This is a genomic window from Bacillus sp. Pc3 (assembly GCF_000815145.1).
Classification (GTDB): domain Bacteria; phylum Bacillota; class Bacilli; order Bacillales; family Bacillaceae; genus Bacillus; species Bacillus velezensis.
On the sequence record NZ_CP010406.1, the window covers coordinates 3,173,924 to 3,231,594 of the forward strand.

At 47.0% G+C, this 57,671-nt stretch carries 58 protein-coding genes, 1 pseudogene and 1 other annotated feature (2 of these 60 running past the window's edge); of the genes and pseudogenes, 39 read left to right on the forward strand and 20 right to left on the reverse strand.

Annotated elements, in window-relative coordinates:
* The 3 genes in view from SB24_RS15290 to SB24_RS15300 are tightly spaced (at most 24 nt apart) and all read right to left on the reverse strand, a layout consistent with a single transcriptional unit that may run on beyond the window.
* On the reverse strand, positions 1-1,010 hold the 5' portion of the coding sequence (locus SB24_RS15290; RefSeq protein ID WP_039254188.1) for an acetoin utilization protein AcuC. 157 nt of this gene lie to the left of the window's left edge; only the first 1,010 of its 1,167 coding nucleotides appear in the window; the start codon lies at positions 1,008-1,010; the stop codon falls past the left edge of the window.
* Positions 1,007-1,651: an acetoin utilization AcuB family protein gene (locus SB24_RS15295; protein ID WP_039254191.1), complete on the reverse strand. Its 645-nt coding sequence runs from the start codon at positions 1,649-1,651 to the stop codon at positions 1,007-1,009. The genes SB24_RS15290 and SB24_RS15295 overlap by 4 nt, the downstream gene beginning before the upstream one ends.
* Positions 1,652-1,675: 24 nt before the next feature.
* Entirely contained in the window at positions 1,676-2,308 is a 633-nt protein-coding gene (locus SB24_RS15300) for a GNAT family N-acetyltransferase (protein ID WP_015240397.1), read from the reverse strand.
* A 158-nt stretch (positions 2,309-2,466) separates the two neighbouring features.
* Between SB24_RS15300 and acsA the strand changes: the two genes are divergently transcribed.
* The 3 genes from acsA (at position 2,467) to sr7p (ending at position 6,032) form a co-directional block, all read left to right on the forward strand.
* Positions 2,467-4,185 carry an acetate--CoA ligase gene (acsA, locus tag SB24_RS15305; protein ID WP_007408770.1) on the forward strand — a complete coding sequence of 573 codons (1,719 nt, stop codon included), beginning with the start codon at positions 2,467-2,469 and terminating at the stop codon, positions 4,183-4,185.
* Between the two features lie 53 nt (positions 4,186-4,238).
* Positions 4,239-4,471 (forward strand) — a binding site (T-box leader).
* Positions 4,472-4,521: 50 nt separating this feature from the next.
* Complete coding sequence (gene tyrS / locus SB24_RS15310) at positions 4,522-5,787, forward strand: tyrosine--tRNA ligase (RefSeq protein ID WP_007613147.1); 1,266 nt, start codon at positions 4,522-4,524, stop codon at positions 5,785-5,787.
* Positions 5,788-5,906: 119 nt separating this feature from the next.
* On the forward strand, positions 5,907-6,032 hold the full coding sequence (gene sr7p / locus SB24_RS20530) for a small protein SR7P (protein WP_007408768.1): 126 nt from the start codon (positions 5,907-5,909) through the stop codon (positions 6,030-6,032).
* A 40-nt stretch (positions 6,033-6,072) separates the two neighbouring features.
* Here the strand turns inward: sr7p and SB24_RS15315 are convergent, their stop codons facing one another.
* The 3 genes from SB24_RS15315 to SB24_RS15325 form a co-directional block, all read right to left on the reverse strand.
* On the reverse strand, positions 6,073-6,396 hold the full coding sequence (locus SB24_RS15315; RefSeq protein ID WP_039254194.1) for an AzlD domain-containing protein: 324 nt from the start codon (positions 6,394-6,396) through the stop codon (positions 6,073-6,075).
* Positions 6,393-7,124, reverse strand: a complete 732-nt coding sequence (locus SB24_RS15320; RefSeq protein ID WP_015418011.1) for an AzlC family ABC transporter permease — start codon at positions 7,122-7,124, stop codon at positions 6,393-6,395. Before SB24_RS15320 ends, SB24_RS15315 begins: the two co-directional genes overlap by 4 nt.
* 72 nt (positions 7,125-7,196) lie before the next feature.
* Positions 7,197-8,003: a TrmB family transcriptional regulator gene (locus SB24_RS15325; protein WP_039254196.1), complete on the reverse strand. Its 807-nt coding sequence runs from the start codon at positions 8,001-8,003 to the stop codon at positions 7,197-7,199.
* Between the two features lie 223 nt (positions 8,004-8,226).
* Here SB24_RS15325 and SB24_RS15330 point away from each other — a divergent pair, with 223 nt between their 5' ends.
* The 4 genes and pseudogenes from SB24_RS15330 to SB24_RS15340 all read left to right on the forward strand — a co-directional run bounded on the left by SB24_RS15330 (position 8,227) and on the right by SB24_RS15340 (position 10,543).
* The gene (locus SB24_RS15330; protein WP_014418648.1) at positions 8,227-9,096 is read left to right on the forward strand and encodes a cation diffusion facilitator family transporter; all 870 of its coding nucleotides are present in this window, start codon (positions 8,227-8,229) and stop codon (positions 9,094-9,096) included.
* Positions 9,097-9,267: 171 nt separating this feature from the next.
* Positions 9,268-9,318 (forward strand): annotated as a pseudogene (locus SB24_RS20675) (hypothetical protein); the annotation flags it as partial.
* Positions 9,319-9,365: 47 nt separating this feature from the next.
* Positions 9,366-9,593: a hypothetical protein gene (locus SB24_RS15335; RefSeq protein ID WP_038462250.1), complete on the forward strand. Its 228-nt coding sequence runs from the start codon at positions 9,366-9,368 to the stop codon at positions 9,591-9,593.
* A 197-nt stretch (positions 9,594-9,790) separates the two neighbouring features.
* Positions 9,791-10,543, forward strand: a complete 753-nt coding sequence (locus SB24_RS15340; RefSeq protein ID WP_039254200.1) for an SGNH/GDSL hydrolase family protein — start codon at positions 9,791-9,793, stop codon at positions 10,541-10,543.
* Positions 10,544-10,558: 15 nt separating this feature from the next.
* On the opposite strand, the gene SB24_RS20535 is transcribed toward SB24_RS15340, so the two are convergent.
* From SB24_RS20535 to SB24_RS15350, 3 genes are all read right to left on the reverse strand, one after another.
* Positions 10,559-10,687, reverse strand: a complete 129-nt coding sequence (locus SB24_RS20535; protein WP_007613134.1) for a hypothetical protein — start codon at positions 10,685-10,687, stop codon at positions 10,559-10,561.
* 142 nt (positions 10,688-10,829) lie between these two features.
* Complete coding sequence (locus SB24_RS15345) at positions 10,830-11,339, reverse strand: type 1 glutamine amidotransferase domain-containing protein (protein WP_007408760.1); 510 nt, start codon at positions 11,337-11,339, stop codon at positions 10,830-10,832.
* Between the two features lie 169 nt (positions 11,340-11,508).
* Positions 11,509-11,736: a hypothetical protein gene (locus SB24_RS15350; protein ID WP_007408759.1), complete on the reverse strand. Its 228-nt coding sequence runs from the start codon at positions 11,734-11,736 to the stop codon at positions 11,509-11,511.
* Between the two features lie 237 nt (positions 11,737-11,973).
* Here SB24_RS15350 and hmpA point away from each other — a divergent pair, with 237 nt between their 5' ends.
* Positions 11,974-13,164 (forward strand): NO-inducible flavohemoprotein, encoded by a 1,191-nt coding sequence (gene hmpA, locus SB24_RS15355; protein WP_039254203.1) that lies wholly within the window; start codon positions 11,974-11,976, stop codon positions 13,162-13,164.
* A gap of 264 nt (positions 13,165-13,428) precedes the next feature.
* On the forward strand, positions 13,429-13,986 hold the full coding sequence (locus SB24_RS15360; RefSeq protein WP_033574211.1) for an SMI1/KNR4 family protein: 558 nt from the start codon (positions 13,429-13,431) through the stop codon (positions 13,984-13,986).
* 132 nt (positions 13,987-14,118) lie between these two features.
* Here the strand turns inward: SB24_RS15360 and SB24_RS15365 are convergent, their stop codons facing one another.
* On the reverse strand, positions 14,119-15,489 hold the full coding sequence (locus SB24_RS15365) for an aldehyde dehydrogenase (protein WP_039254206.1): 1,371 nt from the start codon (positions 15,487-15,489) through the stop codon (positions 14,119-14,121).
* 254 nt (positions 15,490-15,743) lie between these two features.
* Complete coding sequence (gene rpsD, locus SB24_RS15370) at positions 15,744-16,346, reverse strand: 30S ribosomal protein S4 (RefSeq protein ID WP_003152406.1); 603 nt, start codon at positions 16,344-16,346, stop codon at positions 15,744-15,746.
* A gap of 290 nt (positions 16,347-16,636) precedes the next feature.
* Between rpsD and SB24_RS15375 the strand changes: the two genes are divergently transcribed.
* Entirely contained in the window at positions 16,637-18,385 is a 1,749-nt protein-coding gene (locus tag SB24_RS15375; protein ID WP_033574209.1) for a sensor domain-containing diguanylate cyclase, read from the forward strand.
* 34 nt (positions 18,386-18,419) lie between these two features.
* Here the strand turns inward: SB24_RS15375 and SB24_RS15380 are convergent, their stop codons facing one another.
* A complete protein-coding gene (locus SB24_RS15380) occupies positions 18,420-18,902 on the reverse strand; it encodes a GAF domain-containing protein (RefSeq protein WP_007408037.1) in 483 nt (160 codons plus the stop codon).
* Between the two features lie 125 nt (positions 18,903-19,027).
* On the opposite strand from SB24_RS15380, the gene refZ reads away from it, so the two are divergent.
* Positions 19,028-19,651 (forward strand): forespore capture DNA-binding protein RefZ, encoded by a 624-nt coding sequence (gene refZ, locus SB24_RS15385; protein WP_007408038.1) that lies wholly within the window; start codon positions 19,028-19,030, stop codon positions 19,649-19,651.
* Here the strand turns inward: refZ and hisJ are convergent.
* Entirely contained in the window at positions 19,641-20,453 is an 813-nt protein-coding gene (hisJ, locus tag SB24_RS15390) for a histidinol-phosphatase HisJ (protein WP_033574207.1), read from the reverse strand. The genes refZ and hisJ overlap by 11 nt on opposite strands.
* Positions 20,454-20,648: 195 nt before the next feature.
* Here hisJ and ezrA point away from each other — a divergent pair, with 195 nt between their 5' ends.
* A complete protein-coding gene (gene ezrA, locus SB24_RS15395) occupies positions 20,649-22,340 on the forward strand; it encodes a septation ring formation regulator EzrA (RefSeq protein WP_039254212.1) in 1,692 nt (563 codons plus the stop codon).
* A 113-nt stretch (positions 22,341-22,453) separates the two neighbouring features.
* Here the strand turns inward: ezrA and brnQ are convergent, their stop codons facing one another.
* Positions 22,454-23,794 (reverse strand): branched-chain amino acid transport system II carrier protein, encoded by a 1,341-nt coding sequence (gene brnQ / locus SB24_RS15400; protein ID WP_015240382.1) that lies wholly within the window; start codon positions 23,792-23,794, stop codon positions 22,454-22,456.
* Positions 23,795-23,987: 193 nt separating this feature from the next.
* On the opposite strand from brnQ, the gene SB24_RS15405 reads away from it, so the two are divergent.
* From SB24_RS15405 to SB24_RS15425, 5 genes are all read left to right on the forward strand, one after another.
* Complete coding sequence (locus tag SB24_RS15405) at positions 23,988-25,133, forward strand: cysteine desulfurase family protein (protein ID WP_039254214.1); 1,146 nt, start codon at positions 23,988-23,990, stop codon at positions 25,131-25,133.
* 3 nt (positions 25,134-25,136) lie between these two features.
* Complete coding sequence (gene thiI / locus SB24_RS15410) at positions 25,137-26,342, forward strand: tRNA uracil 4-sulfurtransferase ThiI (RefSeq protein ID WP_015418002.1); 1,206 nt, start codon at positions 25,137-25,139, stop codon at positions 26,340-26,342.
* An 80-nt stretch (positions 26,343-26,422) separates the two neighbouring features.
* Positions 26,423-26,644, forward strand: coding sequence for an alpha/beta-type small acid-soluble spore protein (locus tag SB24_RS15415; protein WP_007408043.1), 222 nt, complete (start codon positions 26,423-26,425; stop codon positions 26,642-26,644).
* Positions 26,645-26,792: 148 nt separating this feature from the next.
* Entirely contained in the window at positions 26,793-28,379 is a 1,587-nt protein-coding gene (mbcS, locus tag SB24_RS15420) for an acyl-CoA synthetase MbcS (protein ID WP_033574205.1), read from the forward strand.
* Positions 28,380-28,402: 23 nt separating this feature from the next.
* The gene (locus tag SB24_RS15425; protein ID WP_033574204.1) at positions 28,403-29,998 is read left to right on the forward strand and encodes an amidohydrolase; all 1,596 of its coding nucleotides are present in this window, start codon (positions 28,403-28,405) and stop codon (positions 29,996-29,998) included.
* Positions 29,999-30,014: 16 nt separating this feature from the next.
* Here the strand turns inward: SB24_RS15425 and SB24_RS15430 are convergent, their stop codons facing one another.
* The gene (locus tag SB24_RS15430; protein WP_015240378.1) at positions 30,015-30,821 is read right to left on the reverse strand and encodes an NAD kinase; all 807 of its coding nucleotides are present in this window, start codon (positions 30,819-30,821) and stop codon (positions 30,015-30,017) included.
* 181 nt (positions 30,822-31,002) lie between these two features.
* On the opposite strand from SB24_RS15430, the gene sppA reads away from it, so the two are divergent.
* The 14 genes from sppA to SB24_RS15495 all read left to right on the forward strand — a co-directional run bounded on the left by sppA (position 31,003) and on the right by SB24_RS15495 (position 43,559).
* Positions 31,003-32,010, forward strand: coding sequence for a signal peptide peptidase SppA (gene sppA, locus SB24_RS15435; RefSeq protein ID WP_039254219.1), 1,008 nt, complete (start codon positions 31,003-31,005; stop codon positions 32,008-32,010).
* A 13-nt stretch (positions 32,011-32,023) separates the two neighbouring features.
* Positions 32,024-32,515 (forward strand): RDD family protein, encoded by a 492-nt coding sequence (locus tag SB24_RS15440; protein ID WP_007408048.1) that lies wholly within the window; start codon positions 32,024-32,026, stop codon positions 32,513-32,515.
* Between the two features lie 77 nt (positions 32,516-32,592).
* Positions 32,593-33,282 carry a DUF2953 domain-containing protein gene (locus SB24_RS15445; protein ID WP_015417997.1) on the forward strand — a complete coding sequence of 230 codons (690 nt, stop codon included), beginning with the start codon at positions 32,593-32,595 and terminating at the stop codon, positions 33,280-33,282.
* Positions 33,283-33,294: 12 nt separating this feature from the next.
* Positions 33,295-33,735 carry a GerW family sporulation protein gene (gene ytfJ / locus SB24_RS15450; RefSeq protein WP_003152423.1) on the forward strand — a complete coding sequence of 147 codons (441 nt, stop codon included), beginning with the start codon at positions 33,295-33,297 and terminating at the stop codon, positions 33,733-33,735.
* A gap of 115 nt (positions 33,736-33,850) precedes the next feature.
* On the forward strand, positions 33,851-34,354 hold the full coding sequence (gene tpx, locus SB24_RS15455; RefSeq protein ID WP_007613091.1) for a thiol peroxidase: 504 nt from the start codon (positions 33,851-33,853) through the stop codon (positions 34,352-34,354).
* 61 nt (positions 34,355-34,415) lie between these two features.
* Entirely contained in the window at positions 34,416-35,402 is a 987-nt protein-coding gene (locus SB24_RS15460) for a class I SAM-dependent methyltransferase (RefSeq protein ID WP_007408051.1), read from the forward strand.
* A 310-nt stretch (positions 35,403-35,712) separates the two neighbouring features.
* Entirely contained in the window at positions 35,713-36,900 is a 1,188-nt protein-coding gene (locus tag SB24_RS15465; protein WP_007408053.1) for an acetate kinase, read from the forward strand.
* A gap of 100 nt (positions 36,901-37,000) precedes the next feature.
* A complete protein-coding gene (locus SB24_RS15470) occupies positions 37,001-37,513 on the forward strand; it encodes a MogA/MoaB family molybdenum cofactor biosynthesis protein (protein WP_007408054.1) in 513 nt (170 codons plus the stop codon).
* A 152-nt stretch (positions 37,514-37,665) separates the two neighbouring features.
* Complete coding sequence (locus SB24_RS15475; protein ID WP_003152428.1) at positions 37,666-38,877, forward strand: argininosuccinate synthase; 1,212 nt, start codon at positions 37,666-37,668, stop codon at positions 38,875-38,877.
* Entirely contained in the window at positions 38,874-40,250 is a 1,377-nt protein-coding gene (gene argH, locus SB24_RS15480) for an argininosuccinate lyase (RefSeq protein WP_039254221.1), read from the forward strand. Before SB24_RS15475 ends, argH begins: the two co-directional genes overlap by 4 nt.
* Before the next feature lie 73 nt (positions 40,251-40,323).
* The gene (locus SB24_RS20540; protein WP_007408056.1) at positions 40,324-40,452 is read left to right on the forward strand and encodes a hypothetical protein; all 129 of its coding nucleotides are present in this window, start codon (positions 40,324-40,326) and stop codon (positions 40,450-40,452) included.
* 137 nt (positions 40,453-40,589) lie between these two features.
* Complete coding sequence (locus SB24_RS15485) at positions 40,590-41,357, forward strand: SDR family oxidoreductase (protein ID WP_039254223.1); 768 nt, start codon at positions 40,590-40,592, stop codon at positions 41,355-41,357.
* 60 nt (positions 41,358-41,417) lie between these two features.
* On the forward strand, positions 41,418-42,104 hold the full coding sequence (locus SB24_RS15490) for a metal-dependent hydrolase (RefSeq protein ID WP_016938592.1): 687 nt from the start codon (positions 41,418-41,420) through the stop codon (positions 42,102-42,104).
* A 138-nt stretch (positions 42,105-42,242) separates the two neighbouring features.
* Positions 42,243-43,559 (forward strand): CBS domain-containing protein, encoded by a 1,317-nt coding sequence (locus SB24_RS15495; protein WP_012118175.1) that lies wholly within the window; start codon positions 42,243-42,245, stop codon positions 43,557-43,559.
* 28 nt (positions 43,560-43,587) lie between these two features.
* Here SB24_RS15495 and SB24_RS15500 read toward each other — a convergent pair whose 3' ends face one another.
* Positions 43,588-43,890 carry a YtpI family protein gene (locus SB24_RS15500; protein ID WP_007408059.1) on the reverse strand — a complete coding sequence of 101 codons (303 nt, stop codon included), beginning with the start codon at positions 43,888-43,890 and terminating at the stop codon, positions 43,588-43,590.
* A 116-nt stretch (positions 43,891-44,006) separates the two neighbouring features.
* Between SB24_RS15500 and SB24_RS15505 the strand changes: the two genes are divergently transcribed.
* Entirely contained in the window at positions 44,007-44,948 is a 942-nt protein-coding gene (locus SB24_RS15505; protein ID WP_031379139.1) for a DHH family phosphoesterase, read from the forward strand.
* A 17-nt stretch (positions 44,949-44,965) separates the two neighbouring features.
* Here the strand turns inward: SB24_RS15505 and SB24_RS15510 are convergent, their stop codons facing one another.
* The 3 genes from SB24_RS15510 to SB24_RS15520 all read right to left on the reverse strand — a co-directional run bounded on the left by SB24_RS15510 (position 44,966) and on the right by SB24_RS15520 (position 46,104).
* Entirely contained in the window at positions 44,966-45,157 is a 192-nt protein-coding gene (locus tag SB24_RS15510) for a YtzJ family protein (RefSeq protein WP_003152436.1), read from the reverse strand.
* Between the two features lie 105 nt (positions 45,158-45,262).
* Positions 45,263-45,766, reverse strand: coding sequence for a sporulation membrane protein YtrI (gene ytrI, locus SB24_RS15515; RefSeq protein WP_007408062.1), 504 nt, complete (start codon positions 45,764-45,766; stop codon positions 45,263-45,265).
* Entirely contained in the window at positions 45,763-46,104 is a 342-nt protein-coding gene (locus tag SB24_RS15520) for a sporulation membrane protein YtrH (protein WP_003152438.1), read from the reverse strand. Before SB24_RS15520 ends, ytrI begins: the two co-directional genes overlap by 4 nt.
* Positions 46,105-46,246: 142 nt before the next feature.
* On the opposite strand from SB24_RS15520, the gene dnaE reads away from it, so the two are divergent.
* The 7 genes from dnaE (at position 46,247) to SB24_RS15560 (ending at position 56,562) form a co-directional block, all read left to right on the forward strand.
* A complete protein-coding gene (gene dnaE, locus SB24_RS15525) occupies positions 46,247-49,585 on the forward strand; it encodes a DNA polymerase III subunit alpha (protein WP_039254229.1) in 3,339 nt (1,112 codons plus the stop codon).
* Positions 49,586-49,724: 139 nt separating this feature from the next.
* The gene (locus tag SB24_RS15530) at positions 49,725-50,957 is read left to right on the forward strand and encodes an NADP-dependent malic enzyme (RefSeq protein WP_007408064.1); all 1,233 of its coding nucleotides are present in this window, start codon (positions 49,725-49,727) and stop codon (positions 50,955-50,957) included.
* 328 nt (positions 50,958-51,285) lie between these two features.
* Positions 51,286-52,158, forward strand: a complete 873-nt coding sequence (gene accD, locus SB24_RS15540) for an acetyl-CoA carboxylase, carboxyltransferase subunit beta (protein ID WP_003152441.1) — start codon at positions 51,286-51,288, stop codon at positions 52,156-52,158.
* The gene (gene accA, locus SB24_RS15545; RefSeq protein ID WP_015417990.1) at positions 52,143-53,120 is read left to right on the forward strand and encodes an acetyl-CoA carboxylase carboxyl transferase subunit alpha; all 978 of its coding nucleotides are present in this window, start codon (positions 52,143-52,145) and stop codon (positions 53,118-53,120) included. The genes accD and accA overlap by 16 nt, the downstream gene beginning before the upstream one ends.
* Positions 53,121-53,311: 191 nt before the next feature.
* Positions 53,312-54,271 carry a 6-phosphofructokinase gene (pfkA, locus tag SB24_RS15550; protein ID WP_007408068.1) on the forward strand — a complete coding sequence of 320 codons (960 nt, stop codon included), beginning with the start codon at positions 53,312-53,314 and terminating at the stop codon, positions 54,269-54,271.
* A gap of 39 nt (positions 54,272-54,310) precedes the next feature.
* Positions 54,311-56,068, forward strand: a complete 1,758-nt coding sequence (gene pyk, locus SB24_RS15555; protein WP_031379141.1) for a pyruvate kinase — start codon at positions 54,311-54,313, stop codon at positions 56,066-56,068.
* Between the two features lie 110 nt (positions 56,069-56,178).
* Positions 56,179-56,562 carry an FxsA family protein gene (locus SB24_RS15560; RefSeq protein ID WP_012118168.1) on the forward strand — a complete coding sequence of 128 codons (384 nt, stop codon included), beginning with the start codon at positions 56,179-56,181 and terminating at the stop codon, positions 56,560-56,562.
* Positions 56,563-56,593: 31 nt separating this feature from the next.
* Here the strand turns inward: SB24_RS15560 and ytvI are convergent, their stop codons facing one another.
* Positions 56,594-57,671: the 3' portion of a sporulation integral membrane protein YtvI gene (ytvI, locus tag SB24_RS15565; protein WP_003152446.1), read on the reverse strand. 38 nt of this gene lie beyond the right edge of the window; 1,078 of the gene's 1,116 nt are visible here — the last part of the coding sequence; its start codon lies off the right edge, out of view; the stop codon is at positions 56,594-56,596.

Here is a 57,671-nt window from a genome sequence, read left to right on the forward strand (position 1 = left end):
TGCCATTTATCAATCCATTTCTGCGGTATGCGTTCCCCGGGATCAATCCCTTTCATCTCAAGCCAAATGCGGCTCCATGCTCTCGGGACGACTCTCCAAATATCGTATCCGCCGCCGCCGACCGCGATCCATCTGCCGCTGCAATATTGATGGGCTAATGAATGAGCAAGCCGCGGGATCTCCTGATAAATGGAGATTGTATTGGACAGGTGTGTCAATGGGTCGTAATAATGGGCGTCCGCACCATTTTGGGTAAGAATCACATCCGGCTTGAAAAAAGCCGCGATTTCTGAGGCGGCCGTATTGTAAGCGTGAAGAAAGGAATCATCCTCTGTGAAAGCGTCCAGCGGAATGTTAAAAGAATAGCCGTAGCCTTGCCCGCTTCCTTTTTCCAGTACCTGTCCCGTCCCGGGAAATAAATAACGCCCGGTCTCGTGAAAAGAAACAGTGCAGACATCAGACCTGTCGTAAAACGTAAATTGAACGCCGTCGCCGTGATGGGCGTCTGTATCAATGTATAACACTTTTGCCCCGTAGTTCTTCTGGATGTATTGGATGGCCACGGCGCTGTCATTATAGATACAAAAGCCTGAGGCCCTGCCGCGGAAGCCGTGGTGAAGGCCGCCTCCTAAATTGCAGGCGTGCCTGGCTTGTCCCGTCATGACATAATCAGCCGCCGTTAAGGTGCCGCCCACCAGAAGTGACGCGGCTTCATGCATGCCGGCAAAAACGGGGGTGTCTTCCGTTCCGAGACCGTAGCTTTCTCCTTCTGCGGCAGGGAGCCGGCCCGCACCCGCTAGTTCCACCGCCTGTATATAATCCTCCGTATGAACGAGAGCCAGCTCTTCTTTAGCGGCCGTGCGCGGTGTGACGATATCTCCTTCGTCAAACGCATCCGCCGCCTGAAGCAGATCGTATGTTAAAAGCACACGACGCTGATTGAACGGATGTTCCTGATGAAATTGATACGTCTGATAAGAAGGCGAGTAAACAAAAACGCTGTCTCTCATGGCTGATCCCTCAAATGTTTCGGCCATAAGACATTGTATCCGGCTTCTTGAACGGCACGGATAAAAGGGAGCGGATTCATCGTCTTCACCCGGAAGACGAGAATGTTCGACCCGGCGGAATCATGGGGATAGACGAGCACACTCAGGATTTGCAGCTGAAGATCGCGGCACATGCAGCTGAGATCAGCAAGGCTTTTTGTCATATCCGTCACCAGGATTTCCACCTGTGATCCCGGCTGGGCCGCGCCTGTCAGGCTGACGAAAGTCCGGAGCACGTCGGTTTTCGTTAAAATGCCCGTCAGCTTATGGTTTACCGTAATCGGCAGACAGCCGATGCCGTGCTCATAAAAGGAAGCGGATATTTCTTCCACAAAGTCAAGCGGATGGGCGCAGATGACATTCCGCATCATAATGGTCTCCACTTTGTTTGTCAGAAATGCGCCGCGTTCCTTTTGTTCAAAGCTGCCGGGGCCGGCCTGTTTAATGTCTCTGTCTGTGACAATACCGATGACGTGCAGCTCGTCGTCGATGACAGGGAGATGGCGGATATGATATATCTTCATTTTACGGACGGCTGTTTCAATGGAGTCGTGTTTTGAGACGGTGATGACGTCCCGTTTCATGATTTGTTCTGCAATCATCTTTTTATCCCCTTTGTATGTCAGTCAATACATAAATCGCTGATAAAAACGAAGCCTGTCGAACTGTTCAATTGACTCCTGACTGACGTGCCTGCCGATGCGGGCCATCAGACAATTGGCCGGATGAGAGCTGATTTCCGGTTCATCCGTTGCGAACCAGACAAGACCCCCGGCATTCATCATCTTTTCCATGATCTTTCTGTATTCCCACACATCTTTTTTCATTCCTTTTAAATCCCAATGCCAGTAATATTCCGTCGTCATGATGATGTACCGTTCCATCTGTTCATCCATCATGCTGACTGTCAGCAAAGTTTTTCCGACAGAACAGCCCCTGTAGCCGGGAGCGACCTCGATCGCCCCGAGTTCAAGGAGGTCTTCCATATTTCCGTCAGACCACCGTTCAAGCGGATCAGGATATAAATACGTCACATAGCCGATAATCGTCTGTCCGTCCCTGGCAATAATGATCCGCCCTTCAGGAAGCCCGGCGATCTCGATTAACGCTTTGTGCTGTTCATGAGGAAGGCGAAAGGCTGTCAGGCCTTCATGAAACTCATACTGTGCTAGGTCCTCTGGAGGAACGGGCCCTTCTACTAAAAGAGGGCCGGCTGCTGTCTGAATTGATGAAGAATGGTACGTTTTATGATGTTTCACTGATTCACCGCCTGTCGGTTCTTAATAAAAACACATCTCTTTTAAGCATAACAAAATATAAAGCGTTTTCAATAGTGTTGTAATTTATATTTTAAAAATTGAGAAAACTGTGAACATCTACTATAATTAGTCTATAGATAAGCAAAGGGGGATGTTGCATGAATTTGAAAGCGCTGCCGGCGGAAAAGGGGAATTATCATCTGCGAAATTATGAGGAAACGTACCGCAGCTTCGATTGGAAAGAGGTCGAAGCGGCATTTTCCTGGCATCAGACGGGGAAGCTGAATGCGGCGTACGAAGCGATTGACCGTCATGCCGAATCATTTCGAAAAAACAAAGTAGCGCTGTATTACAAGGACGCAAACCGGGATGAAAAATACACATTTAAAGAAATGATGGAGGAATCGAACCGGGCGGGAAATGTACTGAGACGGTATGGAAACGTGGAAAAAGGGGACCGCGTTTTTATTTTCATGCCGCGTTCGCCGGAGCTTTACTTTATCATGCTCGGCGCAATTAAAATCGGTGCGATCGCCGGTCCTTTATTTGAAGCGTTTATGGAAGGCGCCGTCAAAGACCGCCTGTTGAACAGCCAGGCAAAGGTTGTCGTGACGACACCTGAACTGGCCGAACGGATTCCGGCGGACAGCCTGCCCGACCTCGAGCATATTTTCATTGTCGGCGGCAGCAAAGAAGCGGGAGATAAAATCATTCATTATGATAAAGCGGCTGAGGGAGAAAGCACGAGACTTGATATCGAATGGATGGACAGAAGAGACGGCTACCTGCTTCACTACACATCAGGATCTACCGGAACGCCCAAAGGTGTGCTCCACGTTCATGAAGCCATGATTCAGCAATACCAGACCGGCAAGTGGGTGCTTGATCTTAAAGAAGACGATATTTACTGGTGCACTGCGGACCCGGGCTGGGTGACCGGGACGGTGTACGGGATATTTGCGCCGTGGCTGAACGGAGCGGCGAATGTGATCGTCGGCGGCAGATTCAGTCCGGAAAACTGGTACGGCACGATCGAGAAGCTCGGTGTCAGCGTCTGGTACAGCGCTCCGACGGCTTTCAGAATGCTTATGGGCGCCGGAGATGAAATGGCATCCAAATTTGACCTTACTTCACTTCGTCACGTCCTGAGTGTCGGAGAACCTTTGAACCCCGAGGTCATCAAGTGGGGACATAAAGTATTCGGCAAGCGCATCCACGACACGTGGTGGATGACAGAAACGGGCGGACAGCTCATTTGCAATTATCCTTGCATGGAGATCAAGCCGGGTTCAATGGGGAAACCGATTCCGGGAGTGGAAGCGGCGATCGTTGACAATCAGGGAAATGAGCTTCCGCCGTACCGAATGGGGAATCTCGCCATTAAAAAGGGCTGGCCGTCGATGATGGATTCCATTTGGAACAACAAAGAGAAATATGATTCTTATTTCATGCCGGGCGGCTGGTATGTTTCCGGAGATTCTGCTTATATGGATGAAGACGGTTATTTCTGGTTCCAAGGCAGAGTCGATGATGTCATCATGACATCCGGCGAGCGCGTCGGCCCGTTTGAAGTCGAAAGCAAACTTGTTGAACATCCGGCGATTGCCGAAGCAGGCGTCATCGGAAAGCCGGACCCTGTCCGGGGAGAAATTATTAAAGCGTTTATCGCGCTCAGAGAAGGGCATGAGCCATCCGATCAGCTGAAGGAGGACATTCGCCTCTTTGTAAAACAGGGGCTTGCCGCGCATGCCGCACCGCGGGAAATTGAATTCAAAGATAAACTTCCGAAAACACGGAGCGGAAAAATCATGAGACGTGTGCTGAAGGCGTGGGAGCTGAACCTGCCGGCAGGCGACCTGTCCACAATGGAAGATTAAAGACGGCGTTGACATCGTATCTTATTTATGTTAAAAATGAGTAAGCTTCATACGAAAAGGTTTTGATTGAGACAAGTAGGGTATCTGATTGTTCAAGAGAGCTGATGGCCGGTGAAAATCAGCACATAAGATATGCCGAATACACTCATGAACCGTTTTTGCGAACAAAGCCATTCCAAGGCTTTCAGTAGTGAAAGAACGGACACGGTCCGTTATCAAAAAGAGTGATAAAAGCTTTTTTATGCTTTTATTAGTAGGGTGGTACCGCGATTATATCGTCCCTTCGTTTTAAACGAAGGGGCGTTTTTTATTTTCATAAACAAAGGAGCAGACAAAATGACTAACTTATTAGAGGATTTATCATTCCGCGGCTTAATCCAGCAAATGACGGATGAAGAAGGACTGAATAAACAGCTGAACGAGGAAAAAATCCGTTTATACTCAGGGTTTGACCCGACGGCTGACAGCCTGCACATCGGACACCTTCTGCCGATATTGACACTGCGCCGGTTCCAGCTTGCAGGCCACCATCCGATTGCGCTTGTAGGCGGTGCGACGGGACTGATCGGCGATCCGAGCGGCAAAAAAGCGGAACGTACGTTAAATACTCAGGATATCGTTGTCGAATGGTCGCAAAAAATTAAAAATCAGCTTTCCCGATTTTTAGATTTCGAGGCCGGAGAAAACCCCGCTGTCATAGCGAACAACTTTGACTGGATCGGAAAGCTGAGCATTATTGAATTTCTCCGTGACGTCGGAAAGAACTTCGGAATTAACTACATGCTTGCGAAAGATACTGTAAGCTCAAGAATTGAAACCGGAATTTCTTACACGGAATTCAGCTACATGATCCTGCAATCCTACGATTTTCTGAATCTGTACAGAGAAAAGAACTGCAAACTCCAAATCGGAGGCAGTGACCAGTGGGGCAACATCACGGCCGGTCTTGAACTGATCAGAAAATCAGAAGAAGAAGGGGCGAAAGCTTTCGGTCTTACCATTCCGCTCGTCACAAAAGCTGACGGCACGAAATTCGGCAAAACGGAAGGCGGCGCCATTTGGCTTGATAAAGAAAAAACATCGCCGTACGAATTCTACCAGTTCTGGATCAATACAGATGACCGCGACGTCGTCAAATACTTAAAATACTTTACTTTCTTATCAAAAGAGGAAATTGAAGCTTATGCTGAAAAAACGGAGACGGCTCCTGAGAAAAGAGAAGCGCAGAAACGTCTCGCTGAAGAGGTGACTGTTCTTGTACACGGCCGCGAAGCGCTTGAGCAGGCCGTTCATATCTCTCAGGCGCTGTTCAGCGGCAATATTAAAGAGCTTTCCGCTCAAGACGTCAAGGTAGGATTTAAAGATGTACCTTCGTTTGAAAAAGACCGCTCTGAAGAACTGTCTTTAGTAGACGTGCTTGTGGAATCAAAATTGTCGCCTTCAAAACGGCAGGCCCGCGAAGACATTCAAAACGGAGCTGTTTACATTAACGGCGAGCGCCAGACGGACATCGGGCATCTTCTGACTGCGGAAGACCGCATTGAAGATCAATTTACCGTACTGCGCCGCGGAAAGAAAAAATACTTCCTGATCACGTACTGAAAATAAAAAGCAGTCCGGCCGCTCAATGCGGCAGGCTGCTTTTTTATGTTTTGTGAATACTGCACGGGGAAATGAGTACAGTACATAGTATAAGCAAAACAGGGAAGGGGTGCTGCGCCGTGAATTTCATGTTTACCATCGCAAAAGAAAGATTGCAGCGGGATCATTGGGAACAGCAGCAAAGCATAAACGCCGAAGCCAAAGCCGAGGAATCAGAGACGGAAGAAGAAAATCCGACATCATAAAGGTAAAGCCTCCATTCTGCGGAATGGAGGCTTTTGATTGTCACCATATCAGCCTGGCGGCGGCCATCAGCACGACTCCCGTGATGACCGTGATGGATAAGCTTTTTGTCAGCATCGCGCAAAGCAATGTCGGGATGAGAACGATCATTGCTTTCCAATCAAAGGTCAAAGCACTGTTTGTTTTCACAATCATGCTTTCCGTTACCAGAGCCGTCAAAATGCAAAGCGGAATAAAGGAGAGCCATTTTAAAGCCAACTCAGGCATCTGAATGTTCCGGACAAATATAAACGGAACAATGCGCGGCACAAGTGTAACAATCATGCAGCCGAGTATAATCCAGATCATTTGTGTGCTGATGCTCATTTGTCCGTCACCACCCCGATCGTTGCCACAATCACGGTTGAGACGATGACCGCGATGTGTGACGGGACGAAATACGATAACAAGACCATAAAAATGATCATATAGAGAATTAAGGAGAGGCTGTGCTTCAGCTTTTCCGAAGCGGACGATTGCAATTGCAGCACAAGCAGCGCCGCAAACATAGCGGGCAAAGCAAAGTCCAGGCCGAGCGCGTAAGGATCAGATATCCATTGTCCGAGAAGCCCGCCCATTACACAGGAAATAACCCAGCACATGTAAGCGGTTATATTGAGGCCGTTCATCCATTTATCGTATAACCTGCCGTTCTGAGCCGCTTTGTTCACCGCTACCCCGAAAGATTCATCAGTAAGCAAAGCCCCGAAGCCGATATTTTTCAGCAAAGAGTATTTCGTGAAATACGGCGCGATGGTCAGGCTCAGCAGAAGGTGCCGCAGATTGACGATAAACGTCGTTAAAATAATGGCGGAAATCGGACTCCCGGAAACAAGGAGCGAGCAAATAATAAATTGGGCGGCGCCGGCATAGACACACAAAGATAACAAACAAATTTCAAGAATGCTTAGATGAGAGGCAACGCCAACGATGCCGAAAGCAAAACCGATGCTCATATAGCCCAGCAGCGTAGGCACACAATCCCGCACCCCCTGTAAAAACGTATCGTTCATTTCCCGGGAAACGGCGGTTTTTTGCACTTCTGTGTTAATCATTTTTCATACTCCTTTCATAGAGATTATAATGATAACGACTAATGAAAAAATCAAAGAAAATACGGTTCACATTTATATGAACCGATTTCCGGTGACGACATGAAATAACGAATGGTTTTGTTTCAGCAGGCCTTCAACTTTCTCAGCCCCGACTTCTTTCACAAGCTCCGCGAACATCAGATCGTGCCTCATATATTCCATGGCCACGAGAACGAGAGCGGGATCTTCTGATTTAATGGCCCAGGCATTCGTCTGCGGAGAAAAATTGGCGATTAAGACTTCTTTATTATCGCGGGCAGCTATCGTTAATCTTCCGCCCATCCGTTTCTCCGCCACTTCAGGAGACATATTATGATTTGTCGTATTTCCGAGCTTCACTTCCGGAGGGCCGAACACAATCGAAAAGACGGGCAATTGTTCGGCGGCGCGTTTGTTAGCGGCTTCTTGAATAAAGGGAATCTGCTGTTCCCAGACAGACAGCCACAACTCTTCCTCGGCTTTTTCAATCATATCCTTCATCTCATTGATGACATGATCATTCGTGCTGATGCGGCGGATGACATTCATCTCCTGCTCGCTTTCCAGCGCCAATAACTTTTCCTCAAGGTAGCCGAATGAGCTCTCGAAATCGTGCCGGAGCCGGTCGATTAATTCCTTTCCGGCAAGCGGAGCATATGTAACCGGATCAGACGGCACAATATGGACAGCGCCTTTATCAACTAATTTCCCCAATACCTCATAGATCATTGAGCGGGGGACGCCTGACCTTTTGCTGATTTCATATCCGGTAACAGGCGAGTGTTTCAACAAGCCGATATATGCTTTACATTCATATTGAGAAAATCCAAATTTCTGTAATTCTTTCAGAACATCCTCCATAAACATCCTCCGTAGTGGTTATTCATGAAACTACTATAATGTAAGCGGTTATATCTTGTCAATGGGACTTGAGTGCTGAAAGAAAGGTGCGCCTGTTTTTGTCGCTTTCCAACTTAGTTTATGGTGAGTTACATGTATGGCTTTTGTGAAAAACGTTGCCGTAGACCCACACGAATGCCGTTTGATACGATAAATTCAAGAAGTTAAAAAGAGGAGGATCACGGTGGAAAACACCTCTAAAATCGCTTTTTTATCGGTTATAAGCAATTCCCTGGTCGTCATGCTCAAAATAGTGGTGGGGATCATAACCGGATCTGTCGCGATACTTTCTGAAGCCATTCATTCTTTTTTAGATTTGATCGCCGCCTTCATCGCCTTTATCTCCGTCAGGATTTCAAAAAAGCCGGCTGATACAGGGCATCCGTACGGTCATGGAAAAGTCGAGAATCTGTCGGGGACTATCGAGACGATTCTGATTTTTGCGGCAGGGATTTGGATGATATATGAATGCGTTCAAAAACTGGTCAACCCGGCGCCGGTTCATCTGCCTGTATTGGGAATTGTTGTGATGCTTGCGGGGGCTCTCATTAATTTGATCGTTTCGAAGTTCGTAAAAAGAGAAGCCGAAAAGGTTAATTCCGTGGCAATGAAATCAAATGCCCTGCATTTACTGACTGACGTGTACACATCATTAGGCGTAGCGGCAAGCCTTTTGGTCGTTACCGTAACGGAGTGGTACATACTTGATCCCATTATAGGTATGGTGCTGGCGGTGTATATCATATATGAAGCGTTTAAGTTAATGAAAGAAGCATTCCCGCCGCTGATTGATACCCGTTTGTCGGAAGAGGAAGAAAAAACAATTTTAAAGATTATTGAAACATTTCAACAGGAATTTATTGAAATTCACGATTTTCGTACAAGACGCTCCGGCCCGCAGGAGTATATTGATTTTCACCTGGTCGTAGCCTCTCACGTGACGATTAAAGACGTGCATGACCTGTGTGACCGCATTGAAAGAGATATTACGAATGAATTCAAACAAGCACAGGTAATGATTCACCCCGAGCCGGAGAGCGAGAGGAAGAAATAAATCGATCTTAAGTTTGCGTTTGTTCCCGGCAAAATGCCTGCAAAAGGCCCGTTCCCACGGGTCTTTTTGTTGTATAAATGACTATTTCTCGCTCATATGAGAGATAAGCTTATACACGTGAGGGGTTCATTTCATACGTTATGTTGTAAAGAAAAAGGGAGGTGAACAGAATTGAACGCTATTTCTGTTAAAGAAATTGAACATGGAGTTGCCGTTGCGGAAAGAGAAGGTTTAGGGGAGTATTTATACCAAGAACCGGTTTCTAAAAAATGTTCGCGCCGTTCCCGCAGCAGAAAACGGACACACCGTTCTCGCAGCAGAAGACGGACGCATCACCGGACACACCGTTCCCGCAGCAGAAGACGGACGCATCACCGGACACACCGTTCCCGCAGCAGAAGACGGACGCATCGCCGGACACACCGTTCCCGCAGCAGAAGACGGACGCATCGCCGGACACACCGTTCCCGCAGCAGACGGTCTCATCAAAAACGTAGCCGCAAACGCTGTTTTAAATGCTGACTGCAGACTCTATTACAAGTAACGGAGATCTGCTATAATGGCAAGAGAACTGCATAAAAGATCCGGTATCATCATCTGCGGACACTGAACTGACAACATGGCGCTGTTTGTTCGTGTCCGTTTTTTATGTCAAAAAAGATGCCGGAGGATAAAAAGGAAGGGATGACGCCGAATGAAGCTGAATGAGGATTTTTATAACTCTGAAGGAAAGACAGTCTCTTTGCCAAACATCAGCAGCAAGCTTTTGCATATCACGGACAGCGGGCATATCAGCGTTGACTTCATCAGCATAAGCAGGCTGCGGAAGGCTTCAAAAATCGCGATCTTAGGTGACAGCGTCGCCCGGGGGCTGCGTGCGGAATACGGCTTTGGTGACATTCTGAAAGACCGGACAAACGCTGAAATAACCAATCTGTCTGTCAGCGGCGTTAATATGAGCAACAACGGAAGCGATAACATTTATCAGCAGGCGCTTAAAACAAAGGGACATGATGTCATCATTGTCCAGGGAACAGATGATGATTGGTGCAACCACATTCCCATCGGCACAGATGAAAAGGATATCACCACATTTTACGGAGGCTTCTGCCAAGTGATCCAGCAGCTGCGGAGCGGAAATAAAGGCGCGAGCATCATTGTGGTGACCCCAACGAGACAAGCCAAAATGTCAAAAGGAAAAATCGTCCGCCGTGATACTGATAAAAATAAACTGGGCCTGAAGCTGGCTGACTATGTGAAAGCCCAAAAAGAAGCCTGCACACTCCTCTCTGTACCATATGCCGATCTGTTTGATACTGATCTCATCGACCCGTATAATCCCGCTTTCCGCAGCATGTGCATGTCAGAAGGTCTTCATCCGAACGAGAAAGGGCATCAAATCATATTTCAGGAAATCTGCCGGAATTATTTTTACTATTATGGGTAACACAGCGCTAACAGATTATTTTCGGCTTTGCTTTTCTAATAGCTCAATTATTCTTTGAGATGCGTGTTTTTGCGCTCTCAAAAGCGAGACGATATTACCGGTAAAACCGATTAAAATAAAAAGCAGCAAAATGATCATCCACATAGCGAACCTCCCGTCGAGTGTTGAAAAACCCACTCTTTATTTTACTTATTATGGATGGGGGAGAGAATAGGTCTAACTATTGGTGTTTCTTTATAAATCCATAAAAAAATGCACAGACTGAACGGGTCTGTGCTTTTTTCTCTTATTTCAGCAGGTTCAATGATTCACGATTAAAGGCTTCCAAATCGTCAGGTGTTCTGCTTGTTACGATGTTATGGCTCACGACGACTTCTTCATCTTTATAATGTGCGCCGGCATTGATTAAGTCTTTGCGGATGCTGCGGAATCCCGTGATATCTTTTCCTTTAAGAAGGTCGGTATCAATCAGCAGCTGCGGGCCGTGGCAGATCGCGAAAACGGGTTTCTGATTTTCCACGAATGCTTTAGTGAATTCACCCGGGCGGTCATCTCCGCGCAGAAGATCCGGTGAAAAGCCTCCGGGAATCAATAACGCATCGAATTCCTTGGCGTCTGCGTCTGAGATCGCTTGATCGATCTTTACTTTCTCACCGTGCTTGCCCGTCACTTCTTTCCCTGCTTCCAAATCTATTGTCACTACACTGTGGCCCGCTTCTTTAAATGCTTCCGCCGGGCTTGTATATTCAATATCCTCAAATTGATCTGTCATCAGAACTGCGATTTTTTTGCTCATACATCATGCCTCCTGTGAATTTGTATATGACAAGAATATCAGGCGGATTCCCGCCTCACAACGTATTTGCTTATGAAAAAAGACCCCTCTGGAAAAGAGGAGCCAAAAGGTACGGAGGTCTGCTGAAACTTACGTGTTTAACCTGAGATAAGGCAAGAAATCGAACCAATTACTTTTTGCGTCTTTTTTTCTGCTTTTTACACCCGCATTTCCCCGGATCGCCCGGATCAATGACTTCGTGAATTGTTTCTTCCTTATAAACGTGGCGGGGAACATAACGGATATGCTCTCTGTTAATGTGTTTGATGGGATGGACGTAAACCACTTCTTTGTCAGTATACTTGTCAGTCACAATATACTTAGGGTCACAGTAATACACTTTCGATTTTTTACCCATTCATCTCACCTCCCGTACTTTATTAAATGCTGACAAGGAGGGTTTTGCATCGGACAAGTACACCATGGCAAGTCCACAATTTTCCAGCCGCAATTTCGTTTTTCTGATTTTTCCTGAATCCGCCTCAAATTGGAACGGCTAACCCTTTTTGAGCGGGGAAATCTATAAAAAAGAATTCAAAAACGATTATTTTCTCAGGTCAATCGAGATGCATACATCTTTAGGGGGATTTTTAGAATGCTCGATGAAAAAACGATTGAAATCATTAAAAGCACAGTGCCGGTCTTAGAAGAGCATGGTGAAGAAATCACAGGCCGATTTTATGACCTGCTGTTTCAGCATCACCCTGAGCTGCTGAATATCTTTAATCAGACGAATCAAAAGAAAAAAACACAGCGTACGGCCTTGTCGAATGCTGTGATTGCAGCCGCAGCCAATATTGACCGGCTGGAAAACATCGTTCCCGTCGTCAAACAAATCAGCCATAAACACCGGAGTATCGGTGTTAAACCCGAGCATTACCCAATCGTTGGAAAGTACTTGTTAATCGCGATAAAGGATGTGCTAAAAGACGGGGCTGCTCCTGAGGTCATTCAGGCATGGGAAAAAGCATACGGCGTCATTGCAGACGCTTTTATCGGAATTGAGAAGCACATGTATGAACAAGCGGAAACGCAAAAAGGCGGCTGGAAAGACTATATGGCGTTTAAAATTGATAAAAAGGTAAAAGAAAGCAAGGAGATAACGTCGTTTTATTTAAAACCGGAAGACGGACAAGTTCTCCCCGAGTTCAAAGCGGGACAGTATATCAGTGTAAAAGTATACATTCCGGACACGGGTTATACGCATATCCGCCAGTACAGTTTGTCGGATGTATCCGGTAAGGATTATTACAGGATTTCCGTGAAAAAAGACGGAATTGTTTCTTCATATCTGCATGACCAATTACACGAAAAGGATTCAATTGAGATCAGCGCTCCGGCCGGGGATTTCGTATTAGACCCTGATTCCAAAAAGAATCTGGTTCTCATCAGTGCCGGTATCGGAATTACCCCTATGATCAGTATGTTAAAGACGGTTGCCAAAACCCAGCCGCAGCGAAACGTTCTCTTTATCCATGCGGCAAGGAGCGGAGAGTATCATGCGTTGCGGCATGAAGCTGAAGAAGCCGCGGAACACTCATCCGTTGACACCCTCTTTATTTACAGCGAGCCGTCCGAACAAGACCGTTCAGAAAACATTCGTTTTCGGGAAGGCCGGATTGACAAACAGCTGTTAGAAGAAGTGATGACAGATAAAGATGCTGATTTTTACCTGTGCGGATCACCGTCGTTCATTAAAGAAATGAAAAAGCTGATTTCTGAATTCAATACACCGCCGGAATCCATTCACTATGAATTATTTGAACCGCAGCTGAGTATGGTGTGACGCAGCAAAATCATAACAAGAAAAGACAGTCTGTTTAACAGACTGTCTTTATATGTTTAAACGTCCTTCTCATTCCAGTCTATAGTATTTTCAAGCAGGTAAATCATATTCAACGTCGTAGTATCATAAAAAGACAAAGCTTTTTATGTCCCAACATACTTCGGTAGCCGGCTGGAATGGTTCACTTCCTGATACTTCAACTGGAGCATTGGCTCCTGCTCTTGCGAATAAAATAGCATCGCTCTAATAGTAAGAGGTGGCTCAATGGCAGTTTTTGTTGAAAAAACGCTCCAAGGTCTAAAAGAATTAATTGATGAAAAAGGCCGCTTAAAAATTTTAGGGAGTGAAGGAACGCTTTTAGAAACAGAATGTACTTTCTTTAAAGGTGCAACAGATCTGGAGATTGAGAGTTTTGAGAAGAAAATAAAAGTCTCACTTCCTGAAGATTATAAAACCTTTTTAAAATTGCATAACGGAGCCAGAATATTTGATTTGTTGATTTACGGTGAGAATGTGGGTGGGGGTTTGCATATTCTTAATGTAGAAGAGATTGAAGAGTATATGCAAAATGGTTTTTTAGAGCCTCAGTTTATTCCTGTCGCACATCTGTTAGACGGATGTTATTTGTTAATTGACAAAACCAAAATGTCCACAGATCCAAACTATTTATGGTTCCGCGGATTTATTGAGTATGAACCAATGCAACTTAATTTTGAGATATTTTTAGATAGGTATATCATGTCTCAAGGAGCAAATTTTTGGGAGTGGAATATCTATACTGCTGAAAATTATTATAGGACTCACCAGGGTGATGAGGATTAACCTTTCCTACAGTTGGGTTGGTTCATTTTTGCGGTTAGACTTCGAACTTTTAAAAATAGGTTTAATTTGGGAGACGAACCGATTAATTGGTGTATAGAGGATTTATAAAAAGCGCAGATACTCTGCGCTTTTTTATTTAAGTATTTTTCGAATCATTCGCAGCCCGTTTTTGGAAGAAGGATAACGGAAAGCGAAGTCGAAGCGGTTCGTTTGTTTGACGACGCTTTTTTTGTGCGTAAACGTGTTAAAGCTGTCAAATCCGTGATAGCTCCCGATGCCGCTTTCCCCGACGCCGCCGAATGGCAAATACGGCGTCGCAACGTGCATTAACGTATCATTGATGCAGCCTCCGCCAAACGACAGATTCTCTAAAACAGCGCGCTCAGTTTCTTTGTTTGTTGTGAAGAGATACAGAGCGAGCGGCTTTGGGCGCGATTGGACTTTCTCAATGACTTCCCCGATATCACGGTATGTAAAGAGCGGAAGAATTGGCCCGAAAATCTCCTCCTGCATCACTGGAGAGTCATCCCTCACTTGTTCGAGAATGGTCGGCGCAATTTTATGATGAGCGGGATCAGATTGTCCGCCTGTGAGCGGGACGCCATCATTCAGAAAGCTGAGCAGCCGCTGATAGTGGCGTTCACTGACGATTTTGCCGTACTGCGGATTTTGTTCAGGCTGAGGGCCGTAAAATTCACTGATCGCACGCTTCATTTCTTCTGTGAGCTTCGTTTTGATATCTTGGTGGACAAATAAATAATCCGGTGCGATGCAGGTTTGCCCTGCATTTGTAAATTTCCCGAAGACGATGCGTTTGGCGGCAAGCTGTATATCAGCATCCTTATGGACAATGCAGGGACTTTTGCCGCCGAGCTCCAAGGTAACGGGAATTAATTGTTTGGCGGCGGCCTCCATGACGATTTTTCCCACGGCAACGCTTCCTGTGAAGAAAATATAGTCAAAGGGCTGCTGTAATAACACAGTGCTGACGTCGGGCCCACCCTCCGCCATAGCGACATAGTCACTCGGAAAAACGCTGCTGATGAGTTTGGAAAGAACAGCGGAAACCGCCGGCGTATATTCTGACGGTTTGAGAACGACCGTGTTTCCGGCCGCAATGGCTCCAATCAACGGAGAAAGCGCCAGCTGCAAGGGATAGTTCCAAGGCGCAATCACCAAAACGGTTCCATATGGCTCAGGGATAATGATGCTTTTCGAGCCTAGGTGAGTCAGAGGCGTTTTGACTCGTTTCGGTTTGATCCATTTTCCCAGCCGCTTCATCACAAAACTGATTTCCTCCAGTACAATTCCGATTTCTGTCGTGTACGACTCCTGTTCGGATTTGTGGAGATCCTGATAGAGAGCGGCTGTTATATCGGCTTCTTGTGTTTTGACGGCTTGTTTCAGCTTTTGCAGCATGTTCAGTCTCGATTCTAGCTGTCTCGTATGCCCCGCCGCAAAATAGGCTTTGTGCTTGCTGACGATAGAGGGGATGCTGTTCATTCAGTCGCTCCTATTTTGTAAGGTATGATGATTCATTATGTAAAAAATCGCTTCTGCTTGTCAAATGGGTTTTTCTAATGTACATGTAGCTGAAAAGCCAGTTGGTACATAAAAAAAGCCCCGGACAGGGGCTTTTTTTAATAAAGAGAGGGAGCTTCTGTCCATTATTCTGACAGCCCAAAAGAAAAACCCCGGACACATTGTCATCACAACATGTCCGGGGTTTAATCCAATGCTCTTTAAAGAGCGTTTACTTAACGGGAGTAGAACTCAACGATAAGCGCTTCGTTAATTTCCGGAGCAAGCTCAGAGCGCTCTGGAAGACGAGTGAATGTACCTTCAAGCTTTTCAGCGTCGAAAGTAAGGTACTCAGGAACGAAGTTGTTTACTTCTACAGATTCTTTGATGATAGAAAGGTTTCTTGATTTTTCGCGAACACCGATTGTTTGACCAGGTTTTACTTGGTAAGACGGAATGTCAACGCGGCTTCCGTCAACAAGGATGTGACCGTGGTTAACTAATTGGCGTGCTTGACGGCGAGTGCGCGCAAGACCGAGCTTGTACACAACGTTATCAAGACGTGCATCTAAAAGAATCATGAAGTTTTCGCCGTGTTTACCAGTCATTTTTGCAGCTTTGTCAAACAATGTGCGGAATTGACGTTCGTTTACACCGTACATGTGACGAAGTTTTTGCTTTTCTTGCAATTGCAAACCGTATTCTGATAGTTTTTTACGCTGTCCCGGACCGTGGGGGCCTGGTGCGTAAGGGCGTTTTTCTAATTCTTTACCTGTACCGCTAAGAGAGATTCCTAAACGGCGAGACAGTTTCCAAGATGGACCTGTATAGCGAGCCATAATGTGACTCCTCCTTTGGTTTTATTTTGTGGAAAATAAAAACCGTCTGTTCGATCCGACCGTGCACATTTTGTTTTCATGTATCCTCGCTCCAGCAGCAGAGAGTTACACGATACACCTTACAGCTAAGGAACAAAATGCAAACACAGAAGCTGAACAAAAAGGCTGCAATATTTCACACAAAGAACATTATATGATTTTTCTCCGCCGCCGTCAACCATTTCTCCATGAAGAGTGCCGGTTTATGATATAATGTACAAAAATGAGTAGTACATGTTTAGGTGATAAAAATGAAAAAACAAACAATTGATGAAGTGACGGCCTTTCATCAGAAAATGCTTTCTTTTTTCTTAACGAAATCTGAATCCGTCTCATTATCCGACTCGCTGTTATGGCTGGCCTCAGCTCTAGAATCCTGCTTTACATCTCTTTCATTGACCCTTTCACCGGCAGAATCAACACGTTTCACCATAAAAACAGAAGATGAACCGCATTATGCTCCGCTGAAAGAGAGTGACGGCCGTTTTATGATCAGGAATCAGACGTCCGGCAGATCCTTTTATCTGCGCTCGGAAGGCGGGCTGCCGATCCCGGAATCATTGCCTGAGATCGTTACTCAGTTTATTAATCAATCTGTGAGACAAAGCGGGCTGTTTGACAAAACGAAGCATCAGCGGAAAATTCACAGAATGACAGAAATGTTCCATTCGCTTTTGGACCAAAATGAGGTTTTGGAAAAACTGCAGGCAAGTTTGAGTACGGCTTTCCGGTCTTTCCGTTTTTCACTGTTTATCACGCAGGATCAGGATACGGACAGACAGCTTCCCGCAAAAGAATTACATATGGACGGAAAAGATGCCGATCCGTCTGCCCTGAAGGTTTATTTATCGGGGAGACTGCTCAGAAAAGGCAGGTCATCTGCTTATCTGCCGATCAAAGGCCAGCAGGGGACTTACGGGGTTCTGAAGACGGAGGGGCTGCAGGATGCCGTTCTTTCGTGCAGTACTCTCAGTGAAATGCTGCTGCTTGCGGGCGCAGCGGGAAAAGCATTTGAAAATGCGCAGCTCTATGAGCAATCGAAAAAAAGCATTGCGAATCTGGAGCTCATTAATGAAACATCGCGCCAGCTGAATCAGCGCCTCAGACTCACTGATACGATGCGGGAGCTCGCCGCCATTATGACCCAATCGTTTCATGCGGAAGAAGTGGCTTTTTTTCATATTGATCATTTTGAGACGCAAAATCTGCTTCCGGGACATACCGCTTTTTTTAAGACAGAACGTGCGAACCCCTATATCAGCATTGTGAAAGAAAAGCTGTTCGAGGGAGAAAAGGGCGTGTTTATCGGCAGCGGAAAGACTGTATTCGGCGAAAACGGTTTCGGCTCGCTGATGGCGGTGCCGATGATCGAAAATGACACCGTCTTCGGGTTCGCGATTTTATTGAAAAAGGATTTGTATGCTTTTACGTTTGAAATGTATAAGCTTTTTCAAGCGCTCATTCACCATGCGACATTGGCGGTCACGAACTCCATGCTGCGCGACAGGCTTGAGCACCTTGTTCAGACAGACCAGCTGACGGAGCTGTATTCAAGAACCTATCTGGATGAGAAAATTCAATACAGCATGAAAATTCATAAACGGGGTGTATTCATCCTCGTTGATATCGATAATTTTAAAAGTATTAATGATACATACGGTCATCAAACGGGAGATTCGATCCTGATTCAGGTGGCCTCCGTTATGAAGAACCATATTCGTGAGCATGATGTCGCTGCGAGGTGGGGGGGCGAGGAGCTGGCTGTCTATCTGCCGAATATCAACGTGTCATCCGGAGAACGCATCGCTAAAAGGCTGGTTCGCGCCATCCGGGAAAATACCGAGCCGCGCGTGACGATTTCCTGCGGCGTTTCCTGCTGGTCAAAGACCGGCCCGATGCCGTTGAAATTGCTCGTTCAGCAAGCGGATGAGGCGCTTTATATCGCCAAACGGAACGGCAAAAACCGGCTGATCATCCATCAAAACAGCACGACGACATAAAAAAGGAGCCGGCCTGCCGGCCGGGCTCCTTTTTTTATCCTAATCGTTTTTCAAGCGTTTCAACAAACTTTGCTAAATAGGTTTCGTCCGTTTCATCAAAACGGTTTTTCACGGGGCTGTCAATGTCCAGCACACCGATCACTTCACCGTTTACGCGGATCGGGAGGACGATTTCTGACTGGGAAGCCGCGTCACAGGCGATATGTCCCGGGAACGCATTCACATCGGCAATCCGCTGCACGTCGCCATTAGAGTAGGCAGTGCCGCATACGCCTCTGCCGAACGGAATGCGCACACAGGCAGGAAGTCCTTGAAACGGTCCGAGCACGAGCTCGCCCTCTTTAGCGAAGTAAAACCCCGCCCAGTTGACTTCATGTAATGAATGGTATAAAAGCGCTGACGCATTCGCGTAATTTGCGATCGCATCCGTTTCATCTTCTGTCATGGCTTCGAGCTGTTTAAGCAGAAGCTGATAACTTTTTTCTTTATCTCCGGATTGTTTTTCGACATGAAACATGGAAAACCCTCACTTTTTCTATAATATCAAACAAAGTTCCGGCCGTTCTGCCGGCATTTGTCGAGAAGTTCTTACAGGAACGGCGCCTTTCTGCTTGAATTGTTACACATAAAGGGGTGAGCCGTATGAAAGTAAGCACCAAAGACAAAATTATTAACGCCGCTGTCCAGCTGTTTAACCAAAAAGGTTATTCCGGCACGTCCGTCCGTGAAATCGCAAAGTCAGCTGATGTAAATGTTGCGCACATCTCCTACTATTTTAAAGGGAAAGGCGGATTAATGGAACATTTAGTTTCCGAGTTTTACGAAGGCTATACTGAAGCGCTGGAAAAAGCCGCCGTCAGTATGAACGGTGAAGACGCGCAGGAACGCATCCTGCGGGTGATTTTCGATATTTTATCCTATCAGCACGATAACCGTCAATTAACGCGGTTTGTGTACCGGGAAGTGACGATTGATTCCGTGCTTATCAGGGAAATTATGTCTACTTACTTAATGAAAGAAAAATATATTTTCCAGCTGGTGATTGAAGAAGGGCAGTCACGCCACAGGCGGCTGACGCTGCCCGTGCCGCATTTTATTCTGCAATTGAAATCCCTCTTGATGATGCCGTATCTTCAGCCTCAATATATTACGGAGGTGCTCTATATGCAGCCTCATGAACCGTACTTTTATAAAAGGTATTTTGAAGAGGTGAAGATCTGGATCGAAAGCGTGTTCCGACGGCCTGATGCGGCGCTTATGAAGTAATGATGCTTTTGTACGTTTCGTAGGAACTGCCGACATCTTCCGCTTGATGGGCGTCCGACCCGAATATGAGTGGGATTTTTTTTTGCTTCGCCGTCTCAGCCATCCAATCCTCCATGTATACTTCCCCGGCAAACTTCTTTCTGAGCCCGGATGTATTCACATCCAGCTCCATTCCGTGTTCTTTCACGGCGTCAAGACAGCGGGCCGCAAGCTCTCTTATTTGAGGTGACATGCTGTAAGGGAAAAGGCGCGCGAATTTTTTGACGAGCGTGATATGGCCGACCCGTTTTGGCTTAAAGGGGCCGAGCGGTGTTACAATGGAAGAATACACGGTTTCATAGTATTGTTCATATACGGCTTCAACGCTTCCGAAGCGGTCGGCAAGCTGCTGAAACGCGTGCTCGTCAAAATCGAGGCATATATAAGACGGGCCGGTCTTCAAAAAATGAACGGATAAAATGCCGTCATCCAGTGAGGGGCCGTACGTGTTCAGAAACGCCGCGGTTTCCTCTTCATACCCTGAGATAAAATCGGTTTCTAGCCCAGTCAGAATGCTGATTTGTCCATCGTATTCCTTTTTCAGCTGTGACAGCCGCTCCAAATAAACCTCCATCTGTCTGAGATCCATCGCGCTGTCCTGAAGCGGTACGGGATCTTGAAATGACGGAGGAAGGGGGGCGTGCTCTGTAAATGTGATCGAGTCAAAGCCTCTTTCCAGGGCCTTTTCGACATATTGTTTCAGCGCATCCTTCGAGCCGTGAGGGCAAAAAGGCGTGTGGATATGAGCGTCTCGTTTTTCCATTTGTGTCACTCCATTAAAAAATTGCAGAATCCTGCCGAAATTATGCAAAAAGTTTTTGATTTCTGGTCAAAAAATGTTGGTTACATGGTATCATAATAACAATGAAAACGACAGATTTTCTCAATACATATATTGAAATCTTTCTGAATACATAAAACACCCTGACAGATTAAGAGAACAACAAGGGGGCTCATTATGGAGTTAGTCATCGGATTATTGGTTATACTGCTCGCGCTCTTTGCGGCGGGCTACTTTTTCAGGAAAAAAATTTATACGGAAATTGACCGGCTGGAGTCATGGAAGATTGAAATTTTAAATCGTTCGATAGTGGAAGAAATGTCCAAGATCAAACATCTGAAAATGACCGGAGAGACGGAAGAGTTCTTTGAAAGATGGCGCGAAGAGTGGGATGAAATTGTCACAGCCCATCTGCCGAAAGTAGAAGAGCTCCTTTATGATGCCGAAGAGAACGCCGACAAATACCGGTTTAAAAAAGCGAATCAGGTGCTTGTCCACATCGACGACCTCCTCACTGCAGCCGAATCAAATATAGAAGGCATACTGCGTGAGATCAGCGACCTTGTGACGAGCGAGGAAAAAAGCCGCGGAGAGATTGAACAGGTGCGTGAGCGGTATTCAAAAGCGCGGAAAAATCTTCTGGCGTACAGCCATCTCTACGGAGAGCTATATAACAGCCTGGAGACGGATCTCGACGAAATCTGGAGCGGCATAAAAGAGTTCGAAGAAGAGACGGAAAGCGGCAATTACATCAAAGCGAGAAAAGTGCTGCTTGAACAGGACCGCAGACTGGATCAGCTTCAGACATACATAGATGACGTTCCGAAACTGCTTGCGGACTGTAAACAGACCGTGCCTAACCAAATTGCCAAGCTGAAAGACGGCTACCGGGAAATGACGGAAAAAGGCTACAAATTGGAGCATATTCAAATCGAAAAAGAGCTGGAGACCCTCACCAATCAAGTGAAACGGGCCGAAAGCGCGCTTTTGGAAGAATTAGATGTCGACGAAGCGTCCGCCATTCTTCAGCTTATTGATGAAACCATTCAATCGATGTATGAACAGCTGGAAGGCGAAGTGGAAGCCGGACAGTCCGTATTAAGCAAAATGCCTGAGCTGATCATCGCGTATGAGAAGCTCGAGGAAGAAAAAGACCGCACAAAAACCGAAACGGAGCTCGTCAAGGAAAGCTATCAGCTGACGGCGGGAGAAATCGGCAGACAGCATGCCTTCGAAAAACAGCTGGAAACGATCGGCCGACTCCTTGAGCAGGCGAGAGAAAAGCTTGACGGCGAGCATGTCGCTTACTCGCTGCTGATTGAAGAAGTCGAGGCCATCGAAAAGCAGATGGAAGAGGCTCAGAAAGAACATGCCGAATACCGTGAAAATCTGCAGGCGCTCAGAAAAGAAGAACTGCAGGCGCGGGAAACGCTGATGCATCTTCGGAAAACCATTTCTGACACGGCCCGAATGCTGCAAAAAAGCAACGTGCCGGGAATTCCAGAACAAGTCAAGGACAAGCTCGAGACGGCAAATCATCATATAGAAGAAACCGTCAGCCAATTGGAAGAGCTGCCGCTGAACATGGAGGAAGCCGCCAAACATCTAGCCGAAGCCGAAAAGGTGGTTGAGGAAGTCAGCGAAGAGGCGGAAGATCTTGTGATTCAGGTGAAGCTGATTGAGCGGATCATCCAGTACGGCAACCGCTTCCGAAGCCAGAATCATATTTTATCCGAACAGCTGAAAGAAGCGGAACGGCTGTTTTACGCTTACAGCTATAATGAAGCTTATGAGATGGCGGCAGATGCTGTTGAAAAAGCAGCTCCCGGCGCCGTAAAAAAAATTAAAGCTGATCAATCTGCTTCATAGACGCATAAGCAAAAACTGCACCCTGATGGAAATCAGAGGTGCAGTTTTTTAGTTTCTCACGGAATATAAAAAGCGCCTGCGGCTGATATACATCAAACCGCAGGCGCTGAATGTTACGATTTTGCTTTATTTAATTCGATGGGCGGGCTGGTAAAAAACGTGATAATGCAGCCGATGATCGCTCCGGCAATGCCCGGAAGCACCCAGCCGATTCCCATGCTGTAAAGCGGAAGATTTGCGTTTAAGAATGAATCTAATGATCCGAGCGGAATGCCGGCTGCCTTCAAACCGTCCAGGATACTGAACAGCCCCGTTCCGATCAGGCAGGCGATATAGACTTCGCGTCTTTCCTTAAAGATTTTATCAATAAAGGAAAGGACGATAATGACAATCGCCAGCGGGTAAATCGCTGATAAAATAGGAACTGAAAATGCAATAATCTCAGCAAGTCCGAAATTTGAAATCGCCAGACTGAACAGCGTGACAATCGTAACCACCATTTTGTATGATAAAGCGGGAATCAATTTTGAAAAATATTCGCCGCAAGATGTGACAAGTCCGATGCTTGTCGTTAAACACGCAACGGTGATGGCGGCGCCGAGAACGATGTTTCCCAGTGAACCGAACAGGTAATCAGATGAAGCTGATAAAATCTTTGCGCCTTCGCCGAGCGGCCCCACAGCGTCCGTGCTTGTCGCTCCCAAATAGGCCAAAGATAAATAAATGAATGTCAAACCTGCCGCTGCAATCAGACCCGCTTTAATACAAGCGGCGGCGAGCGCTTTACGCTGGGTGACGCCCCTGCTTTTAACAGCGTTGACGACAACGACGCCGAAAACGATTGAGGCGAGCGCATCCATTGTTTTATAGCCTTCCAAAAATCCTTTGAACACCGGCGTTCCGGAATATGCCTGATGTACGGCGCCCAGCCCGCCCATCGGAGTGACAATGGCTTTTACGACGATGATTAAAATAATACCGAATTTAATAGGAGTCAAAATCTTTCCGACTCTGTCCACGATTTTGGACGGGTTAAGAGCTAAATAATACGTAATAGAAAAAAAGATCAACGTGAAAACAAATAAAGATAATCTTTCCGGAATGCCGCTTAAAAACGGAACTGCACCGATTTCATATGAAACGGTTCCGGTTCTCGGAATCGCGAAAAGCGGCCCGATTGATAAATAAAGCACAACGGTGAAAATAGTCCCGAATACCGGATGAGCTTTATCGGCAAGCCCTTTCGCGTCTTTGCCCGTTAATGCGATGGCGATAATACCCAAAAGCGGCAGACCTACGCCGGTCAGTAAGAAACCGCCCATCGCTTTCCAGACATTATGCCCCGCCGCTTGCCCGAGCTCCGGCGGATATATCATATTTCCTGCCCCGAAAAAAAGTGCGAAAAGCATGAAACCGATAATAACGGTATCTTTGACAGGTAGTGAGTGTTTCATAAAAATCCTCCTAAATACTATGTTGAAATATTCTGTCAATTAATTGTCAGATAATATAACAAAACGAACATTACTTATTATATGGCAATGTACAGATAAGTCAATACTCGATTTATTGCGAATTTATATTTACTTTTGTTATGGTAGCATAAATATCATACGATGTACCGTTTTCATTAAAGGAGTAAAAAAAATGATATATTTAGACAACAGCTCAACGACCGAGCCGTATGAAGAGGTTTTGGAAGTGTATAAACAGACGAGCAGCCGTTATTTCGGCAACCCTTCGTCTCTGCACCAGTTAGGAACTGAGACGGAACAGCTCCTTGAAGCGGCCGCTCAGCAAATAAAAAAAACCTTACGTTTAAAAAATCATGATATTGTATTTACATCAGGCGCGACTGAAGCGAATAACGCGGCGTTAAAGGGAGCGGCCTGGGCAAACATGAGTAAAGGAAGACATATCATTGCTTCGGCGATTGAGCATCCTTCTGTGACGGAGACGCTTGATCAGCTGACGGAGTTGTTCGGCTTTGAAGTCACATATCTTCCGGCCGATCAAAACGGCTTCGTTTCTTTGAAAGACGTCAAATCGGCTATCAGGCCGGATACGATAATCGTCAGCGTCATGCATGTCAATAACGAAGTCGGCTCCATTCAGCCCGTAAAGGAAATCGGCGGGTTTTTAAAGCAGCACCGGAATATTCTGTTTCATGTTGATCATGTGCAGGGCATTCATAAAGTTCCCCTGTCTATAGAAGAAGCGGGCATTGACCTTTGCACCGTTTCAGGGCATAAGTTTCACGGCTTAAAAGGGACCGGAGCGCTTATCGTCAAAAAAGGAACGCGGCTCATTCCGCTTATAACGGGCGGCTCGCAGCAAAAAGGCGTCCGCGCCGGAACGGAACACACGGCAGGCGCCGTTTCCCTTGCGAAAGCGATCAATCTTTCTGCGCGTGACATGAACGAGCGGCTTTCTTCCGTGGAGGCTGCCAAGAATGCGCTCATGGAAAGGCTGAGCGGGACGGACGGGGTCGTCATCAACACCCCCGCCGAAAACAGCGCGCCGCATATCATTAATTTTTCCGTTCCGGGCGTGAAGGCGGAAGTGCTGCTGCACATGCTTGAGGAAAAAGGAATATATGTCTCCACAACCGCGGCATGTTCGGCAAGAGAGCACAAACCGAGCCGTGTTCTTCTGCAAATGAATAAAGGCGAACAGATTGCATCAAGCAGCATAAGAGTCAGCCTGAACTTCAGCCATACAGCTGACATCACGGAGCCGTTTATGGCCGCGCTGGTGCCGGCTGTTCAAAAACTAAAAAAAATGATGAGGTAGCATATGAATTACGATCATATTTTAATCCGTTTTGGTGAAATATCCACAAAAGGAAAAAACAGACGCAGTTTTATTGAAAGATTAAAACAGAATATCCGCCTGGTATTAAAGGATTATAAAAAAGTAAAATACTTTTCAAACCGGGACCGGATGTCAATTACACTTAATGGAGAAAACCCGGAGGAAATTTGTTCCTTATTAAAGAATATATTCGGCATTCAAAGCTTTAGTCTCGCAATTAAATGCGAAAGCAAGCTGGAAGACATTAAAAAAACGGCTTTAGCCGCGATAGAAGGCGAATATAAACCGGGGAATACGTTTAAGGTCGAGACCAAACGGGCTTACAAACAGTTTGAATTAGATACGAATGCGATGAACGCTGAAATCGGCGGCCATATTTTGAAAAACACGGATGGATTAACCGTCGATGTGAAACATCCCGATATTCCGCTTCGGATTGAAATCAGGGAGGAAGCGACATTCCTGACCATTCGTAACGAAAAAGGCGCCGGAGGCCTTCCTGTCGGTTCCGCGGGTAAAGCGATGCTGATGCTTTCCGGCGGTTTTGACAGTCCGGTCGCCGGTTTTTACGCGATGAAACGGGGATTATCAGTTGAAGCCGTACATTTCTTCAGTCCGCCGTATACGAGTGAACGGGCAAAGCAGAAAGTCATGGATCTCGCGGGATGCCTCGCGAAGTTCGGCGGCAGTATGACACTTCATATCGTGCCGTTTACAAAGACGCAGGAACTCATCCAAAAACAAATCCCGGAGAACTATACGATGACGGCGACGCGGCGTCTTATGCTGCAAATCGCGGACAGAATCAGAGAAGAACGGAAAGCGCTCGCGATCATTACGGGAGAAAGCCTCGGGCAGGTAGCGAGCCAGACGCTTGAAAGCATGTATGCGATCAATGCGGTGACGGCAACGCCGGTTTTGCGCCCTTTAATCGGAATGGACAAAACAGAAATCATCGAGAAATCAAAAGAAATCGGCACTTATGAAACAAGCATTCAGCCGTTTGAAGACTGCTGCACCATCTTTACGCCGCCAAGTCCGAAGACACGTCCGAAAAAAGAAAAAATCGAGCACTTCGAAAGCTTCGTTGATTTTGAACCGCTGATTGCAGAGGCCGCTGCCGGCATCGAAACCATCACTGTTTACTCGGAGCAGGAAGCTCACGATAAGTTTGCCGGCCTGTTTTAAAACTGTATACAATTACCAAAGTTTTTTTGAATGAAGACATGTGTTTTATCACATTCTATACTCACAAGGAGGTGATACACATGTCACAACAATCAAACAGCGGAAACAGCAACCAGCTTTTAGTGCCAGGCGCTGCTCAAGCTATCGACCAAATGAAGTATGAAATCGCTTCTGAATTCGGTGTAAACCTTGGACCGGAAACAACTTCTCGCGCCAACGGTTCTGTCGGTGGAGAAATCACAAAACGTCTTGTCTCTTTTGCTCAGCAAAGCATGGGCGGAAGCAGCCAGCAGCAGTTTTAATCACAACTTCACATAATGGCTAAGAGAGCGGGGAATTCCCCGCTCTTTTTTCATGGGAATAGATAGAAGGCGGGAAGCAATTTATGCATATTTTTATTGTAATGGCCTATGTTTATGTATAATGGGGAAAGAAAGTGAGGAGTTGTTCGTGTTAAAACGAGAAGATTTAATCGCCCCAAAGAACTATAACCTTGTAAATGAAATCGAAAAGTTCAGCCGTTCCAAAGAGAAGAACGCGCTTATTTGGGAAGATCAAACAGGCGGCAAGAAAGTCTGGACGTATGAAAAATTGATGGAAGAAACGAATAAAATCGGAGCCCGCCTGAAAGGTCTCGGATTTGACAAAGGCGATAAGCTGATTGTCATGGTTCCGAGAGTGCTTGAAGCGTATGCCGTTTATTTAGCGATCTTAAAAGCGGGGATGGTCGTCATTCCTTGCTCGGAAATGCTGCGCGCCAAAGACCTTGAATACCGGATCAAACACGCCGAAGTGAAAGGCGCTATCGTTTATCCTTCATTTATAAACGCGTTTGACGAGGTAAATACTGATCAGCTGGTGACATTGTCAATCGGTGAAAATGATGCCGGCTGGAAAAACCTCCTAACGATTGAAGCGGACGGAGACAGTTTTCAAACAGCTGATACAACAAGAGAAGACATGGCGTTTTTGTCCTATACTTCAGGCACGACCGGCCAGCCTAAAGGCGTTGTACATACACACGGCTGGGCCTTTGCCCATTTAAAAACATCAGCCGGTGCATGGCTGGATATTTCTGAAGACGATACAGTGTGGGCCACCGCGGCGCCCGGCTGGCAGAAATGGGTGTGGAGCCCGCTGCTCGCCGTTCTGGGAAGCGGCGCGACAGGATTCATTTATCACGGCAGATTCAGCGCCAAGACGTATTTAGAGCTGCTGGAGCGCCATCAAGTAAATGTCTTCTGCTGTACCCCGACGGAATACCGCCTGATGGCAAAAGTGGAGGAGTTAGACAAATATGACCTTTCTGGCCTTCACAGCGCAGTTTCTGCGGGTGAGCCATTAAACCGGGAAGTCATTGACGTATTCCGAAAGCATTTCGGCATTAAAGTGAGAGACGGATACGGCCAAACGGAGAGCACCCTGTTAGTCGGCGTCCTGAAGGATATGGATATTAAGCCGGGAAGCATGGGCAAACCGACCCCTGGAAATCAAGTGGAGATTATAAACGATAAAGGCGAAATATGCGAAACTGGCGAAACGGGCGATATCGCCGTGCATTTGAGCACACCGGCCTTATTCAAAGAATATTATAAAGATCCCGAAAGAACGAAAAAGCAGATTCGCGGAGATTACTTTCTTACAGGAGACCGCGCGAAAAAAGACGAGGACGGCTACTTTTGGTTTGAGAGCCGCAATGATGACATCATCGTCAGCTCCGGATATACAATCGGGCCTTTTGAAGTAGAGGACGCGCTTGTGAAGCATCCGGAAGTGAAAGAATGTGCCGTCGTGGCGAGCCCGGATGAAATCAGAGGTTCAATCGTAAAAGCCTATGTCGTTTTACAAGACGATGAAAAGCGCAGTGACGAACTTGTCAAAGAACTGCAAAACCACGTAAAAACGATTACGGCGCCTTACAAATATCCGAGAGAAATTGAGTTTGTCGAAAGCCTGCCGAAAACGGCGTCCGCAAAAATCAGACGTGTGGAGCTGAGACAGCGTGAAGAACGGCTGAAGGCTGATAAAAAAGCATAATACAGGATAAAGGGTGAGCGGGGATGAAAGCGATTTGGCACGGCGGCACCATCTATACAATGCTGGACAAGAATCATGTCACTGAAGCCATTTATACCGAAGAAGGCGTCATCAGGCAGACGGGCAGCTTCCGGGAGCTCCAAGGAACATACGGTTCGCCTGATACGGAGGAAATCGATTTACATGGGGCTGTCATGTTCCCGGGGTTTACGGACAGTCATATGCATTTAATCGGACACGGGGAAAAACAGCTTCGCCTCGATTTGTCGCAGCTGACGTCAAAAGAAGCGATACTGCGGGCCGCAAAAGAAGCAGAGCGTGAATTGGAAGATGGCGAATGGCTGATCGGCGAAGGCTGGGATGAAAATCTGTTTGAACAGCCGGATTACGTCACGAAGCATGACCTTGACCCGCTCTTTCCCGACCGCCCCGTCCTGCTGAAGCGGGTATGCCGGCACGCCGCGGCGGTTAATTCGGCCGCATTGCGCGCGGCGGGAATTACAAACGAAACACCTGAACCAAACGGCGGGATTATCGTCCGGGACGGCACCGGTCCGACAGGCCTCCTGCTGGATAAAGCCCAAGAGCTTGTGACACAGGCCCTGCCGCCCGTCTCACTTCACTATGTCAAACGCGCGCTTCAAACGGCGATTACGGACTGCTGGTCAAAAGGCCTGACCGGCGGGCATTCAGAAGATCTGGCATACTACGGAGACGCGTCCGTTCCCGTTGCCGCGTACGAGTCATTAACCGGCAGCGGCCTTTATCCTTTTCGCGCCCATCTGCTCGTTCATCACGAAGCCGTCGACAGCTGGAGCGCTCTGGATAAATCGACCGGACCTTATCTGGAATACGGAGCGATGAAAATTTTTGCTGACGGCGCGCTCGGAGGCAGAACCGCTCTATTGAAAAAGCCTTATCATGATGATCCGTCTGTTTCCGGCGTTCAGGTGCATGATGACGAAATCCTTGCCGCTCTTGTTTATAAAGCGAGAGAGAAAGGGATGGAGATCGCCGTGCACGCGATTGGCGACCTTGCATTTGAAAAGGTGCTGGATGTTATCGAAAGGTACCCGGCAAAGCCCGGACAGCTAGACAGGCTCATTCATGCGCAAGTATTAGATGACGGATTGATTGAAAGAGCCGCCCGGCTGCCGATCGGACTTGATCTTCAGCCGCATTTTGTGGCCAGTGATTTTCCGTGGGTGATTGACAGGCTCGGAGAAGAGCGGATGAAAACGGCATTCGCCTGGAAAACACTGCTGTCAAAAGGGCTGCTGTGCGCCGGAGGTTCAGATGCCCCGATTGAGCCGGCCGATCCGCTTCTGGGCATTCAATCGGCTGTGCTCCGTACGAGCAAGCAGCGCCCGGAAGGTCCGGCCTATTATGAAAAAGAGTGCCTGACCGTGTACGAAGCCGTTCAGCTTTACACGGAGGGAAGCGCGGCCATCATCCATAAAGAACATAGCCGCGGCCGTATCGCCCCCGGCTATGATGCCGACTTTACCGTACTCAGCGGTGATCCGTTCAGGACGGACCCGAAAAAGCTTCATGAATTGGAAGCTGTCAAAACCGTCGTCGGCGGCCGTATCGTATATGAAAAAGAGGACAGGCAGTGATGCCCGTCCTCTTTTTTTATGATAAAAATGATCGCTTTACTTTTTCCCAGAAAGAATTGTCTTTCAGTTTCACCGTTTTGATTTTTTTATCGGATAGTGTAATCTCAACCTTTTTGACATTCCGCGTGCTGAGCGCTTCATTATCAAGCCCGATAATCGGATGCTCATTGCCGTCTTGCACCACCTGCAGTGTCAGCTTCCGGTCTGAGCTTAAAATAAACGAAGATCCGAGTGTACGGTATGTGTTGTTGTTCAACGACGCCAGTTCGGATACCTGCATGCAGGAAATCAAAGGATCAACAACGGCGCCTGAAACAGATTTATTGTAGGCGGTGCTGCCCGTCGGGGTGGAAATGATCATCCCGTCTCCTCTGAACGTCTCAAAATGAAGATCATCAATTAACACATCCATCACAAACGTTTTAATAATGCTTGAACGGATGGAAACCTCGTTTAAACAGTGAAAATGATTGCTGCCGTCCACCGTTACGTGAATGAGCGGGTATTTTCTGACCTCAAGCTGTTCCGCGGTCATGCTGGCCGCCATTTTTTCAGGCTCATCGCTGTGAAAATCACAGTACAAATGGGCTTTCCCTTTTTTAGCGATGCCGACATACAGGCAGTCATCACGGAATCCGGTTTTTCTGACGGCTTGCAGAAATGAGCCGTCGCTGCCGATGCTGGCGATAATTCCGGCATCCTCCGGTTGAGCCGCAACTGTAAAACCGTGCGATTCAGCAAGCTGCTTCAAAGAGCTGACTTGTTCTTTTGTTTCGTTGTTTTGTTTGTGAAAAAAATAAACATTGCGGCGAAGATCGGTCATATCCCCATTCCCCTTTGCTGTCATATTTACGTTTTTCTCCCAGCAGGTATTGTGTTAAAATACCTGTGGCAATAGTGTAACATGTTCCCTGTTTATCCGTTAAGGGAAAGCGCTTCATGAAAAAAATGAATCTTTTTTTACGGGGAAACGTACGAATATTGACAGAAAAGGAGGAGAACAAATGAATGCAAAAAGATGGATTGCGCTCGTCATCGCGCTCGGCATTTTCGGCGTATCAGTCATTGCAAGTGTGACCGTCGGGGTGCTGAAGAATATCGGAGATACAGGGTCTGACTTTGCATCACTGACAGATGACATAGAGGAAGTGACGCTGGATAAGGGCAGCCCCGGCAGTAAAATCGCCGTGCTTGAAGTGGACGGCACGATTGAGGATAACGGCGGGTCCGCTGGCCTGCTCAGCTCAGGCGGGTATGATCACAGATCATTTTTAAAACAGGTTGAGCGTGCGAAAGAAGACAAAAGCGTCAAAGGAATTGTGCTGAAAATCAATTCCCCTGGCGGAGGCGTGTACGAAAGCGCGGAAATACATAAAAAACTGGAAGAACTAAAGAAAGAAACGAAGAAACCGATTTATGTATCCATGGGCTCCATGGCGGCATCGGGAGGCTATTATATTTCAACGGCCGCCGATAAAATCTATGCTTCACCGGAAACGCTCACGGGTTCACTGGGCGTCATCATGGAAAGCGTCAATTATTCCAAGCTCGCCGATGAACTCGGCATCAAGTTTGAAACCATTAAAAGCGGCGCGCATAAAGACATCATGTCCCCGACCCGCGACATGACGAAGGAAGAAAGAAAGATCATGCAGACAATGGTCAACGATTCTTATGAAGGATTTGTCAATGTCATTTCAAAAGGCCGGCACATGTCAAAAGCGGATGTGAAAAAAATTGCCGACGGCCGTGTTTACGACGGCAGACAAGCGAAAAAAATCGGCCTCGTTGATGAGCTCGGTTTTTACGATGATACGATCAGCGCGATGAAAAAGGACCATAAAAATATGAAAAACGCTTCAGTCATCACATACGAGGAAGGATTCGGATTAGGCTCGCTCTTTTCCATGAGCGCAGCGAAAATGTTTAAAAGCGAAATTGATTTTCTGAATATGAAAGAACTCATTTCGCAATCCGGTTCGCCGCGGATGATGTATCTCTATGCAAAGTAGGGGGGAAGAAAGAATGGACGCGACTTACGAAGGCTTTCACGGCAAAGAAGAGGAAGCCGAACAACAGAGGGCGCCCGAGCAGGCATATGCGGGCTTTTGGATCAGGTTTTGGGCGTTTCTTCTTGATTGGCTGGTGGTCTGGGGACTTAACCATCTCATCGTTTCACCGATTTTCACGCTGATGAAGCTCCCGGCAACAAGCGGAATGTTTACAATCTCAGCTTATTCCGTCACAACCCTGATCGTCTACCTCGCCTATTTTGTGTTCATGACGAAATGGTTTCATCAGACACTCGGCAAGATGGTCTTCGGGTTAAAGGTCACTTCTTTGACGCCCGGAAAGCCGCTGACTTGGAGCACCGTCATTTTCAGAGAAGCGGTGGGGCGTTATATCGATAAAATCTGGATTCTCTATATCGTCATTGCGTTTACGCCCAAAAAGCAGGGCATTCATGATCTGATCGCCGACACAACGGTAATTCACGAAGCGCTGTACCGCAAATAAAAGCAGTAAACCCGGAATAAACGTCCGGGTTTATTTTTTTTGGTTTTGGCGATAATGCTGCTAAGGAAGTGAAGCTTATGGGATATGCCGCAGCAGCTGTTATTCTCATTCTCATTTTGGCCTGGCTGCTCATGAGGATGAAAATCCATCTGACTTTCGAATATCTTCACGATAAAGATAACGACAAACTGACGTTTAAACTCTCGGCCTTATACGGGCTGATCCGTATTAAAAAAACGCTGCCCGTCATTAAAGTAAACAGCGAAGACGCGTCAATTGATGTCAAACAGGACACAAAATCAGAAATGAAAGGTCAGAAAAAAGAGAAGAAAAAAATCACATATGAAGATGTCAAACAGAGCATTCACAGAATAGAAATGATTCTGCACCAAGTCTTTCAGATGCGCCAAATCGCCGCTTCATTTCTTGCGGGAGTCCGTGTTACGAAGTTCGAATGGGTGACGGTTATCGGAATAAAGGACGCCGCCGTTACGGGAATCGCCGCCGGCGGATTGTGGGCCGTAAAGGGAGGCCTGACGGCGATGCTGTATGATCATCTGCGTTTCATACATAAACCGGTGTGCGAAGTCATTCCGTCTTTTCAAGTGCCTGCATCCAAGACGCATTTGCAGTGTATATTCTTTTTTCGTTTTGGACATCTTATAGGTGCAGCTTTCAAATTGCTCAAATACGGGCGGAACGGACTTTCTATCATACGAAAGAAACAGCCGGTTCCGGTTGCTTCAAAGAATGATTCATCAGTTTAAGGAGGAGCGCATATGGCAGACCATCCCATTCAAGGTTTAATGAAAACCGCTATGGAAAATTTAAAAGAAATGATTGACGTGAATACAATCATCGGCGATCCTGTTGAAACGCCTGACGGCAGCGTAATCTTAACGGTTTCAAAGGTCGGCTTCGGATTTGCGGCGGGCGGAAGCGAGTTTGGAGGAAAGCCGGCTGAAAAAAGAACCGATGATGATGAAAGAAAAGAGCAGAAGCTCCCGTTCGGCGGCGGAAGCGGCGGCGGAGTATCCATTACGCCGATTGCGTTTCTGATTGTCGGAACAAACGGCGTGCGCATGCTTCATTTAGACGAAAACACCCACCTGATTGATAAACTGTTAGACTCCGCGCCTCAAACGATTGAACGCATCCAGCATATGTTTAAAAAGAATGAAAAAGGCCGGAACCAAAAAAGAACGGATATCGATTTATAACAGAAAAGTTAACTGCCGCCCGCAGTTAGCTTTTTTTACGATGCGGCATAACCTTTGCAGTTTGCATAAAACTCGACTATGATAGAGCTATACATAGATAAAGGGAGGAATCAGAATGGCTGAAATTACATTTAAAGGCGGAGCCGTGACGCTGATCGGACAAGAAGTGAAACCGGGTGACCAAGCTCCTGACTTCACGGTTCTGACAAACGGATTAGAAGAGAAGACATTAGCAGATATGAAAGGGAAAGTAACGATCATATCCGTTATTCCTTCCATTGACACAGGCGTATGTGACGCGCAGACACGCCGCTTCAACGAAGAAGCCGCAAAACTCGGTGATGTGAACGTTTATACAATCAGCGCCGACCTTCCGTTTGCACAAGCGCGCTGGTGCGGAGCGAACGGAATTGATAAAGTGGAAACATTATCGGATCATAAAGAGATGTCATTTGGTGAAGCATTCGGTGTTCACATCAAAGAACTTCGTCTTTTGGCACGTTCCGTATTTGTCCTTGATCAGGACGGAAAAGTCGTTTACGCGGAATACGTAAGCGAAGCGACAAACCACCCGAATTATGAAAAGCCTATCGAAGCTGCAAAAGCGTTAATCAAGTAAAGAGAGAAAAAGAGCTCCGGGTGCTGCCGCGGAGCTCTTTTCATGGCAAGGAGGAAACAGCATGCAACACGACCATGTCGGTCAGATTTATGAACTTTTAGATGAAGCCGCCCAAGTGATAGCAGAAGGCCTTCAGATTTCTTATATTGAGGGGCTTGCGGAAGCGGGAGAAATGTATTTTCTTGAAAAGGCCGACCAGCTTCCGCTTCAGGAAAAGCAAACCGGCGAGCTTAACAGCCTGCTTGCGAAAGCAGACTTCAGAAAGTGGGAGCATGAATGGATCCGCAAGGCGTTCCAGCTCGCCATTTTAAAAGGGCTGAAAGATAAGTCCCATCCGAACAGACAGATGACGCCTGATACGATCGGCATTTTCATCAGTTACCTCGTGAATAAATTTACGGGCGGCCGAAAAGGCCTGACATTGCTGGACCCCGCCTGCGGCACCGGAAATCTTCTGCTGACCGCGGCAAACCAGCTTTCTGACAAAGCGGCAAAAAGCTTCGGCATTGAAATCGACGATGTCCTTCTGAAGATCGCTTATGCTCAGGCGAATCTGCAGGAAAAAGAAATGGAGCTGTTCTGCCAGGACAGTCTTCAGCCGTTATTTATCGAACCGGCCGATGCGGTCATCTGCGATTTGCCGGTCGGCTACTATCCGAATGACGAAGGCGCTGAAGCGTTTGAGCTGAAAGCGGATGAAGGCCACTCTTTTGCTCACCACTTATTTATTGAGCAGAGCGTCAAACATACAAAACCGGGCGGATACTTATTTTTTATGATTCCGAACCATCTGTTTGACAGCGCGCAAAGCGATAAACTGAAGCGGTTTTTTGCGGAAAAAGTGTATATCAACGCCCTTCTTCAGCTGCCGGCTACTATGTTTAAAGACGAAGCGCAGGCAAAGAGCATTTTAATCTTGCAGAAAAAAGGCGAAGACGCAAAGCCGCCGAAACAAGCGCTTTTGGCGAATCTTCCTTCCTTTGCGAACCAGCAGGCGATGCGGGAAATGACGGCAAAATTGGATCAATGGATTCAAAAAGAAAAATAATGGCGAAGAAGCAGTGTGAGATGCAAAATCCCGCACTGCTTTTGCTTTTTAAAATGAATGGAAATCAGGACGATAACACAAATTAAGGAAAGAAAATAACATTTCGTAAGACCGTGCCGTCCATTTGGCACAAATGAAATTTATCAGAAAATATCGACTTCATATTGTAAGCGGTACCAATGTGGATGTTGACTTGAAATGCTGAGTTGACAATGTTTAAATGGAAAAGTCAGATATTTTTTGGACTGCAATTATGGTCTGGGAAAAAAGAACGAACAAACGAAGAAGAATTTTGATAGGAGCGTCATTTATGTCTAAAATTATTGCAATTAACGCAGGAAGCTCATCTTTAAAATTTCAGTTATTCGAAATGCCTTCAGAAAAGGTGCTAACAAAAGGTTTAGTAGAACGGATCGGTATCGCCGACAGCGTTTTCACAATCTCTGTTAACGGCGAAAAAAATACAGAAGTGACAGATATTCCGGATCATGCGGTTGCGGTGAAGATGCTGCTTCACAAGCTGACTGAATTCGGTATTATAAAGGATTTAAATGAAATTGACGGAATCGGCCACCGTGTGGTTCACGGCGGAGAAAAATTCAGCGATTCTGTTTTGCTTACGGATGAAACAATCCGTGAGATTGAAGAGATTTCAGAACTAGCGCCGCTTCACAACCCGGCTAACATCGTCGGCATTAAAGCCTTTAAAGAAGTGCTTCCGAATGTGCCTGCGGTTGCAGTGTTTGATACGGCGTTCCACCAAACGATGCCTGAACAATCTTACCTGTACAGCCTACCGTACGAATACTACGAGAAATACGGCATTCGCAAATACGGTTTCCACGGCACATCTCATAAATACGTGACACAGCGCGCAGCTGAGCTTCTCGGCCGCCCGCTTGAAGATTTGCGTCTGATTTCCTGCCACCTCGGTAACGGCGCAAGTATCGCGGCCGTAGAAGGCGGAAAATCCATTGATACGTCAATGGGCTTCACACCGCTTGCGGGTGTTGCGATGGGAACACGTTCAGGAAACATCGACCCTGCATTGATTCCGTACATTATGGAAAAAACGGATCAGACGGCAGATGAAGTATTAAATACGTTAAATAAAAAGAGCGGACTGCTTGGCGTATCCGGTTTCTCCAGCGACCTACGCGATATCGTGGAAGCTTCAAAAGAAGGAAACGAAAGAGCGGAAACGGCTCTTGAAGTGTTCGCAAGCAGAATCCATAAATACATCGGTTCTTACGCTGCGAGAATGAGCGGCGTTGACGCGATTATTTTCACTGCGGGTATCGGTGAAAACAGCGTTGAAGTCAGAGAACGCGTGCTTCGCGGCTTAGAATTCATGGGTGTATATTGGGATCCTGCGCTGAACAACGTGCGCGGCGAGGAAGCGTTTATCAGCTACCCTCACTCTCCTGTCAAAGTCATGATCATTCCGACTGACGAAGAGGTCATGATCGCACGCGACGTTGTCCGCCTTGCACAGTAATGATCGAAAAAAGCACATCCTTTTAGGGTGTGCTTTTTTATTGAATGCCCCAGAATCAAACGTTACGATATGTTTAATACATAAACGATGAGGTGAAGCAATGAGTGTGCATGAACATAAACAAGAAGCCCCGTCAGCCGTGCGCTGCAAGGTGATCACAGTCAGCGACACGAGAACGAAAGAAACCGACAAAAGCGGGCGCGTCATGATGGACTTCCTCAGGGAAGCGGGATTTGAAACGGTCGCTTATGACATTGTTAAAGATGAAAAAGATGAATTGCAGAAAGCCGTTTTATCCGGCTGTATGGATGAATATACAGATGCGGTGCTGTTAAACGGAGGGACGGGCATTGCCGAAAGGGATGTCACAATTGAAGCGGTCACGCCGCTGTTTTCAAAAGAGCTCCCGGGATTCGGCGAGCTGTTCCGCATGCTGAGCTATACGGAGGACATCGGTTCCGCCGCCATTTTGTCCAGAGCGGCAGCGGGTGTGATCCAAAATACCGCAGTCTTCTGCACGCCCGGCTCTTCAGGCGCCGTAAAGCTTGCAATGAGTAAACTGATTATTCCTGAACTGCCCCATGTGCTCCGGGAAATCCGAAAAGATTTATAAATGTATAAAAAGACTCTGCTCCGCTCAAAAAATTGGGTGGGGTTTTTTTTATAAAAGGCTTGAAAAAACAGAATTTACTTGTTACAGTGTATACATACAAAATGCATTTTTATTAATTAAAACTAATTTTTATACAAAAGGGAGCTTTTAACATGGCAGAACAAAAAAAGGTTGTATTGGCATACTCAGGAGGTCTTGATACTTCTGTAGCGATAAAATGGCTGCAAGAACAGGGATACGATGTTGTTGCCTGTTGCTTAGACGTAGGGGAAGGAAAGGATTTGGCATTCGTTCAGCAAAAAGCGCTGGAAGTAGGCGCCGTAAATTCCTATGTGATTGATGCGAAAGAAGAATTCGCCCGGGAGTACGCGCTCATTTCTATGCAGGCCCATACAATGTATGAAGGCAAGTATCCGCTCGTATCTGCACTATCCCGTCCGTTGATCGCGAAAAAACTCGTTGAAGTCGCGGAAAAGGAAAACGCGGTGGCCGTAGCGCACGGCTGCACGGGAAAAGGCAACGATCAGGTGCGTTTCGAAGTATCCATTAAATCATTAAATCCTGATCTGGAGGTCATTGCTCCGGTTCGTGAGTGGCAATGGTCGCGTGAAGAAGAAATTGAATATGCCGCAAGCCGCGGCATACCGATTCCGATCAATCTTGACAGCCCGTATTCCATCGACCAGAACCTATGGGGACGCGCCAATGAATGCGGTATATTAGAAGACCCGTGGGCGGCGCCGCCTGAAGGGGCATATGACCTGACAGCATCTCTTGAAAACACGCCGGACGTTCCGGAAATCATCGAAATCGCATTTGAAGCCGGTGTTCCGGTTTCAATCGACGGCGTAACCTACCCGCTCGCTGATTTAATTCTCAAGCTGAACGAGACTGCCGGAAAACACGGCATCGGCCGGATTGACCATGTGGAAAACCGCCTGGTCGGCATTAAGTCCCGTGAAGTTTATGAGTGCCCGGGCGCCATGACTTTGATTACGGCTCACAAAGAACTTGAGGATCTGACTTTAGTGAAAGAAGTGGCCCATTTCAAACCGGCAATTGAACAAAAACTGTCTGAAATCATCTATAACGGTTTATGGTTCTCGCCGTTAAAAGACGCGCTGCTTGCATTCTTGAAAGAAACCCAAAAACACGTCACCGGCGTCGTGCGCGTCAAGCTGTTTAAAGGCCATGCCATTGTAGAAGGACGTAAGTCGGAATATTCACTCTACGACGAAAAACTTGCGACATATACAAAAGACGATGCTTTTGACCATCACGCGGCAATCGGTTTCATTGAGCTTTGGGGGCTGCCGACAAAAGTAAACAGCATTGTGAAAAAAAAGGAGCAGATTGAAGCATGAAGAAGCTTTGGGGAGGCCGTTTTCAAAAAACACCGGAAAAGTGGGTCGATGAGTTCGGCGCATCCATCACATTCGACCAAAACTTAGTCAAAGAGGATATTACAGGGTCTCTCGCTCATGCGGCAATGCTGAAAAAATGCGGCATTCTGACGGAAGAAGAAGAAGGCGCCATCCGACAGGGGCTGCAGACCCTCCTGCAAAAAGCAGATGAAGGAACGCTTGAATTCTCTGTTGATTATGAAGATATCCATTTGAATATTGAAAAAATGCTGATCGAAGAAATCGGACCGCTAGGCGGCAAGCTCCATACCGGCAGAAGCCGGAATGACCAGGTGGCGACCGACATGCATTTGTATTTGAAAGATCATGTCTCACATATCATCGTGCTGATTGAACAGTTCCAAAAAGCGCTGATCGAAAAAGCGGAGGCCAATGTCGAGACCATTCTGCCGGGGTACACCCATTTGCAGCGGGCTCAGCCGATTTCTTTCGCCCACCATCTGCTTGCTTATTTTTGGATGCTTGAACGGGATAAAGAGCGTTTTCGCGATGCTATGAAGCGGATTAACATATCGCCGCTCGGATGCGGGGCGCTTGCCGGAACCACGTTTCCGATAGACCGTAACTATTCGGCGGAGCTGCTCGGTTTTGACTCCATTTATGAGAACAGTCTTGACGGAGTCAGTGACAGAGATTTTATTCTCGAGTTTTTAAGCGGCAGCAGCATGCTGATGATGCACCTTTCGCGTTTATCAGAAGAAATCATTCTATGGTGCTCGCAGGAATTCAGATTCATTGAACTGGATGATACGTATGCGACGGGAAGCAGCATGATGCCGCAGAAGAAAAACCCCGACATGGCGGAGCTGATCCGCGGTAAAACCGGACGCGTATACGGTGATATGATGGGGCTTTTCACGATTATGAAAGGGCTCCCGCTCGCTTACAACAAAGACCTGCAGGAAGATAAAGAAGGCATGTTTGACACGGTGAAAACCGTTGAAGGAAGCCTTCAGATTTTCACGGGCATGATTGAAACGATGAAAGTAAACAAAGACATCATGAAACAAGCGACAAAACAAGATTTTTCAAACGCGACGGAACTTGCCGATTATTTAGCTAAAAAAGGCATGCCGTTCAGAGAAGCGCATGAAGTGGTCGGCAAGCTTGTGTACAGCTGCATTGAAAAAGGAATCTATTTAAGTGATATGGCATTTGAAGAATTCCTTCAAGCCAGCAGTCTCTTTGAAGAAGACATCTATACCGTGCTCGATCCGCATCATGCGGTTGAAAAAAGAATGAGCGCCGGCGGAACGGGTTTTCAGCAGGTAGAACAGGCGCTCGTAAAAGCAAAAGCCTGCGCCGGCATTTAATTTGCTGAAATTTCCTTCATATTTTCCCGTCATATCAGACACCCTACATCTATAAAGATGGGAGGTAGAAGGAATGCGCAAAGAACAAGACCGTTACATCTATGATGAAAAAGAAAGTGAAGAAACGGCCAGGCTCATCTCAGAGGCATACGAAAGCGGTTATGTCGGCATGGAGGAAGCCTCTGCTCCTTCAGAAAATTAAGCTGTCTATAAAGACGGCTTTTTTTTCGTGCGGACGAAGTGCAAAAAAGTGATATTGCCGTTTGTTTATAGTAAAGTAGAGGGAGAAACGTCTTGATTTTATTGAAGCGGCAACGTTGCCTGGGGAGGGTATTCAATGTGCGACATGCTCTAATCACTGCCGGTACAAAGGGATTGGGCCGAAAAGTGACTGAAATGCTTCTGGAAAAAGGCTTTTCTGTCACAGTGAATTACAGACAAGACGAAGAAGCGGTCGCCTGTCTGAAGGCGGATTATCCCGGGTGCCATGACAGATTGCAATTCGTTAAGGGCGATGTAACCCGGAAAGAAGATCTCATGCGGATCGCCGATGCAGCCCTTCAGCGGTTTGGAAGGATTGACATACTGATTAACAATGCCGGACCGTACATATTTGAGCGCAAAAAGCTTGCCGATTATTCCGATGACGAATGGTATGACATGCTTGAAGGGAATTTAAGCGCCGTTTTCCATCTGTTTAAAGCGGTTATCCCGGTCATGAGACAGCAGCGGTTCGGCCGGATTATTACATACGGTTTTCAAGGAGCGGATCATGCCCCCGGCTGGCTTCACCGTTCCGCTTTCGGAGCGGCTAAAGTCGGATTGGCTTCGTTAACGAAAACCATTGCGATTGAAGAAGCTGAATCAGGCATTACCGCCAATATGGTCTGCCCGGGTGATATTGTAGGAGATATGAAAGAAGCGTCTATAGAGGAAGCAAGACGGGAAATCGGCAAAGAAAAGACGCCGATCGGCAGGTCCGGAACCGGAGAGGACATTGCGAGAATCATCGCCTTTTTATGTGAAGATGATTCCGATCTTGTAACCGGAACGGTCATTGAAGCAACAGGCGGGCTGAATGTGATTAACAGGCATCAATCCCTGTAAGTTTTTTCGTTTGTCAAAAAGGGAATTTGATAAATATTAATTTTTTATGAGGTGAAAACGATGAAAGTGACTTATCACGGACATTCTGTCATTCAAGTGGAAACGAAAACCCATAACATTATTTTTGATCCGTTTCTGACCGGAAACAGTCTGACAAATTTGAAACCGGAAGAAGTGAAAGCGGATGTCATCCTGCTTACTCACGGACACAATGACCATGTCGGAGATACAGAGCAGATCGCCAAACAAAACGATGCGCTCGTCATTGCGCCGAACGAGCTGGCCGTTTATCTCGGCTTTAAAGGTTTAAACGTCCACCCGATGCATATCGGCGGAGCGCGCCAATTTGATTTCGGTAAAGTGAAACTGACACAGGCATTCCACGGATCGGCGGTCACTGATGAAGAAAACAAAACCATTACGTACACGGGGATGCCGGCCGGGATTTTATTGACGATTGACGGCAAAACGATTTTCCACGCCGGGGACACGGCGCTGTTCTCTGATATGAAACTGATCGGGGAACTGAATCACATTGACTTGGCGTTTCTGCCGATCGGTGATAACTTCACCATGGGCCCTGAAGATGCGAAACTCGCGGCTGAATGGCTGAGAGCGAAACAGGTCGTTCCCGTTCATTACAATACATTTCCTGTCATTGAACAGGACCCTGACGCTTTCGCCGAAAGTCTGCCCGGAGGCGTCGGCAAAGTCATGGCGGTCGGCGAGACCATTGAGCTTGCCTGACATATGTGTCAAAGACCTTCTGAATCAAGCATTCAGAAGGTCTTTTTGTGATGCCGCCTTTTTTCGGGCGTCTCATTGCGAATGAATCCCCCGTACCCTTATAATAAAAGCAGAAGACTGTCCTTAGAGGTGAAACGCTTGGCAACAAAGCATGAACAAATCCTATCATACATAGATTCGCTTCCTGTCGGTGAAAAAATTTCGGTCAGAAGAATTGCGAAAGAAATGAAAGTCAGTGAAGGAACGGCTTACAGAGCCATTAAGGAAGCCGAAAACAAAGGATTCGTTTCCACTATTGAACGTGTGGGGACCATCCGGATTGAACAGAAGAAAAAAGAAAATATTGAAAAGCTGACATACGCCGAGGTCGTCAATGTGATAGACGGCCAGGTGCTCGGCGGAAAAGCCGGTCTGCATAAAACGTTGAACAAGTTTGTGATCGGCGCGATGGAGCTTGACGCGATGATGCGTTATACAGCGGCGGGGAACCTGTTAATCGTCGGGAACCGAATCAACGCCCACCGCCAGGCGCTTGAAGCGGGCGCGGCTGTTTTGGTAACGGGAGGGTTTAATACCGACGACAGCATTATCGAGCTGGCTGATATGCTTGAGCTTCCGATTCTCTCCACGAGTTACGATACCTTTACGGTAGCCGCGATGATCAACCGGGCGATCTATGATCAGCTCATAAAAAAAGAGATTGTGCTCGTGGAAGACATTTTGACGCCCGCAGATCGGACAGTGACGCTGTCCCCTAAGGATAAGCTGGAGAAATGGTACGAAAAGAACTATGAAACCGGACACGGCCGCTTCCCGGTTATCGATCAGCAGATGAAAATCCACGGAATCCTCACATCGAAAGATATCGCGGGGCATGACCGGTCAGTTCCGATTGAAAAAGTAATGACCAAAAACCCTGTCACGGTGATCGGGAAAACATCTGTCGCCTCAGCGGCTCAAATGATGGTTTGGGAAGGAATTGAAGTGCTTCCGGTGACAGACGGGCATCACAAACTGATCGGAATGATCAGCCGCCAGGATGTCTTAAAAGCGCTTCAAATGGTTCAAAAGCAGCCTCAGGTCGGGGAAAAGCTGGATGATATTGTTTCAAGGGGATTTAAAGAAGACGAAGATGACAAAACGCCGGCCGTTTATCAATATGAAGTCACGCCGCAAATGACCAATCAGCTCGGCACGATTTCTTACGGGGTGTTTACGACGATTTTAACCCAGGCCGCCAGCCGATTTTTACGCTCCCGCAAACGCGGCGAGCTGGTCATTGAAAGCATTACGATTTTCTTCCTGAAGCCCGTACAGATGGAGTCGGTCATTGAAGTGAAACCGCGCATTTTAGAGGCGGGCCGGAAATTCGGGAAAATGGAAGTGGAAGTGTCAAGCCAAAGCGGCATCGTTTCAAAAGCGATGCTCATGGTGCAGCTGATGGAGAGAAGTTAAGGGACGCACCCGGGTCCCTTGGCATTCATTATGCGTGGTCCCTCTCCGCTTCCTTTGCGTGGATGGGCTCATAATGCTTATAGGCTTTATACCCGGCCCATGCGCTGCCTGCTCCGATTAAAATGAAGACGCCGCCGATGACCAGGGTCAGGACGGAGTGAAACAGAATCATTTGGTTTACTCCGTACAAAAACACCAGCGCGCCTAATGCCATACTTGATTTAGCCGAAAAACATTCTTTTTCCAGCGCCCGTTTCGTCTGGATTCCTTTTACTTTGTAATACACGTAAAAGCAGGCAGAAAGCCCGATGAGAAAAACAAAAACCAGCATAAATGAAATCCTCCATTATATGAGTTTGCAAAACCGTTTATACCGTTGCTGAAAGATTTTCCTTTTCCATGGATAAAGAGTATGATTAAATGAATAAAAACGAAAAGGAGAAAGCGATGAAATCCGAACTGATCAGAACCATATCATTATATGACACCATTATCTTACATAGACATGTGAGGCCTGACCCGGACGCCTACGGTTCACAGTGCGGCCTTACGGAAATCCTGCGGGAAACGTATCCCGAAAAAAATATTTTTGCCGTCGGACAGCCTGAGCCGTCCTTGTCTTTTTTATATTCCCTCGATGAGGTGGATGACGAAACCTATAAAGATGCTCTTGTCATCGTGTGCGACACCGCAAACCAGGGCAGGATCGACGATCAGCGCTACCATTCCGGCGCAAAGCTCATGAAAATAGACCACCATCCAAATGAAGATCCGTATGGCGATCTGTTATGGGTCGATACGAATGCAAGCTCCGTAAGCGAAATGATCTATGAGCTGTACCTGGAAGGAAAGCAGCACGGCTGGAAACTGAATACGAAAGCAGCTGAGCTGATCTACGCGGGTATCGTCGGTGATACGGGGCGTTTCTTATTCCCGAACACCACAAAAAAGACATTAAAATACGCGGGAGAGCTCATTGAGTTCCCATTTTCATCGTCAGAACTGTTCAATCAATTGTATGAAACAAAATTAAATGTGGTGAAGCTTAACGGCTTTATTTATCAAAATGTGTCACTGTCTGAAAACGGCGTCGCTTCCGTTTTCATTAAAAAAGACATTTTGGAGACATATGGAACCACCGCTTCTGAAGCGTCGCAGCTTGTCGGAACACTCGGAAATATTTCGGGTATCCGCGCTTGGGTGTTTTTCGTAGAAGAAGACGATCAAATCAGAGTCCGGTTCCGTTCAAAAGGTCCGGTCATCAACGGAATTGCCCGGAAATACAATGGCGGCGGACATCCGCTTGCGGCCGGCGCATCCATCTTCAGCTGGGATGAAACCGATCAGATTCTTGCTGATCTGGAAGAGGTATGTAACGAACACAAGTAGAGGGGAGACCCTCTTTCTTAGTGTTCATCTGTCACGGGGATGAACCAGCAGCCGAATTCAGTCAGGTCTTCGTAGACGCGGAGATTACAGATTTGGAGTTCTTTTTTTATGAGGGAAGCGAGTGTGTCTGTTTCTGCATATGCGGAATAGCCTTGTCTGATTCGGGCTGCATGATCTTTTGCCAAGCGTCGTTCACTAAAAACCTCCATTTTCCCTTCCTCCCTTCAGAATCATTGAAAATGTCTCATCTACAGTTTATAAAAAAGCGGAGAAAAAAGCGACAGATCTATGGAAAATTTTTAAAAATGACATAATTACGTCGCAAAAGAAATATGAATTTCGACAGACAATCTCGTATAAATCGTCAGTTCCTTTACTTCAGCTTTAAATTCCTTCTCATTTATGGTGTATATTTTGTTTTCGATCGTCCGTTTTAAAAGTTCCTTTGTTTTATACACGCTTTCAATATCTTTTGTGATGACTTCAGAAATATTATCTTTCACTTGTTCCTCAAATTTCATCTTGTCAGGCTGGGCGATTCTGTATTTTTCCCCATTGATCAGCTTCACATCAACACTTTGGATGAGAAGTCTTTGCTTATTATCCTCATTTAATTTATGAAGATCCTTCTGATAGATGGAGATTTGGTTTTTTAAATCCCGCGCGTGCTCACGCTGCTTTTCAATTAACGTCACTTGTTCTTCCTGAAACGTTCCGTATGTAAACAGAAAGAACAGCCAGCTGACGATGGCTCCGCACATCATTCCCGCAAAAAAACGCTGCCATCCCGGTTTTTTATAATACTCGGGAATTCTCATGATGACATATTCTCCTGGGTCAGCCATGAAATAATCAGCCAGCCGGTCTGCGCGCCGCCCATTGCTGAAATAATTAAAAGAAGCTGTTTGAAGATGTCGCGCGTGTTGCCTTCGAACAGCCCCCGCTCGAAACTGTATACCGCGTCAAATGTTCCCCCGATGGCCGCGACAAGCGCCCAGATCTTCAGCCTGTTCGCCAATTTTGTGATCGCCGTCAGCGGAGGCTCGCCTGATAAATAAGCTCCGAGGCCGCCGATCAGCGCGCCGCCGAGCAACACACCGAGGGCGATAAAATAACTGCTGATGAAATTCGCCATAAATCCGGCTTCCTGATCCATATATACACCACCTCACTTTTCTATCATATTGAGCGAAACGGACAAGTATGATGATGAGTCAAAAAAGAACATTTGTTTCTTAAGAAAACCCGTCTTATAATGTAGAAAGGCAAAATGAACGTATGGGAAAGGAGTGGCGGCATTGTCTTTTGTTCACCTGCAAGTACATAGCGGCTACAGTCTGTTAAACAGCGCCGCTTCTGTAAAAGAGCTTGTTACACAAGCGAAGGAACTCGGATATTCATCATTGGCGCTGACGGACGAAAATGTGATGTACGGCGCCATTGAGTTTTATAAAGCATGCAAATCAAACGGAATGAAGCCGATTATCGGTCTGACGGCTTCTATATACACGGACGATACGGAGCTTGAAGCACACCCGCTCATTCTTTTAGCAGAGACAAACACCGGATATCAGAACCTGGTGAAAATCTCAAGTGCGCTGCAATCCATGGCAAAGGGCGGCATGAAGCGAAAATGGATGAAGAGCTATCATGAGGGGCTGATCGCCATTACGCCCGGTGAAAACGGGTACATTGAAAGCCTGCTTCAAGCCGGGAAGTTTGAAGAAGCGGTCCGGGCTGCCGAAGGATTCCGGGAGCTGTTCGGAGACGGCCGTTTTTATTTAGGGTACCAGCCGTTTAAAGGACATGAGACGTTATCAGAAGAGATTCTCCGCCTGTCAGCCGAAACGGAAATCGCTGTCTGCGCTGCGGGAGATGTCCGTTATATCAAGAAAGAAGATCAAGATGCGTACCGCTGTCTGTGCGCTATTAAAGCCGGAGAGAAGTGGGAGGATCAGAGCGGGAATCTGCCGGACTTATACTTGAGGGCGCCTGAAGAAATGGCAGAGCTTTACACGCGGCATCCGGAAGCGATTGAAGCAGCCGCGCGTATCGCCCGGCAATGCCGGGTCGATGTCAGCCTCGGACAGACACAGCTTCCGTCTTTTCCGGCGCCGGACGGCAAATCAGCCGATGACTATTTGGCGGAGATCTGTCATGAGGGGCTGCGCCTCCGTTTCGGCACTCCTGATGAGCGCGCTGTCCGCCGGCTTGAATATGAGCTGGACGTCATCAGGCGTATGAAATTCAGTGATTATTTTCTCATCGTATGGGACTTTATGAAGTACGCGCATGAAAAGGGCATTGTGACAGGCCCGGGAAGGGGGTCCGCGGCAGGCTCGCTTGTCGCTTACTCCCTTTTCATTACCGACGTGGATCCGCTTAAACATTCTCTGCTGTTTGAGAGATTTCTTAATCCCGAGCGGATCAGCATGCCGGATATTGATATCGATTTCCCTGATACGAGAAGGGATGAGGTCATTCAGTATGTACAAAATAAGTACGGGGCCATGCACGTCGCCCAGATTATCACCTTCGGGACATTGGCCGCAAAGGCGGCGTTAAGGGATACCGGGAGAGTGTTCGGAATCAGCCCGAAAGAAGCCGACCAGCTTGCCCGCCTGATTCCGTCAAAACCGGGAATGACGCTTGATGAAGCGAGGCGGCAGTCCGCTCAGCTGAACAGGCGGCTGTCCGAATCCGCCGTTCTTCATAAAGTGTTTCAGATCGCAAGGAAAATTGAAGGTCTTCCGCGGCACACGTCAACACACGCGGCCGGGGTCGTTCTCAGTAAAGAGCCGCTTTCTGAAGTTGTCCCTCTTCAAGAAGGGCATGACGGCGTGTATTTAACGCAGTATGCGATGGATCACTTGGAAGATCTCGGTCTTTTAAAAATGGACTTTTTAGGTTTGCGCAACCTTACGCTTATTGAATCCATTAAAACGATGATTGAAAAAGAGACGAATACGAAAATTGATTTTTCCGAGATTTCTTATCAGGATGAAAAAACGTTCTCACTATTGTCAAACGGTGATACGACGGGTATTTTCCAGCTGGAATCATCAGGAATGAGAAACGTGCTGAAACGCCTGAAGCCGTCAAGACTGGAAGACATTGTCGCGGTTAACGCGCTTTACAGGCCGGGACCGATGGAAAATATTCCTTTATTTATCGACCGGAAGCACGGGCGGGCGCGTGTGGAAGTGCCGCACGAGGACGTACGAAATATTCTCAGTGACACTTACGGCGTCATCGTCTATCAAGAACAGATAATGATGATCGCCTCGCGCATGGCAGGGTTTTCATTAGGTGAAGCGGATCTGCTCAGACGGGCTGTCAGCAAAAAGCAAAAGGACATTCTGGACAGAGAGCGAAGCCATTTTGTTGAAGGGTGCTTAAAAAAGGAGTATTCTGTAGTCACTGCAAACGAGGTCTACGATCTGATTGTAAAATTCGCTAACTACGGATTCAACAGAAGCCATGCTGTCGCATACAGCATGATCGGCTATCAGCTCGCCTATTTAAAAGCGCATTATCCGTTATATTTTATGTGCGGGCTGTTGACGAGCGTCATCGGCAATGAGGACAAAATATCGCAATATCTGCATGAAGCGAAGGGGAGCGGGATTCAAGTCCTTCCGCCGTCAATAAACAAAAGCGGTTTTCCGTTTGCGCCGGAAAACGGAGCCGTCAGATACAGTTTGCGGGCCGTTAAAAACGTAGGCGTCTCGGCAGTGAAAGATATTTATAAAGCAAGAACACATAAACCGTTCGAGGATCTTTTCGATTTTTGCTTTCGCGTACCTGCAAAAAGCGTGAATCGGAAAGCTATCGAAGCCCTTATATTTTCTGGCGCCATGGACGAATTCAATCAAAATCGCGCCGCCTTGCTGGCCTCCGTTGATGTGGCTTTAGAGCACGCTGAACTGTTTCGTGCAGACGATGACCAAATGGGATTGTTTTTGGAAGAATCGTTCTCCATTAAGCCAAAATATGTAGAGGCTGAGGAATTTCCGCTCGTGGACAAGCTTCGGTTCGAAAAAGAAGCTCTCGGTGTTTATTTCTCAAGCCATCCTTTATCCGCTTTCAGGGATCTCCTGAAAAAACGGGGGGCGCAAGCGATCACAGCAGCGCGGCAGATGCCGAAGGGGCAGCTGTCAATCGGCGCTTTGCTCGCGGGCATCAAAACGATTCGGACAAAGACAGGTCAGCATATGGCGTTTCTCACATTAAGCGATGAAACGGGAGAAATGGAAGCCGTCGTGTTTCCTGACCAATATAGAAGGCTGTCTCCGCTGTTAAAGGAAGGCGCGCTATTATTCGCCGCCGGAAAAATGGAAGAGCGTCAGGAGAAGACACAATTCATCATGTCATCCGCTTCTCTTCTTGAGCAGACGGAGGCAGACAGAGCGCCGTCTGTTTACATCAAAATCGAGGGCAGCCGGCACAATCAGGAGTATTTGGAAAAGATGAAGCGTATTTTACTGGAGCATAAAGGGGAAACCGGCGTTTATCTTTATTATGAAAAAGACAAGCAGACGATCAGGCTGCCGGATACTTTTCATATTCAGGCGGACCATCAGGTGTTATACCGTTTAAAAGAGCTGCTGGGCCGCGAAAACGTCGTGTTAAAATAGTGGTAACAATAATCGTTTTGTTATACAATTGAAACAATTGTGCTATCTTATTTAAAGATTCTGAAATTTTTCACCTCCAGCGATTGTACCAGTCTATGCGGCAGAATATGTAACAAAGTACTTAAAAGGAGTGTTTAGAATGTCATTAAGAGAAGAAGCGTTACATTTACACAAAGTAAATCAAGGAAAGCTGGAATCAAAAGCAAAGGTAGAAGTCAGAAATGCAGATGACTTAAGCCTTGCTTACTCTCCCGGAGTAGCTGAGCCTTGTAAAGAGATTTATGACGATAAAAACAAAGTATATGATTATACAATGAAGGGGAACATGGTAGCAGTCGTAACAGACGGATCAGCCGTTCTCGGTCTCGGTAATATCGGGCCTGAAGCTTCACTTCCGGTCATGGAAGGGAAAGCGGTGCTGTTCAAAAGTTTCGCGGGCGTGGATGCATTCCCGATCGCGCTTGACACAAACGATGTGGACAAAATCATTGACACTGTAAAGCTGCTTGCACCGACATTCGGCGGTGTCAACCTTGAAGATATTGCGGCGCCGAACTGCTTCATTATCGAAGAGCGCCTGAAAAAAGAAACAAACATCCCGGTTTTCCACGATGATCAGCACGGCACTGCCATTGTAACCGTTGCCGGACTTGTAAACGCGCTGAAATTATCAGGAAAATCCATGTCATCCATTAAAGTTGTGGCAAACGGAGCGGGAGCGGCAGGCATCGCGATCATCAAGCTTCTTTACCATTTCGGCGTACGCAACATCGTAATGTGCGACTCTAAAGGGGCGATTTACGAAGGGCGTCCGGCCGGCATGAACGCAGTGAAAAACGAAGTGGCGAAGTTTACAAACCAAGACCGCAACGACGGTTCGCTGCAGGATGTCATTAAAGATGCAGACGTCTTTATCGGCGTATCAGTCGAAGGTGCACTGACGAAAGAAATGGTGGAGAGCATGGCGAAAGATCCGATTATCTTCGCAATGGCCAACCCGAATCCGGAAATCATGCCTGAAGACGCGCGCGCAGCCGGCGCAAGCGTAATCGGAACAGGCCGTTCTGATTTCCCGAACCAGGTCAACAACGTCCTGGCATTCCCTGGAATTTTCCGCGGGGCGCTTGACGTTCGCGCGACTCACATCAACGAAGAAATGAAAATTGCTGCGGTTGAAGCGATTGCTTCCCTTGTTTCAGAGGAAGAATTAAGCGCTGATTATGTCATCCCGGCTCCATTTGACAAACGTGTGGCTCCTGCCGTTGCGAAAGCTGTTGCGAAAGCAGCGATGGAAACGGGCGTCGCCAGAATTACGGTCGATCCTGAAGAAGTGGCTGAAAAAACAAGACAGCTTACGGTCATCGGCGAATAATAACACAAAAATGAAATGGCAGCGCGTTGGAAAAAAACAACGCGCTGCTGTTCAATATACGGACTGCTGAAATTTTTTTAAGGGCAGGTCTTAAAAAAATTTTAGCAGAATCCTTATTTCTTTTGAAAACGCTGACAGATAAGGCTGAACAACGCTTTTTACGGTATGAAATCCGTCCGTTTCCGTCTGTTTTGCAGCAAAAAAAGTCGAATGGAGGATGACACCGTTTGACAAAAAAAGTACAATAGTTTCGGTAAAGTTATTATTAAGTCTATCTAATCGGAAGACATGCAGTGAAGAGAACCCTTCACAAAAGGGAGGTAATCATTTGTTAAAGGATATATTCACAAAAAAGAAAAAATATGCTTCCGTGCCGTCTGAGCAGGCAAAACATGATGTTCCGGAAGGCATTATGACAAAGTGCCCCAAATGTAAAAAAATCATGCTCACAAAAGAGTTAGATAAAAACCTGCGCGTCTGCATGAACTGCGGGCACCATTTCCCGATGAATGCAAAGCAGCGCATTGAAAGCCTCCTGGATGAAGATTCATTCGAAGAATTCAACCAGGGAATGATATCTGAAAACCCGCTCGGTTTCCCGGAATACTTAGAAAAAATCGAAAAAGACCGTGAGAAAACATCGCTGAATGAAGCGGTGGTTACCGGAAAAGGAACCATCAGCGGATTCCCTGCCGTGATCGCGATCATGGATTCAACATTCCGAATGGGCAGCATGGGTTCGGTTGTCGGCGAAAAAATCACGCTTGCAATTGAAAAAGCAAAAGAGGAAAAAGTCCCGTTTATCATCTTTACCGCTTCCGGCGGCGCACGTATGCAGGAGGGGGTCTTAAGTCTTATGCAAATGGCAAAGACAAGCTCTGCATTAAAACTGTTCAGTGAGGAGCAGGGATTGATTATTTCTGTCATGACCCATCCGACGACAGGCGGTGTATCGGCCAGTTTCGCGTCTCTCGGTGATTATAATTTCGCTGAACCGGGCGCCTTGATCGGATTTGCCGGAAGACGTATTATTGAACAGACGATCGGGGAAAAACTGCCGGAAGATTTCCAGACGGCGGAATTTTTATTAAAGCACGGCCAGCTTGATGCGGTGATTCACCGAAACGACATGAAAGATAAACTCGCATTTCTGCTGGACATGCACCAAACAGGAGGTGAGCATGAGTGGCTGCAAGATTAGAATTTGAAAAACCAGTGATTGAACTGCAGACGAAAATCGCCGAACTGAAAAAATTCACCCAAGATTCGGAGATGGATTTAAGCGCTGAAATCGCAAGACTTGAAGACCGGCTCAGCAAGCTCCAGGATGAGATTTATAAAAACCTGAAGCCGTGGGACAGAGTGCAGATCGCACGCCTTCCCGACCGGCCGACGACGCTTGATTACATTCAATACCTGTTTACCGACTTTTTTGAGTGCCACGGAGACAGAACATACGGAGATGATGCGGCGATTGTCGGCGGAGTCGCCAAATATCACGGCATGCCGGTCACCGTCATCGGACATCAGCGCGGAAAAGACACGAAAGAAAACCTTGTCCGCAATTTCGGGATGCCTCACCCTGAGGGCTACCGCAAAGCGCTTCGTCTCATGAAGCAGGCGGATAAGTTCAACCGCCCGATTATCTGCTTCATCGACACGAAGGGAGCGTACCCGGGTAAAGCGGCGGAGGAGCGGGGACAAAGTGAAGCCATCGCCAAGAACCTGTTCGAGATGGCCGGCCTGACAGTGCCTGTCGTTTGTATCGTCATCGGGGAAGGCGGCAGCGGAGGCGCGCTTGCGTTAGGTGTGGGCAACCGCATGCTGATGCTTGAGAACTCGACGTATTCCGTTATTTCTCCTGAAGGAGCCGCATCCATTTTGTGGAAAGACTCCGGCCTTGCGAAAAAAGCGGCCGAATCCATGAAGATTACTGCGCCCGATTTATTAGAATTAGGAATTATTGATGATATGATTAAAGAAGTGAAGGGCGGAGCTCACCATGATATTAAGCAGCAGGCGGGCTACATTGACGGTATTCTTAAAGAAACGTTAAAATCTCTTCTTCAATTGAACGCCGAAGAATTGATCTCACAGCGCTATGAAAAATATAAAGCAATCGGGAAAGTTTCGGTTGAGGATCAATATATCGGGGTAAACTGAATAGACGTGAAGCCTATGGCTCACGTTTATTTTTTGTGATTTTTGTGATATTCCTTAAATTTTATTTAAAAACAATTTATTTAATTGTATAATAGGTAAGGTTTCATGGGAGCTCAGGCGTCCCTTTTCATTGTTTTAGGGCAATGATCATGATATGTTTAACATATATATGTTGCTGAGGTGAATAGGAAATGAAGCGTATAGGAGTTTTAACGAGCGGCGGGGATTCCCCGGGTATGAACGCTGCGGTGCGCGCGGTTGTGCGGAAAGCTATCTACCACGACGTCGAAGTGTACGGAATTTATAACGGTTATTCAGGATTAATCAGCGGTAAAATAGAGAAACTGGAGCTTGGTTCGGTCGGTGACATCATCCACCGCGGCGGAACAAAGCTGTATACGGCCAGATGTCCTGAATTCAAAACAGTTGAAGGCCGTGAAAAAGGAATCGAAAATTTAAAGAAACTCGGCATTGAAGGTCTTGTCGTCATCGGCGGAGACGGTTCATACATGGGTGCGAAAAAATTAACGGAACACGGGTTTCCGTGTGTGGGTGTACCGGGTACGATAGATAATGACATCCCGGGAACTGATTTTACGATCGGATTTGATACGGCGTTAAACACCGTAATTGATGCGATTGATAAAATCCGTGACACCGCTACGTCTCATGAGCGTACATACGTTATTGAAGTGATGGGGCGCCATGCGGGCGACATTGCTTTATGGGCAGGTCTTGCAGGCGGAGCGGAATCAATTTTAATTCCTGAAGCGGACTACGATATGCAGGAAATTATCGGCCGTTTGAAGAGAGGGCACGACCGCGGCAAAAAACACAGTATCATCATCGTTGCAGAAGGGGTAGGCAGCGGGGTTGAATTCGGAAAACGCATCGAAGAAGAAACGAACCTTGAAACACGGGTATCCGTTTTAGGACACATCCAGCGCGGCGGATCTCCAAGCGCTTCTGACCGGGTTCTTGCAAGCCGCCTCGGCGCTTACGCGGTTGAGCTTCTGCTTAAAGGAAAAGGCGGACGCTGCGTAGGTATACAAAACAACAAGCTTGTAGACCATGATATTATAGAAATTTTAGAATCAAAACATACTGTTGAACCAAACATGTATCAGCTTTCAAAAGAACTGTCTATTTAAGGCGGAAGAAGCTGAAGATTTCAGAAGGAAGTGAACGAGTTGAAAAAAACAAAAATCGTTTGTACAATCGGTCCGGCCAGTGAAAGTGTAGAAATGCTGACAAAATTGATGGAAGCGGGTATGAACGTTGCTCGTCTGAATTTTTCACACGGTGATTTCGAAGAGCACGGCGCAAGAATCAAAAACATCAGAGAAGCAAGCAAAAAGCTCGGCAAAAACGTGGGGATTCTCCTCGATACAAAAGGTCCGGAAATCCGCACGCACGATATGGAAAACGGCGCGCTTGAGCTTCAGGCGGGAAATGAAATTATCGTTTCTACGAAACAGGTGCTGGGAACGCTTGAAAAATTCTCAGTTTCTTATGAAGGCCTGGCAGACGACGTGTCAGCAGGGTCTATCATCCTGTTGGATGACGGTTTAATCGGATTGGAAGTGCTAGAATCAAATCCGGAAAAACACGAAATCAAAACAAAAATCTTAAACAGCGGCACGCTGAAAAATAAAAAAGGCGTAAATGTTCCCGGCGTCAGCGTCAACCTTCCCGGAATTACTGAAAAAGACGCCAAAGACATCGTATTCGGTATCGAGCAAGGCGTTGATTTCATCGCTGCGTCATTTGTACGCCGTTCTACGGATGTCCTTGAAATCCGCGAACTGCTTGAAGAGCATAACGCGTCTGACATTCAAATCATTCCTAAGATCGAGAACCAGGAAGGCGTGGACAACCTGGACGCGATCCTGGAAGTATCTGACGGCTTAATGGTAGCGCGCGGAGACCTCGGCGTAGAGATTCCGGCCGAAGAAGTGCCGCTCGTGCAAAAAGAAATGATCAAAAAATGCAACGCGCTCGGAAAACCGGTTATTACTGCGACACAAATGCTTGACAGCATGCAGCGCAACCCTCGCCCGACACGCGCTGAAGCAAGTGACGTTGCCAACGCCATTTTCGACGGCACAGACGCTATCATGCTTTCCGGTGAGACGGCTGCGGGACAATATCCTGTCGAGGCGGTTCAAACAATGTTTAACATCGCCACACGCACGGAAGAATCTCTGAACTACAAAGAAATTCTGTCTAAACGCAGAGATCAGGTCGGCATGACGATTACCGATGCGATCGGCCAATCAGTTGCGCACACGGCGATCAATCTGAGTGCGGCAGCTATCGTTACCCCTACAGAAAGCGGCCATACGGCGCGTATGATCGCGAAATACCGTCCGCAGGCTCCGATTGTAGCCGTTACGGTTAATGAGTCTGTATCACGCAAACTCGGCCTTGTATTCGGTGTATTCCCGGCAAGCGGCCAAAACGCGAATTCAACCGATGAAATGCTTGAAGACGCGGTTCAAAAATCACTTGACAGCGGCATCGTGAAACGCGGTGATCTGATTGTCATTACAGCAGGTTCTGTCGGTGAATCAGGCACGACGAATCTGATGAAAGTCCACACTGTCGGCAGCATTATCGCGAAAGGGCAAGGCATCGGACGCAAATCTGCATTCGGTCCGGTCGTTGTTGCAAAAAATGCGAAAGAAGCTGAACAAAAAATGACAGACGGCGCAGTATTGGTTGCTTCAAGCACTGACCGCGACATGATCGCTTCACTTGAAAAAGCATCAGCGCTCATCACTGAAGAAGGCGGTCTGACAAGCCATGCAGCCGTTGTCGGTTTAAGCTTGGGCATTCCGGTTATCGTCGGTCTGGAGAACGCAACTTCAGTTTTAACAGAAGGACAGGTTATCACAGTTGACGCTGCCCGCGGCGCTGTGTATGAAGGCCGCGCAAGCGTTCTTTAAACAGCTTTAAAAAAGAGAGGGGGGTTCTCCCTTCTCTTTTGTCTTTAGGCTGATTTTCCTATTCCCATGCGGGCGGTGACGCGCTTTTAGAAGGGCAGGAGGGCAGAAAAATGAGAGTATTATTCTTACTGTTTATCGTATGTCCGGCAATTGAAATCGGTTTGTTTCTGCTGGCGGGAAAATGGCTCGGTATTTTTCCGACCTTCCTTCTCATCATTTTGACAGGCGTGTTAGGCGCCTTGGTGGCAAAAAGACAGGGAACCGATGTGTATCATCGGGTGATGCGCGATCTGCAGCACGGCAAAATGCCGGGGGAAGCGCTTCTTGACGGAATATGCGTCTTTTTCGGAGGCCTGCTTTTGATGCTTCCGGGTTTTCTGTCCGATATTGCAGGGGCCTGTCTTCTGATTCCGTTCACTCGGAACCGCATGAAGCCGCTTTTGTTCAAATGGCTGAGAGGAATGTCAAAAAACAAGCGGATCATTATCAAATAAAAACGGCAGCCTTCTTACAGGGCTGCTGTTTTTATTTGGACTGAACAGTAATATAGGCCCATATTTCTTTTAAAGCGCCCGTTGTGATAAAGGCCTGAATGAAAACGAGCAGCGCGGGCCCCGCAGCCAGTCCTAAAATTCCGAACAATTTAAAGCCGGCAAACAGGGCGATTAAGGTCGCAAGCGGATCAAGTCCGATTGACTTGCTTAAAATTTTCGGCTCCGTCAGCTGGCGCTGAATGAGAACCACAATATATAAAACACCGAGACCGATCGCTTGAGGAAGCTGACCGGCAATGGCCAAATACATAATCCAGGGAACAAAGACCGACCCGGCGCCGAGATACGGGAGAAGGTCCACCAGGCCGATAAAAAAGGCGATGGTTGCCGCATGCTCAATCCCTAATAGAAAAAGTCCGATAAAGACAATGATCATCGTGAAAAGTATGAGCACGGCCTGCGCCTTAATGAAACCTGCCATCGCTTTTTTCAGCTCTCCCGATACGGCCTTGGCGTTTGCCGAAACCCGTTCCGGAAAAATGGAATAAAGCAGCGCCTTCAGCTTATGCCAGTCCTTTGTCATAAAAAAAGTCGCCAGCATTGCGAAAATGAAGACGGCAGCTGTATTGGGAAGGAAGGCAATCCATTTCGGCACCAGCTCCAAAAGATGTGAAAGCATCAGCCCCGCATTTTTAGCTGCTGTATCACCGAGGGTCTGAATATGCGTCACGATGGATGCCTGCTGATTGGTTTCCAGTCCGTTAAATAGGACGGTCAGCTCGTGGTACAATGGCTGAATGCGGGAAGTGAACAGCTCTTCGCAATACGTCATAAAGGCGCTGATATGAGGAGGGAGCGTTTTGGCCAGATAGGCGGTTCCCGAAATGATTTCCGCAACGAGAAATGTCGCCGCCCCAAGAAGAATAAGCAAAAAGAAGACCAGGACAATGACAGTATTGACTGACCGGGGCAGCCCCGTCAGTTTGTCCAGCCAGTCAACAACGGGAATGATCGCTGATGACAGAATAAGGGCGATCAGAAACGGATAAGTTAACGGAAATGAGGCGTAACCGGCCGCTAAAGCGCCGCCGGCCGCAGCGAGTACAAAC

Excerpts from the sequence above, each read along its gene's own strand:
- SB24_RS15295 (WP_039254191.1), bottom strand. The coding sequence starts at position 1,651 with ATGATTGCAGAACAAATCATGAAACGGGACGTCATCACCGTCTCAAAA.
- acsA (WP_007408770.1), top strand. The coding sequence starts at position 2,467 with ATGAATTTGAAAGCGCTGCCGGCGGAAAAGGGGAATTATCATCTGCGA.
- tyrS (WP_007613147.1), top strand. The coding sequence starts at position 4,522 with ATGACTAACTTATTAGAGGATTTATCATTCCGCGGCTTAATCCAGCAA.
- SB24_RS15315 (WP_039254194.1), bottom strand. The coding sequence starts at position 6,396 with ATGAGCATCAGCACACAAATGATCTGGATTATACTCGGCTGCATGATT.
- SB24_RS15320 (WP_015418011.1), bottom strand. The coding sequence starts at position 7,124 with ATGATTAACACAGAAGTGCAAAAAACCGCCGTTTCCCGGGAAATGAAC.
- SB24_RS15325 (WP_039254196.1), bottom strand. The coding sequence starts at position 8,003 with ATGGAGGATGTTCTGAAAGAATTACAGAAATTTGGATTTTCTCAATAT.
- SB24_RS15335 (WP_038462250.1), top strand. The coding sequence starts at position 9,366 with ATGTTCGCGCCGTTCCCGCAGCAGAAAACGGACACACCGTTCTCGCAG.
- SB24_RS15340 (WP_039254200.1), top strand. The coding sequence starts at position 9,791 with ATGAAGCTGAATGAGGATTTTTATAACTCTGAAGGAAAGACAGTCTCT.
- SB24_RS20535 (WP_007613134.1), bottom strand. The coding sequence starts at position 10,687 with ATGTGGATGATCATTTTGCTGCTTTTTATTTTAATCGGTTTTACCGGT.
- SB24_RS15345 (WP_007408760.1), bottom strand. The coding sequence starts at position 11,339 with ATGAGCAAAAAAATCGCAGTTCTGATGACAGATCAATTTGAGGATATT.
- SB24_RS15350 (WP_007408759.1), bottom strand. The coding sequence starts at position 11,736 with ATGGGTAAAAAATCGAAAGTGTATTACTGTGACCCTAAGTATATTGTG.
- hmpA (WP_039254203.1), top strand. The coding sequence starts at position 11,974 with ATGCTCGATGAAAAAACGATTGAAATCATTAAAAGCACAGTGCCGGTC.
- SB24_RS15360 (WP_033574211.1), top strand. The coding sequence starts at position 13,429 with ATGGCAGTTTTTGTTGAAAAAACGCTCCAAGGTCTAAAAGAATTAATT.
- SB24_RS15365 (WP_039254206.1), bottom strand. The coding sequence starts at position 15,489 with ATGAACAGCATCCCCTCTATCGTCAGCAAGCACAAAGCCTATTTTGCG.
- rpsD (WP_003152406.1), bottom strand. The coding sequence starts at position 16,346 with ATGGCTCGCTATACAGGTCCATCTTGGAAACTGTCTCGCCGTTTAGGA.
- SB24_RS15375 (WP_033574209.1), top strand. The coding sequence starts at position 16,637 with ATGAAAAAACAAACAATTGATGAAGTGACGGCCTTTCATCAGAAAATG.
- SB24_RS15380 (WP_007408037.1), bottom strand. The coding sequence starts at position 18,902 with ATGTTTCATGTCGAAAAACAATCCGGAGATAAAGAAAAAAGTTATCAG.
- refZ (WP_007408038.1), top strand. The coding sequence starts at position 19,028 with ATGAAAGTAAGCACCAAAGACAAAATTATTAACGCCGCTGTCCAGCTG.
- hisJ (WP_033574207.1), bottom strand. The coding sequence starts at position 20,453 with ATGGAAAAACGAGACGCTCATATCCACACGCCTTTTTGCCCTCACGGC.
- ezrA (WP_039254212.1), top strand. The coding sequence starts at position 20,649 with ATGGAGTTAGTCATCGGATTATTGGTTATACTGCTCGCGCTCTTTGCG.
- brnQ (WP_015240382.1), bottom strand. The coding sequence starts at position 23,794 with ATGAAACACTCACTACCTGTCAAAGATACCGTTATTATCGGTTTCATG.
- SB24_RS15405 (WP_039254214.1), top strand. The coding sequence starts at position 23,988 with ATGATATATTTAGACAACAGCTCAACGACCGAGCCGTATGAAGAGGTT.
- thiI (WP_015418002.1), top strand. The coding sequence starts at position 25,137 with ATGAATTACGATCATATTTTAATCCGTTTTGGTGAAATATCCACAAAA.
- SB24_RS15415 (WP_007408043.1), top strand. The coding sequence starts at position 26,423 with ATGTCACAACAATCAAACAGCGGAAACAGCAACCAGCTTTTAGTGCCA.
- SB24_RS15425 (WP_033574204.1), top strand. The coding sequence starts at position 28,403 with ATGAAAGCGATTTGGCACGGCGGCACCATCTATACAATGCTGGACAAG.
- SB24_RS15430 (WP_015240378.1), bottom strand. The coding sequence starts at position 30,821 with ATGACCGATCTTCGCCGCAATGTTTATTTTTTTCACAAACAAAACAAC.
- sppA (WP_039254219.1), top strand. The coding sequence starts at position 31,003 with ATGAATGCAAAAAGATGGATTGCGCTCGTCATCGCGCTCGGCATTTTC.
- SB24_RS15440 (WP_007408048.1), top strand. The coding sequence starts at position 32,024 with ATGGACGCGACTTACGAAGGCTTTCACGGCAAAGAAGAGGAAGCCGAA.
- SB24_RS15445 (WP_015417997.1), top strand. The coding sequence starts at position 32,593 with ATGGGATATGCCGCAGCAGCTGTTATTCTCATTCTCATTTTGGCCTGG.
- ytfJ (WP_003152423.1), top strand. The coding sequence starts at position 33,295 with ATGGCAGACCATCCCATTCAAGGTTTAATGAAAACCGCTATGGAAAAT.
- tpx (WP_007613091.1), top strand. The coding sequence starts at position 33,851 with ATGGCTGAAATTACATTTAAAGGCGGAGCCGTGACGCTGATCGGACAA.
- SB24_RS15460 (WP_007408051.1), top strand. The coding sequence starts at position 34,416 with ATGCAACACGACCATGTCGGTCAGATTTATGAACTTTTAGATGAAGCC.
- SB24_RS15465 (WP_007408053.1), top strand. The coding sequence starts at position 35,713 with ATGTCTAAAATTATTGCAATTAACGCAGGAAGCTCATCTTTAAAATTT.
- SB24_RS15470 (WP_007408054.1), top strand. The coding sequence starts at position 37,001 with ATGAGTGTGCATGAACATAAACAAGAAGCCCCGTCAGCCGTGCGCTGC.
- SB24_RS15475 (WP_003152428.1), top strand. The coding sequence starts at position 37,666 with ATGGCAGAACAAAAAAAGGTTGTATTGGCATACTCAGGAGGTCTTGAT.
- argH (WP_039254221.1), top strand. The coding sequence starts at position 38,874 with ATGAAGAAGCTTTGGGGAGGCCGTTTTCAAAAAACACCGGAAAAGTGG.
- SB24_RS20540 (WP_007408056.1), top strand. The coding sequence starts at position 40,324 with ATGCGCAAAGAACAAGACCGTTACATCTATGATGAAAAAGAAAGTGAA.
- SB24_RS15490 (WP_016938592.1), top strand. The coding sequence starts at position 41,418 with ATGAAAGTGACTTATCACGGACATTCTGTCATTCAAGTGGAAACGAAA.
- SB24_RS15500 (WP_007408059.1), bottom strand. The coding sequence starts at position 43,890 with ATGCTGGTTTTTGTTTTTCTCATCGGGCTTTCTGCCTGCTTTTACGTG.
- SB24_RS15505 (WP_031379139.1), top strand. The coding sequence starts at position 44,007 with ATGAAATCCGAACTGATCAGAACCATATCATTATATGACACCATTATC.
- SB24_RS15510 (WP_003152436.1), bottom strand. The coding sequence starts at position 45,157 with ATGGAGGTTTTTAGTGAACGACGCTTGGCAAAAGATCATGCAGCCCGA.
- ytrI (WP_007408062.1), bottom strand. The coding sequence starts at position 45,766 with ATGAGAATTCCCGAGTATTATAAAAAACCGGGATGGCAGCGTTTTTTT.
- SB24_RS15520 (WP_003152438.1), bottom strand. The coding sequence starts at position 46,104 with ATGGATCAGGAAGCCGGATTTATGGCGAATTTCATCAGCAGTTATTTT.
- SB24_RS15530 (WP_007408064.1), top strand. The coding sequence starts at position 49,725 with ATGTCATTAAGAGAAGAAGCGTTACATTTACACAAAGTAAATCAAGGA.
- pfkA (WP_007408068.1), top strand. The coding sequence starts at position 53,312 with ATGAAGCGTATAGGAGTTTTAACGAGCGGCGGGGATTCCCCGGGTATG.
- SB24_RS15560 (WP_012118168.1), top strand. The coding sequence starts at position 56,179 with ATGAGAGTATTATTCTTACTGTTTATCGTATGTCCGGCAATTGAAATC.